Annotated in this window: 54 protein-coding genes (2 of these 54 cut by a window edge); 32 read left to right on the plus strand and 22 right to left on the minus strand. The window is 34.0% G+C overall.

The window, feature by feature from the left end; translation table 11 throughout:
• The 13 genes from AC6CH4_RS12740 to AC6CH4_RS12800 form a co-directional block, all read left to right on the plus strand.
• A protein-coding gene (locus AC6CH4_RS12740; protein ID WP_498103451.1) for a TraG family conjugative transposon ATPase crosses the window boundary here: on the plus strand, positions 1-2450 show its 3' portion. 19 nt of this gene lie to the left of the window's left edge; the window shows 2450 of its 2469 coding nt (coding positions 20-2469); the start codon falls outside the window, past its left edge; its stop codon occupies positions 2448-2450.
• 13 nt (positions 2451-2463) lie between these two features.
• Positions 2464-3147, plus strand: coding sequence for a conjugal transfer protein TraI (locus AC6CH4_RS12745; protein WP_498103452.1), 684 nt, complete (start codon positions 2464-2466; stop codon positions 3145-3147).
• Positions 3148-3162: 15 nt separating this feature from the next.
• Positions 3163-3777, plus strand: coding sequence for a hypothetical protein (locus tag AC6CH4_RS12750; RefSeq protein ID WP_498103453.1), 615 nt, complete (start codon positions 3163-3165; stop codon positions 3775-3777).
• An 11-nt stretch (positions 3778-3788) separates the two neighbouring features.
• Entirely contained in the window at positions 3789-4424 is a 636-nt protein-coding gene (locus AC6CH4_RS12755) for a TerB family tellurite resistance protein (RefSeq protein WP_498103454.1), read from the plus strand.
• A gap of 55 nt (positions 4425-4479) precedes the next feature.
• Entirely contained in the window at positions 4480-5631 is a 1152-nt protein-coding gene (gene traJ / locus AC6CH4_RS12760; RefSeq protein WP_498103987.1) for a conjugative transposon protein TraJ, read from the plus strand.
• 17 nt (positions 5632-5648) lie between these two features.
• Entirely contained in the window at positions 5649-6269 is a 621-nt protein-coding gene (gene traK / locus AC6CH4_RS12765) for a conjugative transposon protein TraK (RefSeq protein WP_498103455.1), read from the plus strand.
• A gap of 6 nt (positions 6270-6275) precedes the next feature.
• On the plus strand, positions 6276-6542 hold the full coding sequence (locus AC6CH4_RS12770; RefSeq protein ID WP_498103456.1) for a hypothetical protein: 267 nt from the start codon (positions 6276-6278) through the stop codon (positions 6540-6542).
• A 4-nt stretch (positions 6543-6546) separates the two neighbouring features.
• The gene (traM, locus tag AC6CH4_RS12775) at positions 6547-7839 is read left to right on the plus strand and encodes a conjugative transposon protein TraM (protein WP_498103457.1); all 1293 of its coding nucleotides are present in this window, start codon (positions 6547-6549) and stop codon (positions 7837-7839) included.
• Positions 7840-7850: 11 nt separating this feature from the next.
• Complete coding sequence (traN, locus tag AC6CH4_RS12780) at positions 7851-8699, plus strand: conjugative transposon protein TraN (RefSeq protein ID WP_498103458.1); 849 nt, start codon at positions 7851-7853, stop codon at positions 8697-8699.
• A 28-nt stretch (positions 8700-8727) separates the two neighbouring features.
• Positions 8728-9516: a hypothetical protein gene (locus tag AC6CH4_RS12785; protein WP_498103459.1), complete on the plus strand. Its 789-nt coding sequence runs from the start codon at positions 8728-8730 to the stop codon at positions 9514-9516.
• A 25-nt stretch (positions 9517-9541) separates the two neighbouring features.
• Positions 9542-10573: a hypothetical protein gene (locus tag AC6CH4_RS12790; protein WP_498103460.1), complete on the plus strand. Its 1032-nt coding sequence runs from the start codon at positions 9542-9544 to the stop codon at positions 10571-10573.
• A gap of 234 nt (positions 10574-10807) precedes the next feature.
• Positions 10808-11173, plus strand: a complete 366-nt coding sequence (locus AC6CH4_RS12795; RefSeq protein ID WP_498103462.1) for a helix-turn-helix domain-containing protein — start codon at positions 10808-10810, stop codon at positions 11171-11173.
• Positions 11160-11477 carry a hypothetical protein gene (locus AC6CH4_RS12800; protein WP_498103464.1) on the plus strand — a complete coding sequence of 106 codons (318 nt, stop codon included), beginning with the start codon at positions 11160-11162 and terminating at the stop codon, positions 11475-11477. Before AC6CH4_RS12795 ends, AC6CH4_RS12800 begins: the two co-directional genes overlap by 14 nt.
• Positions 11478-11521: 44 nt before the next feature.
• Here AC6CH4_RS12800 and AC6CH4_RS12805 read toward each other — a convergent pair whose 3' ends face one another.
• Together AC6CH4_RS12805 and AC6CH4_RS12810 are read right to left on the minus strand one after the other, a co-directional pair.
• A complete protein-coding gene (locus AC6CH4_RS12805) occupies positions 11522-12832 on the minus strand; it encodes a site-specific integrase (protein WP_498103466.1) in 1311 nt (436 codons plus the stop codon).
• Positions 12833-13249: 417 nt separating this feature from the next.
• Positions 13250-13618, minus strand: coding sequence for a helix-turn-helix domain-containing protein (locus tag AC6CH4_RS12810; protein WP_498103468.1), 369 nt, complete (start codon positions 13616-13618; stop codon positions 13250-13252).
• A 151-nt stretch (positions 13619-13769) separates the two neighbouring features.
• On the opposite strand from AC6CH4_RS12810, the gene AC6CH4_RS12815 reads away from it, so the two are divergent.
• The 12 genes from AC6CH4_RS12815 (at position 13770) to AC6CH4_RS12870 (ending at position 23245) form a co-directional block, all read left to right on the plus strand.
• Positions 13770-14012, plus strand: a complete 243-nt coding sequence (locus AC6CH4_RS12815; RefSeq protein ID WP_498103470.1) for a hypothetical protein — start codon at positions 13770-13772, stop codon at positions 14010-14012.
• A 327-nt stretch (positions 14013-14339) separates the two neighbouring features.
• Positions 14340-15893: a hypothetical protein gene (locus AC6CH4_RS12820; RefSeq protein WP_498103472.1), complete on the plus strand. Its 1554-nt coding sequence runs from the start codon at positions 14340-14342 to the stop codon at positions 15891-15893.
• 39 nt (positions 15894-15932) lie between these two features.
• The gene (locus tag AC6CH4_RS12825) at positions 15933-16292 is read left to right on the plus strand and encodes an Acb2/Tad1 domain-containing protein (protein WP_498103474.1); all 360 of its coding nucleotides are present in this window, start codon (positions 15933-15935) and stop codon (positions 16290-16292) included.
• Positions 16293-16411: 119 nt separating this feature from the next.
• Positions 16412-17467 carry a nucleoid-associated protein gene (locus AC6CH4_RS12830; protein ID WP_498103476.1) on the plus strand — a complete coding sequence of 352 codons (1056 nt, stop codon included), beginning with the start codon at positions 16412-16414 and terminating at the stop codon, positions 17465-17467.
• A gap of 195 nt (positions 17468-17662) precedes the next feature.
• Positions 17663-17827: a hypothetical protein gene (locus tag AC6CH4_RS12835; RefSeq protein WP_498103478.1), complete on the plus strand. Its 165-nt coding sequence runs from the start codon at positions 17663-17665 to the stop codon at positions 17825-17827.
• Between the two features lie 11 nt (positions 17828-17838).
• Positions 17839-18537 (plus strand): hypothetical protein, encoded by a 699-nt coding sequence (locus AC6CH4_RS12840; protein WP_498103480.1) that lies wholly within the window; start codon positions 17839-17841, stop codon positions 18535-18537.
• Positions 18537-19400, plus strand: a complete 864-nt coding sequence (locus AC6CH4_RS12845; protein WP_498103482.1) for a hypothetical protein — start codon at positions 18537-18539, stop codon at positions 19398-19400. The genes AC6CH4_RS12840 and AC6CH4_RS12845 overlap by 1 nt, the downstream gene beginning before the upstream one ends.
• Before the next feature lie 148 nt (positions 19401-19548).
• Positions 19549-20319 carry a DUF4373 domain-containing protein gene (locus tag AC6CH4_RS12850; protein ID WP_498103484.1) on the plus strand — a complete coding sequence of 257 codons (771 nt, stop codon included), beginning with the start codon at positions 19549-19551 and terminating at the stop codon, positions 20317-20319.
• 5 nt (positions 20320-20324) lie between these two features.
• Positions 20325-21407 (plus strand): hypothetical protein, encoded by a 1083-nt coding sequence (locus AC6CH4_RS12855; RefSeq protein WP_498103486.1) that lies wholly within the window; start codon positions 20325-20327, stop codon positions 21405-21407.
• A 39-nt stretch (positions 21408-21446) separates the two neighbouring features.
• Complete coding sequence (locus AC6CH4_RS12860; RefSeq protein ID WP_498103488.1) at positions 21447-21902, plus strand: HNH endonuclease; 456 nt, start codon at positions 21447-21449, stop codon at positions 21900-21902.
• Entirely contained in the window at positions 21895-22443 is a 549-nt protein-coding gene (locus AC6CH4_RS12865; protein ID WP_498103490.1) for a recombination protein NinG, read from the plus strand. Before AC6CH4_RS12860 ends, AC6CH4_RS12865 begins: the two co-directional genes overlap by 8 nt.
• Positions 22444-22936: 493 nt before the next feature.
• Positions 22937-23245, plus strand: coding sequence for a hypothetical protein (locus AC6CH4_RS12870; protein WP_498103492.1), 309 nt, complete (start codon positions 22937-22939; stop codon positions 23243-23245).
• 52 nt (positions 23246-23297) lie between these two features.
• On the opposite strand, the gene AC6CH4_RS12875 is transcribed toward AC6CH4_RS12870, so the two are convergent.
• Genes AC6CH4_RS12875 through AC6CH4_RS12905 form a run of 7 tightly spaced genes read right to left on the minus strand, consistent with a single transcriptional unit; the run spans position 23298 to position 38314 of the window.
• Positions 23298-30020 (minus strand): hypothetical protein, encoded by a 6723-nt coding sequence (locus tag AC6CH4_RS12875; protein ID WP_498103494.1) that lies wholly within the window; start codon positions 30018-30020, stop codon positions 23298-23300.
• 2 nt (positions 30021-30022) lie between these two features.
• Positions 30023-31645 carry a hypothetical protein gene (locus AC6CH4_RS12880; RefSeq protein ID WP_498103496.1) on the minus strand — a complete coding sequence of 541 codons (1623 nt, stop codon included), beginning with the start codon at positions 31643-31645 and terminating at the stop codon, positions 30023-30025.
• Positions 31646-32263 (minus strand): hypothetical protein, encoded by a 618-nt coding sequence (locus AC6CH4_RS12885; RefSeq protein WP_498103498.1) that lies wholly within the window; start codon positions 32261-32263, stop codon positions 31646-31648.
• Positions 32260-32721: a hypothetical protein gene (locus tag AC6CH4_RS12890; protein ID WP_498103500.1), complete on the minus strand. Its 462-nt coding sequence runs from the start codon at positions 32719-32721 to the stop codon at positions 32260-32262. Before AC6CH4_RS12890 ends, AC6CH4_RS12885 begins: the two co-directional genes overlap by 4 nt.
• A 4-nt stretch (positions 32722-32725) precedes the next feature.
• Entirely contained in the window at positions 32726-36733 is a 4008-nt protein-coding gene (locus tag AC6CH4_RS12895) for a hypothetical protein (RefSeq protein ID WP_498103502.1), read from the minus strand.
• Between the two features lies 1 nt (position 36734).
• The gene (locus AC6CH4_RS12900) at positions 36735-37580 is read right to left on the minus strand and encodes a hypothetical protein (RefSeq protein ID WP_498103504.1); all 846 of its coding nucleotides are present in this window, start codon (positions 37578-37580) and stop codon (positions 36735-36737) included.
• Positions 37577-38314: a hypothetical protein gene (locus tag AC6CH4_RS12905; protein WP_498103506.1), complete on the minus strand. Its 738-nt coding sequence runs from the start codon at positions 38312-38314 to the stop codon at positions 37577-37579. Before AC6CH4_RS12905 ends, AC6CH4_RS12900 begins: the two co-directional genes overlap by 4 nt.
• A 133-nt stretch (positions 38315-38447) precedes the next feature.
• Here AC6CH4_RS12905 and AC6CH4_RS12910 point away from each other — a divergent pair, with 133 nt between their 5' ends.
• From AC6CH4_RS12910 to AC6CH4_RS12930, 5 genes are all read left to right on the plus strand, one after another.
• Positions 38448-41045: a hypothetical protein gene (locus tag AC6CH4_RS12910; RefSeq protein ID WP_498103508.1), complete on the plus strand. Its 2598-nt coding sequence runs from the start codon at positions 38448-38450 to the stop codon at positions 41043-41045.
• A gap of 5 nt (positions 41046-41050) precedes the next feature.
• On the plus strand, positions 41051-43471 hold the full coding sequence (locus AC6CH4_RS12915) for a hypothetical protein (RefSeq protein ID WP_498103510.1): 2421 nt from the start codon (positions 41051-41053) through the stop codon (positions 43469-43471).
• 81 nt (positions 43472-43552) lie between these two features.
• The gene (locus AC6CH4_RS12920) at positions 43553-44686 is read left to right on the plus strand and encodes a hypothetical protein (RefSeq protein WP_498103511.1); all 1134 of its coding nucleotides are present in this window, start codon (positions 43553-43555) and stop codon (positions 44684-44686) included.
• Between the two features lie 50 nt (positions 44687-44736).
• Positions 44737-46074: a hypothetical protein gene (locus AC6CH4_RS12925; RefSeq protein WP_498103513.1), complete on the plus strand. Its 1338-nt coding sequence runs from the start codon at positions 44737-44739 to the stop codon at positions 46072-46074.
• Positions 46075-46139: 65 nt separating this feature from the next.
• On the plus strand, positions 46140-47222 hold the full coding sequence (locus AC6CH4_RS12930; protein WP_498103515.1) for a hypothetical protein: 1083 nt from the start codon (positions 46140-46142) through the stop codon (positions 47220-47222).
• A 50-nt stretch (positions 47223-47272) separates the two neighbouring features.
• Here AC6CH4_RS12930 and AC6CH4_RS12935 read toward each other — a convergent pair whose 3' ends face one another.
• The 8 genes from AC6CH4_RS12935 to AC6CH4_RS12970 are packed head-to-tail and all read right to left on the minus strand — an operon-like array spanning position 47273 to position 53286.
• Positions 47273-47836 (minus strand): hypothetical protein, encoded by a 564-nt coding sequence (locus AC6CH4_RS12935; protein WP_498103517.1) that lies wholly within the window; start codon positions 47834-47836, stop codon positions 47273-47275.
• A 2-nt stretch (positions 47837-47838) separates the two neighbouring features.
• The gene (locus AC6CH4_RS12940) at positions 47839-48078 is read right to left on the minus strand and encodes a hypothetical protein (protein WP_498103519.1); all 240 of its coding nucleotides are present in this window, start codon (positions 48076-48078) and stop codon (positions 47839-47841) included.
• A gap of 10 nt (positions 48079-48088) precedes the next feature.
• Positions 48089-48751 (minus strand): hypothetical protein, encoded by a 663-nt coding sequence (locus AC6CH4_RS12945; RefSeq protein WP_498103521.1) that lies wholly within the window; start codon positions 48749-48751, stop codon positions 48089-48091.
• A gap of 2 nt (positions 48752-48753) precedes the next feature.
• Positions 48754-49302 (minus strand): C40 family peptidase, encoded by a 549-nt coding sequence (locus tag AC6CH4_RS12950; RefSeq protein WP_498103523.1) that lies wholly within the window; start codon positions 49300-49302, stop codon positions 48754-48756.
• Between the two features lie 2 nt (positions 49303-49304).
• A complete protein-coding gene (locus AC6CH4_RS12955; protein ID WP_498103525.1) occupies positions 49305-49862 on the minus strand; it encodes a phage holin family protein in 558 nt (185 codons plus the stop codon).
• Positions 49859-50245 (minus strand): hypothetical protein, encoded by a 387-nt coding sequence (locus tag AC6CH4_RS12960; RefSeq protein ID WP_498103527.1) that lies wholly within the window; start codon positions 50243-50245, stop codon positions 49859-49861. Before AC6CH4_RS12960 ends, AC6CH4_RS12955 begins: the two co-directional genes overlap by 4 nt.
• 17 nt (positions 50246-50262) lie before the next feature.
• Positions 50263-50685 carry a hypothetical protein gene (locus tag AC6CH4_RS12965; protein ID WP_498103529.1) on the minus strand — a complete coding sequence of 141 codons (423 nt, stop codon included), beginning with the start codon at positions 50683-50685 and terminating at the stop codon, positions 50263-50265.
• An 18-nt stretch (positions 50686-50703) separates the two neighbouring features.
• Positions 50704-53286, minus strand: coding sequence for a hypothetical protein (locus tag AC6CH4_RS12970; protein WP_498103531.1), 2583 nt, complete (start codon positions 53284-53286; stop codon positions 50704-50706).
• 118 nt (positions 53287-53404) lie between these two features.
• On the opposite strand from AC6CH4_RS12970, the gene AC6CH4_RS12975 reads away from it, so the two are divergent.
• Both AC6CH4_RS12975 and AC6CH4_RS12980 read left to right on the plus strand, forming a co-directional pair.
• Positions 53405-55021 (plus strand): TCP-1/cpn60 chaperonin family protein, encoded by a 1617-nt coding sequence (locus AC6CH4_RS12975; protein WP_498103533.1) that lies wholly within the window; start codon positions 53405-53407, stop codon positions 55019-55021.
• The gene (locus AC6CH4_RS12980; protein WP_498103535.1) at positions 55008-55307 is read left to right on the plus strand and encodes a co-chaperone GroES family protein; all 300 of its coding nucleotides are present in this window, start codon (positions 55008-55010) and stop codon (positions 55305-55307) included. Before AC6CH4_RS12975 ends, AC6CH4_RS12980 begins: the two co-directional genes overlap by 14 nt.
• 72 nt (positions 55308-55379) lie before the next feature.
• Here AC6CH4_RS12980 and AC6CH4_RS12985 read toward each other — a convergent pair whose 3' ends face one another.
• From AC6CH4_RS12985 to AC6CH4_RS13005, 5 genes are all read right to left on the minus strand, one after another.
• The gene (locus AC6CH4_RS12985; RefSeq protein ID WP_498103537.1) at positions 55380-56048 is read right to left on the minus strand and encodes a hypothetical protein; all 669 of its coding nucleotides are present in this window, start codon (positions 56046-56048) and stop codon (positions 55380-55382) included.
• Positions 55996-56751 (minus strand): hypothetical protein, encoded by a 756-nt coding sequence (locus AC6CH4_RS12990; protein WP_498103539.1) that lies wholly within the window; start codon positions 56749-56751, stop codon positions 55996-55998. The genes AC6CH4_RS12985 and AC6CH4_RS12990 overlap by 53 nt, the downstream gene beginning before the upstream one ends.
• A gap of 49 nt (positions 56752-56800) precedes the next feature.
• Entirely contained in the window at positions 56801-57097 is a 297-nt protein-coding gene (locus AC6CH4_RS12995; protein WP_498103541.1) for a hypothetical protein, read from the minus strand.
• 5 nt (positions 57098-57102) lie between these two features.
• The gene (locus AC6CH4_RS13000; protein ID WP_498103543.1) at positions 57103-57300 is read right to left on the minus strand and encodes a hypothetical protein; all 198 of its coding nucleotides are present in this window, start codon (positions 57298-57300) and stop codon (positions 57103-57105) included.
• Positions 57301-57469: 169 nt separating this feature from the next.
• Positions 57470-57671, minus strand: partial view of a 3'-5' exonuclease family protein gene (locus AC6CH4_RS13005; RefSeq protein ID WP_498103545.1) — the 3' portion only. The gene runs 599 nt beyond the window's last position; 202 of the gene's 801 nt are visible here — the last part of the coding sequence; its start codon lies off the right edge, out of view — the gene reads right to left on this strand; the stop codon is at positions 57470-57472.

The raw sequence follows: 57671 nt of genomic DNA on the forward strand, positions 1-57671 counted from the left end.
ATTTACTGCCGATTATGGCAGTGGAGCATGACTGTATTTTATCAAAGCAGGGAGACGTAACAGTGGTATTTAAGGCTGAGCTGCCTGAGATTTTTACTTTGTCTGATCAGGAGTATGAAGCTTTTCATCAGTCCTGGATAAAAGCTATAAAAGTACTTCCCAAATTCTGTGTTTTTCACAAGCAGGACTGGTTTTTAGAAAAGAGTCACAAAGCTGATTTTACGAATGATGACAGCAGTTTTTTAACGCGGAGCAGTGAGCGGTTTTTTAATGAAAGACCGTTTTTGGATCATTCCTGTTACATTATGCTGACCAGGAAACCACTTGCAAGAAAGAATTCTAGCTCCCTTTTTTCAAATCTTTTGCGACGTTCAATTGTGCCGGAAGAAACTTTAAAAGCACAATTGTTACAAGATTTTATTGACTGTACAGGACAGTTTAAAAGAATTTTGGAAGACGGCGGTTTTGTCAAGCTTACCCGAATGAAAAATGATTCACTTAAAAGTCAAAACAGAAAATTGGGACTGATTGAAAAGTACTGTTTTTTATCAGAGAAGGAAGATTCATTTGTTTTTAAGGATATCAAATTTGATGAAGGTTTAGCTGTCGGCGATAAACACTGCCAGCTTTTCACACTTGGAGATGCGGCTGATTTGCCGGCCTTGTGCGGTTCAAGAATCAATTTTGACAGGTATTCCACTGATAAAACTAAATTCAGTGTTGGATTCGCATCCACTCTGGGACAGCTATTATCCTGCAACCATATTTATAATCAATATTTGTTTATAGAAGATGCCCAGAAGACTATTCAAAAACTTGAAAGTAAAAGATTAAGGCTTCAGTCTTTATCGGCATACAGTAGAGAGAATATGATTGCCAGAGATGCGACTAATGATTTTCTGAACGAAGCGATATCGCAGCAGAGACTTCCAGTTAAGGCACATTTTAATGTCCTGGCTTGGAGTACAGACAAAGAAGAAATGAAGGATATTAAAAACAAAGTTTCATCAGCATTGGCTCAGATGGATGCGGCAGCCAAGCAGGAAACGGTCGGCGCTCCGCAGATTTTCTGGGCAGGCATGCCGGGCAATGCAGCAGACTTTCCAATGAATGATACGTTTGACACTTTCACCGAGCAGGCAGTATGTTTTTTGAATATGGAAACAGGTTACAGGTCATCTTTAAGTCCGACTGGAATAAGACTCGGTGACCGTCTAACGGGAAAGCCTGTTCATGTGGATATCAGCGATGAGCCTGTAAAAATGGGAATCTGCACCAACCGAAATAAATTTATACTGGGACCTTCGGGAAGCGGTAAATCATTTTTTACAAATCATATGGTCAGAAGCTATTATGAGCAGGGGACACATATTGTACTCGTGGATGTAGGTCATAGTTATAAAGGTCTCTGCGATATGGTTAACGGATACTATTTCACTTACGATGAGAAAAACCCTATCAGGTTTAATCCTTTTTATATATCGGCGGGAGATACTCTGGATACCGAGAAAAAAGAAAGCATAAAAACACTGCTTCTGGCACTTTGGAAAAAAGACGATGAAACCTTTAATCGAAGCGAGTATGTAGCTTTATCCAATGCGCTTCAGCTGTATTATGAAAAACTACAGTTGAACTCCAATCTCTTTCCATGCTTCAACAGCTTTTACGAGTTCCTGAAAGATGATTTTGTAAAGATATTGGAAGGCGATAAGGTGAAAGAAAAGGATTTTGATGTAAACAATTTCCTGTATGTACTACGGCCATATTACAATGGAGGAGAGTTTGATTATCTATTAAATGCCACAGAGAATCTGGAACTTTTAAAGGAAAGGTTTATTGTTTTTGAGCTCGATAATATAAAGGATCATCCGATTCTATTTCCTGTTGTAACAATCATTATCATGGAGGTTTTTATCAGCAAAATGAGAAAGCTCAAAGGCATCCGCAAGATGATCCTGATTGAAGAAGCATGGAAAGCGATTGCCAAAGAAGGGATGTCCGAATATATTAAGTATTTGTTCAAGACTGTGCGAAAATTTTTCGGGGAGGCTATTGTAGTTACTCAGGAGGTTGAAGATATTATTTCCTCGCCAGTTGTCAAGCAGGCAATTATCAATAACAGTGACTGTAAAATCCTGCTGGACCAAAGCAAATATCAGAACAAGTTTGATCAGATACAGGAACTGCTGGGGCTGACCGAAAAAGAAAAGGCATTGGTGTTATCGGTTAATAAAGCGAACGATCCTGATAAGAAATATAAGGAAGTGTTTATTTCACTGGGAAGTATGGTTTCAAAAGTGTACCGAACAGAAGTTTCACTGGAGGAGTATCTGGCCTATACAACGGAGGAAAGCGAGAAAGTAAAAATGAATGCCTATGCCCAAAAGTTCGGAGGCGACATCAAAAAAGGAATCGCGGCTATGGCCCGCGATATGAGGAATGGAAATTAATTAAAAGGAAAAAATGAGAGCAAAAATAATTACGTGTATAATCTGTCTATTGCTAATCAGCACGCCGGCAAGGCCGGCAGAAAAGACAGCTGCACTGCCGATACTAGAAATTGTAAAAGCGGTCACCAAAAAAGTTATTAAAGCAATTGACCTTAGAATTCAGAAACTTCAGAACAAAACGATCTGGCTTCAGAATGCCCAGAAGCAGGTAGAGAATGTACTCTCTAAGTTAAAGCTGGATGAAATTTCGGACTGGACTAAAAAGCAGAAAGATCTATATAAAGGTTATTATGAAGAACTGGCCAAAGTAAAATCTATTATTACCTATTACCAGAGGATAAAAGATATTACCAAGAAACAAACCAAACTGGTGCAGGAATATGAAAGAGCCTGGAATTTATTCAAACAGGATACTCATTTTAAAGACAATGAAATTGAGTATATGGAGCGTGTTTATTCGGGTATTTTGGAAGAAAGCTTGAAGAATATGGATCAGATTTTTTTAATACTTGATTCTTTCAGTACGCAGATGAGCGATCTGAAAAGACTCGAAATCATTAATGAAGCTGCAGATCAGATTGATGCCAATTATGATGATCTCACGCTTTTTAATCAGCAGAATGTAATGCTGAGTCTTCAGAGGGCCAAAACAGAGGCAGATGTAAATCAGGTCAAACAATTTTACGGAATTCCATAATTCAATGAAAATATCATGAAAAAAATAATCTCATTATCCTTGATAGTGCTGTTTTTGCATCAGGGAATTCAGGCGCAGGCCAAGCAGAGAAAGGAATTGCTTTTGCAGATCGCTGCTCTTCAGGTTTATATTGACTACGCCAAAAAAGGATATTCAGTTGTATCAAAAGGGCTGAATTTTATTGGCGATGCTAAGAGAGGAGAAGTTAATCTTCATGGTGATTATTTTACGTCGCTTCTGAAGATTAATCCAAAGGTTAAGAATTATTATAAGACAGCTGAAATTCTCTCGATGCAGTTTAAAATAATGAAAATCTGTAAAAGGACTTATAGTGATCTGAAGACAAGTGATTTATTTCACGGAAATGAACTCGATTATATAGAGCGTTCTTTTGAAAGACTGCTTGAGAACTGCAGTGATACCCTTGACCAGCTTTTGGTTATTACTACCGATTCTAAACTGGAACTTAAAGATGACCAGAGGATTGAGCGTATTGATGCTCTGCACAAAATGATGCTGGAGGATTATAACTTCTGTTTGTCTTTCAGCAATGAAGCGAAACTTCTGTCTTTATCAAAAACTCGTGAAAAAGTAGATGTCCAGAATGCAGGAGCTATCTACGGATTATAAAATAAAAAAGTATGAAAAAATTATTGATTTTAATATTGCTAGTCAGTTTGGCTTTTGTCCCTAACACAGCAAAGGCGCAGTCAGCGGAAATCCAGCAGTTAATCTTAAACATTGAAAAACTATCCCAGTTTAAAAAGATCTTGAGCGATATGAAAAAGGGTTATGAACTTCTTTCCGGTGGCTATAAGACAGTCAAGGATATGACCGAGGGAAATTTTAGCCTGCATAAAACTTTTCTGGATGCCCTTATGCAGGTGAGCCCTGTTGTGAAAAATTACAAAAGGGTAGGGGACATCATCAATTTTGAGATGCTGCTGATGAAGGAAAGCAAAAATGGACTGAACCGGTTTGTAAAGAGTGGCAACTTTAGCGAAAAAGAAATCAGCTATTTTGAAAAAGTTTATGGAAATCTTCTGAGCCAGAGTTTAAGAAATCTTGATGAACTCACAATGGTTGTTACAGCAGATAAACTCAGAATGTCGGATGATGAGAGGCTCCACGCAATAGATGGTATTTACCTCCAGATGCAGGATAAGCTTTTGTTTCTCAGAAACTTTAATGCTTCGTCAAATGTGCTGGCACTGCAAAGAGCAAAAGAAGCGAAGGATGTTTATGCTTCCAAAGAACTTCAGGAACTAAAAAACTAAAGCGATGAACATTTTTAAGTCTTGCAAAACAATTGTTTTTACAATTGGGGTATTTATGATGTCTTTTGCTATTCATGCTCAGGGGCTGGGCGATAACATGCAGAGTCTTCATTCCGTTTTGGATCAATTGTATGATGAGATGATGCCGTTATGCGGTAATCTTTTAGCGGTAGGTCAGGGTATAGCCGGATTCGGAACGATTTGGTATATAGCTTCGCGAGTATGGAGGCATATTGCCAACGCCGAACCCATTGATTTTTATCCGCTCTTCAGGCCATTTGTGATTGGGTTCTGTATTATGATTTTCCCTTCGGTACTCGCACTTATCAATGGAATAATGAAACCAACAGTTACAGCAACTGCTGCTATGGTTACAGGATCCAATAATGCGGTTGCAGTCCTTCTCAAAGAGAAGGAAAAGGCAATAAAGGAAACTGATCCATGGAAAATGTATGTCGGTGCGACAGGAACAGGGGATAGGGATAAATGGTATAAATATACCCATGACGAAGATCCTTCCAATGAGAGCATGCTGGCAGGAATCGGAAACGATGTCAAATTTGCAATGGAAAAAGCTTCCTATAATTTTCGAAACTCTGTCAAGGAATTTATGAGTGAGGTACTCAGAGTTTTATTTGAAGCTGCGGCATTGTGCATTGATACGCTCAGGACATTCCAATTGGTGGTGTTATCTATTTTGGGACCTCTTGTATTTGGAATTGCTGTTTTTGATGGCTTTCAGCATACACTGACTGTATGGCTGGCAAGATATATCAATATTTATCTCTGGCTTCCTGTTGCAAATATCTTTGGAAGTATTATAGGGAAAATTCAGGAACTGATGCTAAAACTGGATCTCTCACAGGTGCAGGCAACAGGAGACACCTTTTTTAGCAGGACCGATATGTCTTACTTGATTTTTATGATTATCGGAATCATAGGATATTTTACGGTTCCATCGGTCGCCAATTATATAGTCCACGCAGCTGCAGGAGGCGCCTTAGGTCAAAAAGTTACCGGACTCTTCAGTAATTCAACCAGTTCAGTAGTTTCCAAAACATCAATGGGAGCTGGTATGGTGCTGGATTCAATGGGAAATGCAGCAGGGCGGATGTCCCAAAGCATGTCATCATCCACCGGAAGTGCTCCTTATTTTGAGGAGAAAGGAAACTATATGAGCGACAGGCTTAAAGGGAATTCAAAATAATCAAAAAAAATCTGCTCATGTTTACCAAAATGAAAAATATAGATACCGCTTTTAGATATGTAAGAGGCTTTACGATGCTGGTTATTGTGGGATGTATAATGATATGCTGTTATACACTTTATAAAAATTTTGAGTCGGTAACCCAGATGCAGGATAAGGTTTATATACTGGCAAATGGAAAAGCGCTTGAAGCTTACGCATCAGAGAGAAAAGATAATGTACCGGTGGAAGCAAGAGATCACGTAAAGACCTTTCACAAGTTTTTCTTTACCCTTGATCCCGATGATAAAGTCATTAAAACCAATGTTACAAAAGCACTTTATCTGGCTGATGACAGTGCCAAACGTATTTATGATGACCTGAAAGAAAACGGATTTTATTCCGGAATTATCTCGGGCAATATCAGTCAGACCATTCAGATTGACAGTATCGCGATTGATACCCGTGAATATCCGTACCGGTTTAAATGTTTTGCAAAACAGAATATTATTAGAACAACCAGTATTTTGAAAAGAAACCTTGTAACAGAGGGAAGTCTTCGCAATGTTTCAAGGAGCGATAATAATCCCCACGGTTTTTTAATCGAACGCTTCAATACCATCGAAAACAAAGATCTAACAGTTGAGAATAGAAAATAGACGTTGATGAAATCACTATTCCAAAAACAGAAAATGCCTTTTGTGTATCACAGGTATTATCATTCTGCACAGACAAAATGGGCTCAGAAAATGGATGTACTAATCAATGGTCTTTCCAGAAGAAAGCTTATCTGCCTTCTGATTTTATTTACCATTCTAACAGGAAGTTACTTTATCTATAACATTTATACAGCATTTTCAGAAAGTGATTTTCCAACCGCTCAAAAGACAGCTGTCATTTCAAAAATTAGAACTATCAATTTTAAAAAGTAAAATTATGGAACATAAAACAATATCACCCAAAGAATCCAAAAAGCGAAAAATGCTTTTGGTTCTGCCCCTTATAACACTTCCTTTCGTCACTATTCTGTTTTACACTTTGAGAGGAGGAAAAATGGAAGCGATGGGAGGAAAAGATGAAATTAAAAAGGGATTTAATTTTAATCTGCCTCTTCCAAAATTTAAAGAAGATTCAGCACTTGATAAAATGAGTTATTATGATCAGGCAGCAGTAGATTCTATTAAGCTTCAGGAACAGATCAAAAAGGATCCTAATTATTCCAATCAAAAAATAGTACAAGAATCTATAGGAGAGTTTTCAGATACGGATTTTGAAGTTCAACGATTTCAAAAAGGCAAAACAGGTTTTAATTCGTCATCATTTCAAAACAGGAACGAGCAGAAATTTTACCAAAAACTGCAGGCCCTTCAAAAAGCAATCAGCCAGCCCGCTATAACTGAAAATTACGATCAGGACATGAGAGAGTTTGAAAACTACGGCTCATCAAAAGGAGTTTCCGATGAGATAAAGAACTTAGAGCGTATGATGAGTACGATGGGAGAATCACAGGAGCCTGACCCGGAACTCAAACAGCTTGGAGGAATGCTTGAGAATATACTGGATATTCAACATCCATCGCGTGTGCAGGAAAGGTTAAAGCAGTCTTCGGATAATAAAAAGGGAAAAATCTTTACGGTTAACCGTAAAAAAGAAGAAGATAATACAACTTCGCTTCACCCAGATAAAGCTGCTCTGAGTTCTTTAAAGAGTAATTCCTTTTATTCTGCTGATGAGAATCTGCAGCAGGAGCAGCAGCAAAATTCAATAGAGGCTGTGATCCACGAGACTCAGACCATTGTCAACGGATCAGTGATGAAGCTCCGACTGAGCAGTGATATATTTCTGCAAGGCACTATGATTCCGAAAAACACATTTTTATACGGGATTGCATTTTTAAAAGGGGAAAGGCTGGAAGTAAAAATCAACAACATTCAGTTTCGAAATTCAATATATCCCGTAGAATTAGCAGTGTATGATATCGACGGTATTGACGGGATTTATATTCCAGGTGCTATCAACAGGGATGTCGCCAAGGCTTCGGCTGACCGATCTATTCAGACCTTAGGGCTTACCGGAGTTACAGATTCCTGGGGAGCGCAGGCAGCAGGAATGGGAATTGAAGCAGCAAAGAGCCTGATGAGTAAAAAAGTGAAACTGATTAAAGTGGTTGTTAAAGCCGGTTATCAGGTACTGCTGTATGATGAGAAACAAAAGAATTTGAATAATTAAAAAATTAAAAGATGAAAATTAGAAATTGCACTTTTATGTTATGCTGTTTGCTGACAATGCTGTCAGGCTACGCGCAGTTTGCGAATGAAAAGATTGGTTTGAATCAGGAAGAGTTTAAAAATCTTCAGATAGGATATTCGAAAACTACCAGTATCGTTTTTCCATATGCTATTAAAAGTATTGACAAGGGAAGTCCGGATGTTTTAATGCAGAAAGCCAAAGGAGTTGAGAATATTTTACTGGTCAAAGCGGCAAAAGAGAATTTCAATCAGACTAACCTCACTGTAGTGACAGCTGACAATAGGCTGCATGTATTTGTTCTGAACTATGATGAATCATGTCCTGATTTAAATATTAACGCTGATAATACAGCTGTTGTAAGTGGGAATATTTTGTTTTCAATGGAGAACGATAATCAAAAGAAAATTGAGCACTATGCCAGCCTTGCTTTGTCTAAAAAGAAAAAATTAGAAGGACTAAAACGTTCAAGATTTGAAATGAAACTGAATGTTACCGGTATATTCATTCATCAGGATATATTGTACTTCAGGCTTCTCTTGGGCAATAATTCAAAAATTAATTATGAGATAGACCAGCTGAGGTTTTTTATAAGGGATCGCAAGAAATCAAAGCGAACAGCCTCTCAGGAAATAGAGGTAATACCTCTGTATTCAACTTCTGCCTCTTCTGTAATTCCGGACAAATCTGAAGCGAATATAGTTTATGCCGTATCCAAATTTACGATACCCGAAAAGAAATACCTCACTATACAGCTTATTGAAAAAAATGGCGGCAGGCATATAGAAATAGATGTTAAGAATATTGATTTGATAAATCTCGATGTTCTAAATAGCTTATAAATGAGTAATAACTAAAAAAATAATTGTCATGAATCAGAAAAATTTAGAATTCTTGAAAGACCAGTTGAAATATAACGGCTTTGGAGAAACGTTCGACCAGGACTTGAAGGAGAAAATGCTTAAAGGAGAAACAGAATTTAAGCTTATTAAGGAAGGTGTCTATGGAACAGATTCCATGACTGCAGTACTGAATTTCAAAAAATCAGATCAAAGCGATTTGTATTTTTTTAATTCCTATCATGTAAACCTTAAAAAAGAAGATTCCAAACAAGGATTGGAACAGACTTTTTATATTAATAACAACAGCAGTAATATTACCCTTAAAGAAGCTTATAATTTAATGGAAGGCCGCTCGGTGAATAAAGAGCTGAAAACAAGGGAAGGTGAAGTTTATAACGCGTGGCTGAAATTAAATTTCAAAGAAAGCGACGGCAATTCAAACTTCAAATTGGATCACTACCACCAAAATTACGGTTACGATCTGGAAGCAAGTCTTGAGAAACATTCAATTAAAGAACTCAATACTCCAAAGTACAAAGAAGATCTTTTAAACTCGCTAAAAAAAGGAAACCTGCAGTCTGTAACTTTTGTTGTAGCGGGCGTGGAAAGCAAGATGTACGTTGAGGCAAACCCGCAATTTAAAACTTTGAATGTCTACGACGGCGATAAACAGCGAATTAATCATCGCGAAAGCAAGGAGGAAAAAAAGGCTGAGTCAAAGCAGAAAGATAACAGCCAGAGTAATAACGATGATGAGCCCTCTCAAAAGGAAAAGAACAATAACTCCCGTTCAAAAAAAGCGGGCAGATCGGTTTAAGGCTCTGCAGTAATAAGGATCAGCTATGTCTTCTGAAAACAATAGAGTAGAAAACGAGATAAAATTGTGGATGTCCAAGGAAGAAAAATTAAAATTTTTATTTCAAAACAGCCCACCGATAGAACGCTCTTTTGGCATAGAGAAACTGAAATTTTTTAAGATGCTCCTTTTTAAATATAAAAAGACGAAAGCAGTAGACGAAAAAATAACTTTGAGATTTCTTAAGCATGAATATAATAAATTGAGGCGTCAGGTTTATCCCAATATCATTGACCGGCTTTTAAATGAAGCGATTAGTGCTGTTGTTTTTGAAAGGATAGATAAACGTGATTATGTTAGAGATTTGGAATCAAACAAGAAGACTTTAGAGGAACAGCTTATAAAAAGCGGTTTTCATGAGGCTTATGGCAAAGTATTGGAGCATATGCAGGAACAGCAGTTAAATTTTTCTGTTCCCGTTTCTTATCACATCTCAGAAAATGAAAGACTTGAACATTCACTGCAATTTGTAAAAGATGCACAGGGGGCTTACCAGTTTGATGGATTCAGATCTAGTCTAGATACAGATTCGTCGCCATCTAGCCGCAGTACGCATTACTTTAAGAATGAAAGATCTGAGAGTTTTAACGCTGCAGAGGCATACGAAATGCTTGCAGGAAGAGCAGTTCTGAAGAGCGGAACTTGGAAACAGTTTAACTTCTACGATAGAGACCTTAATGACAATTATCGGATGCATGAATTTCCGGAAGCGTATGGATATAACGTCAGCAATGCTTTAAGAGCAATTCCTCTTAAAAATGATGGATATGAGATATTCGAATCCTTGGCCGATTCTTTGAAAAAGGGCAGGAGGGAAGAAGCAGTGCTTCTCATAGAAGGGAGAGAAATGAAAGTTTTTTTGGAAGCAAATCCACGCTTTAAGACCTTGACTTTTTATAACGACAGGATGCAGAAAGTTAGTTGGACAGAAATTAAAAACGGCTGTAAAATTAGTCCGCTGCTAAAACCGCAGCAGAATATTGAGACTCAGACCGCAAAAAAGTCGCATCACATGTGATGTTTTATATATCTTATATAGTTATGGAAAATCTTAAACTTTTATCGGGATTTTTTCAGGCAATTGACAACGACTTCAGAATAGGCACAACTCACATTGCAATTTTTGCTGCCCTGCTTCAATTTCGCGTAAACAGAGGTTTTATAAACCCAATACAAGCATACAGCATCGAAATTCAAAAGATTGCCAAAATTATGTCACCTAAGACATATCATAAGTGTATGCGTGAATTGCATGAATACGGATACCTTTTTTATGTTCCAACCAAAAATAAAAATAGAAGGAGCAGCATTTATTTCATTTATAATCATAAATAAAGATGTTATGGAAGAAATTGTTACAAAGGAAGATTTAAGGCAGTTTGGTCTTCTATTACTGGATAAGATACAAACTATATTTAAAGAAAGGAATTTTCAACAAAAAGAATCTTCAGATCCAGAGTGGTTAAAAAGTAAAGCTGTCAGGAAACTGCTTGATATTTCTGCAGGTTCGGTTCAAAATCTTCGAATGACACAGAAAGTCCGATTTAAAAAGGTTCTCGGATCGTACTACTACAATAAAGAAGATCTGCTAAAACTTTTCAAAGATGAGTCAAATTAATAATGTAACGGAATACCAAGTTATAGATTGCTTATCTATTTATATGGATGATCCGCAGCTCAACGTTTGGCATTTGGCTATTTTAACAGCAATTCTAACTTTGGGATATAGGCAGGGAGATAGGCAGCGAATTAAAGTCAGCCGTCGCAAGCTCATGTTATTGTCACATATCAATACATTGCCCACTTATCATAAATATTTGAAACAGCTTCAGGATTTGGGCTATATTAAGTATGTGCCTTCTTATCATCCTGGTTATAGAAGTGAAGTTGAATTATATCAAAAGAGGTTATCTCATAATTGAGATAACCTCTTTCTTTTATATCAAATTATTTTAGAGATTATATTCTAAGAGGATGGTATCTTATATTTCTCTTTAATTAATTCTAATTCATTCTCCAGTCTGATCAGTGCCGTTAGATCTTCCTGTGACATTTCAGTTTTTTCAGGGTGTAGTCTTTTATTGAGCAATGTCATTTCCCGGCCTATAGTGGCTTGCTCGGTAATAGCGTAAGATTCTGTCTGTTTGACTGATGAATGTCCGAGCATTTCCTTTACTACATTAATGGGCACGTTATTGTTTAATGTTACTGTGCTTCCAAATGTCCTGCGTGCCATATGTGTGTTAAGGGTGAAAGGAAAACCGCATAGAGATGCAATTTCTTTAAGGTATTCATTCATTTTCTGATTAGAAGAAACCGGCAATACAGTTCCGCGCTTAAGACAGAGCGGATGATCTTTGTATTTTTCAAGAATTTCGATCGCCTTTGGAAGAAGCGGGATTCTTGCTGTAGAATTTGTTTTCTGCCTCTCAGATAAAATCCACTGATTTCCGTCAACACCATCTTTTATGTCAGCTTTCCGGAGCTGAAAAGCATCAATGTAAGCAAGTCCTGTGTAGCACTGGAAAACAAAAATATCGCGCACGGTATTAAGCCGGTCAGTTGAAAATTCGCGTCTTTCCAGTTCAGCCAATTCTTTTGCAGATATAGGCTTCTTTACAATTTTAGTTTTCTTTCCTTTAAAATTCTTAAATGGATCTTTGATAATGATTTCTTTATCGATGGCTCGTATTACAATTTTCTTGAAGTTGGAAATGTATTTAAGTGTGGTGTTATTTGCGCATTTCCTTACAGTACGAAGATAGAACTCAAAGTCTTTTATGAATTCAAAATTTAAATCAGCAAATTCAAAATCATTAGTATTATATTTGAATTTTATGAAAGCCGTTACGTGATTTTTAGTAATATTGAATCTCTCCAGTGTGGCTTCAGTATATCCGTTGCCAATCAGGGCTTTCAATTCATCATTGTGTTTTTGAAATTCTTCCAGCACCTTGGCTCTGGGTGTCATTCTTCCCATGACATGGTCCATAAGCTTTTGGGAAGTTATGGGTTTTCCGGTGTACATAATTTCTGATTTGATTTCATGGATCTTCATAGCGAGTGAATCCAGAAAAAAGTTCAGGGATTTTGCGTCTTCTTTTGTACCTGTTGCTCTCTCGGTTTTCTGGTTCCAGCGCTCGCTGTCCCATTTCCGTCTTGTGGATGCTTCTTTCGGGATTCCGTCAACGGTTATCCTAAAATAAACGATTCTAATGTTACTCTCAGTGCGGGATGCTTTCAAAAAGAATATCAACCCAAAGCTGTTCTCTAGCATAATTCAACTTATTAGATTAGTAAATGTAGAATTATAACCTCATTTAAACAAGATGTAAACGTGCTTAACCCCTTTGATATCGGGACTTAAGATGAAATTTTGTGGCACATTTTCGAAATTTCCAAATGTGCCACGAATGTGCCACAAAGATTTTGTTCGATTTTATAAATATTGAAAAGCGGTATAAAAGAAAAAACCCTGCAAATCGTTGGATTTGCAGGGTTTACCGCTCTTTTTGGCCATTTTTGAAAACTTTGAAAATCTTATTTTTCCTTTGTTTTCGGGCATTCGCGGAGAAAGAGGGAAACTCTTTTGAGGTTGTGAAAAAAATAAACCTCAATGTTTATAGGGGTTCGCGATTTTATAAATTGCGATTTATAATGGATTTGTGTGCATTTTGTGTGCAAATTTATATTGCTATTTATTAGCTTTTAGCTTTTCAATTTCTTCCTTAAGCTTTATGTTTTCCGATTTGTAAAATTCTGATACCACTGTCTTTTCTTCTAAAAAACCTTTTAAAGTTGCTACATAATCCCTTAAAGTTGAAATTTCTCTATCTAAATTAGCAACTGTTGTGTCGGAATTAATCTCAATATTTTTAGGACTATTGCTTTTATCTTGAGAATGATCCATTAAAAGTTTTAACAACTTAATTTTAGATTCTGGTATTTTAGTTCCCTTCTCATAATTTAAAATTGTCCTTCGATCTACTCCAAGAAGATCCGCAAATTCCTGTTGCGTTTTTCCCAATCTCTCTCTGATATTTTTTATATCTATTTCGTTCATTTATAGTGTTTTACAGAATTAGTTTATTGAAAAAGCGAAATAATTTCACTAAAAGTTGTAAAATATCGCATTATGTATTAATTTTGGTGAATAATTTTCACAAATCAATTAACGCTTTGTTACATTTACTATAGCAAAAATACATAATAATATGGGCTTTACAAAACAATTTAAAGAAAAAACTAAAAATAGTAACCTAAGATGTCACTTGGCTGTGGCGTTTAATACATCATATTTCACAATTTCTAGGTGGTTAGAAGAAGAAAGTTGTGATGAACTTACTAAATCAAAATACTTGCCGGATTTAATTCGCATAACAGGATTGAATAGTGAGGAAATTTTTGAAAAACATAATAGTGCAATGACACCTCTCTTATATTCTATAAAGAAGTAGTTGGATAATTAAATATGTTATTATTATGTTTCATACCGTAATACTTACCCAGGAAGAATTCAATCTTTTAAAAAGAATTGTTTTTCAAGCAGATTCAACGCTTACTAGTGCGCCCCCTGTGAAAGTGGCGAAAGAAAATAAAACAGAAATAGCGTTGAGGAAAATTCGAGAGTATCGAGCAAAAAAGAATCGTAAAAGGTAAACTTTAAAAGTGTAAAAATTGAAATTTTTAATGAGAAATATTGCTCATTATGAGGTGTTATTTTTTATTTAGTGAATTTTTATGGTTTTTGTTAGGTAATATTTCCAATCATTTAAAAAAAGTGTATGTCAACATCAAAAGAAAAAGAAGCAGTTATGGTATCTAAGCTTGAATTGCAAAGTTTCAGTTTGGAAAATTTAAATCCTGCGCTGCTTCCAGAATTAGCAACATTCAAAGAAAAACAACTTCAGATCGTAAAAGAAAATCCTTTTATAAAAATAACGGATGCCACTTCACGTGACTTAGCGAAAAAGTATCGTACCGCGAGAAGAACTGCAAGAACAGATTTAGAAAAGCAAGGTACATTATTAAAAGGAAAATTCAACGCTAGTAGAGATAGAGCATTAGGCTATATTGATGAATTGATTGATTATACGAAACCTGGAGAAAGAGATCAGCAAGCTGAAATTGATCGTGACGAAGCTGATTTAAAAGCCAAACGTGAAGAGAAAGTGCGATTAGAAAAAGAGCGTGTCGATAACATAAAAAAAATATTAGAAGATTTTGTTCTCGAATGGAAAACTCATTTTTCTAATATGAGTTTTAATACAATCCAAGAAGTATCTGATAAATTCGCAAAAACTCATATCAACTATGATGTTAAAGTCCTAGAAGAATTTGACGTGTTATTACCAAAAAAGATAAAGGAACTTTCAGATATTTTAACTGAAAAAATTAATGTTCTTACGGTTCAGGAAGAATCTGCAGCTCAAAAGAAAATCGGAGAATTTTATGTTACGTGGGGAAGTAAGCTAAATTATATGGTTTTCGAGAACTCAGTACAAACGATTGAGGTCTTCAATAAACTTGAAAAGCTATCATTTTCCATCCCCAAATTTCAAGAGGAATACGAATTAAAGTATAAAGAACTACTTACCCAGCTTACAGATAAACATAACTCATTAGTTAAAACGAAAAATGCTAATGATAAGATCGCACTAGAAAATAAAACTCGTCTTGAAAAAGAAAATAAGGAACGAGCGGAAACATTACTTATTCGTAACAATAGATTGGCCGAAATAGGATTTTTACCGACCAACGATATTATAAAATCTTATACTAATTCAGAATTTAACTTGGTTCTAACCGACGACGTTGGAGGAGCCGACCTAATGGCATTTGAAAACATTATATCTGCTGCCAAAAAATCTATTGAAGTCGCTATAAATGCTAAAGAACTCCTTAAAAATAAAGAAGAGCGTTTTGAAAAACGTAAGCAGATATTAATTGACTTAGGGTTTACTTACAGTTTTGAGAGAGAATGCAACTTTATTTTAGAAGACGTTTGGGGATGTTACCATGAACAAGTTGACCATTATTCTGATGAAGAATTTGATGAATATCTAATTGTTATAAATGAAGCTATATCAGAAAAAAAGCCTATTGAACAAAATTTTTCAGGTCCAATAGAAGTTGACCCAGATGGACAAAACAAACTTGAATATATAGAAAACCCTATCAGTTGGTCTGTGAAAAAACAACTTCCGTTAACTACTGAAGAATTCGATAAGGAGCATACTTGGAATGATATTATTGAAGCTTTCAAGTTATCTGGATCTAAGTCTTATTCTGCATGGCTTAAAAAAAACTACAACGTGCCAAGTAAATTACAATCATAAAAATTAAACCCGATTGCAAGGATAAATGCTAACAAAACGATGAAGATTAATATTCCAGGTCATCAATATGAGCTGAGAAACTTTGAGAAAAAAGATGAAAAGGGGCAAACTCTAAAATTTATTCACAAAGAACAGCAACTGAAAGATATTTCAGAACTAAATGAGCACCAAGTCTTAATACCCACAATTGATAATTATGAATTAGTAACTATCTCTGATGGAACTACTAATGAGGAAGTTTTAGAAGTTCTAATTGATCGATTAACATTTTTACAGCTTGGGTTTCCTTGTAAAGAAAATGCTTGCTGCATTACCCATTTGCAAGAGGCTTTAATGTGGCTAGAAAAAAGGACAAATGATCGTGTAAAACGGAATGTTGAAGGTACACATCAATCTTAAACTTCAAAGCTATTGTATAAAAAAAGTCACTTCATATTGGTCATTTTGACAGAAATGACACGTTTGAAGTGATCTTTTAGTGGATCTATTGAATTTAATATAACCTGAAATGCAAAATTATGATAAATTTATTTAATACAGAGATAGAATCTCTGTCAATCCATACTGTTGGAAACAAAAGTCGCGGCGACGGTACTAAAATTTCTGAATCACCTCAAATATTAAGTGATGAAATTACTCCATTGATTAAAGAATATTTCTTTAAGCCTTTCAGAGAAAAAGAGGAAAACTATTATCAGTTTTCTCATGAAATCGATTTTGACTATAACGTTATGTATACCTTGGTGTCAAAAATTTTTGATAATCCAGAAATAATTCAAAAAGCTTCAATTGAAATCGCAAGAAATCTATATGACCAGTCAAACCATCCACATATAAAAGGCGGCGAACTTTATGTAACTTACTTGAAAAATATTAGTATTGATAACATTATAGTTGACGCAGTTGGTATTTTTAAAAGTGAGTTGAAAACTGATTTTTTACAGTTTGGTGCGAATGATCATAATATTGAAATGATTTTTCAGCAAGGAGTTAACCTTACCAAATTAGACAAAGGGTGCTTAATTTTCAATCACAAAAAAGAAGAAGGTTATAAAATTTTGACCGTTGATAGTAATCGTTATGATGCGAGGTACTGGCTAGAACACTTCTTAGGAGTTGAAGCTTTCGAAGATGAAAATTTCATCACAAAAAAATACCTGAAATTCTGCCAAAATTTCGCGAGCGAGGTTGTTCTTCCGGCAGAAGATAAAAAAGAAGAAGTCATGTTTATGAATCGGGCCATGAATCATTTTGCTAAAAATGATCAGTTCGAAGAAACGGCTTTCTTGAATGAAGTTTTGGATAATCCTGATCTTATCCCAGAATTTAAAAACTACAAAGTTGATCAAGGTGCCAAATACAGTATTGAAGATGTTTCCAATTTTCAAATATCAAATACTGCAGTTTCCGAAGCGAGACGAAAATTCAAAAATGTAATTAACCTGGACACAAATATTACAATTAAAATGGATTTTATAAACCCGGAAAGCGCCGATAAATTCATAGAGAAAGGCTGGGATGAAGAAAAACAAATGTATTACTACTTAGTGTACTTCAACAAAGAAGAAAAGTAAATGTTACGCCATATACAAAGAGTGTGTTCCGGAATAACAATGGATTGTTTCGGAACCAAATTTAAGCTGAGAATATCTCGAGATGTAAAACATAGTCGAGGTCGATTTTTTATTCAAGTCGTTTATAGAGCTAAATGTCACAAAACAAAAAAGCCTAAAACATGGCATGGAAGAAAGTGGTATTTGTCTGAACATATGACTGACGATGAAATTATAAAAACTGCATTTGCTGCTTTTGAAGCCGTGGTGAAACATGAAACAATGGAAGGGTTTAAAATTAATGGGATCGTTCTTTTTAACCCGCACATTAATTTCTTGGAACTATTGAAAATATCCAATAAAGAAGTAAGTCGAGAGTAACTAAAAATATTATGCAAGAAGATACAAATCCAGAAACTGGATTAGCGCTTACAAAAAATGAACTTCCATTACTGGCCGATTTATACGGAGTCCAGAATACAGAACAATTATTCAAAACGGACAAGTTTAATTTGCTGATGAATCAGCAACCGGAACCGAAATGGATACAAGAAAATAAGTTCGCTAATAATTCAAAATATATTCCAATTGGAATAATAGAAACATTACTGCAGCGCATTTTTAAAGAATATAGAATTGAAATTTTGAATGTTGGAACAATGTTCAATTCTGTCTATGTTACAATTCGGCTTCACTATTTGCACCCAATAACTGGACAATGGAGTTACCATGATGGAGCTGGTGCTGCACAGGTGCAAACCAAATCTGGATCGAATCCTGCCGAATTACAAGATATTGTTAATAATGCAGTAATGATGTGTTTACCAATGGCTAAAAGTTACGCATTAAAGGATGCATGTGATCACTTTGGGAAGCTATTTGGCCGGGATTTGAACAGAAAAGAAACACTGGGGTTCGCCATTGACAAAAACCTTAATCCCGAGGCAAAATTTGAAGAATTGAACAAGCTGTATGAAGAATTGAAAGAAATAATTCCTGCACAAGAATTCGACAACGTTAGACGTGTCGTAGAAAACAAAGAAAAATCGAGTTACGATAAAATAATTAAATTCCTAAATACCCTAAAATAATGGCACTATCCAATTTAAGAACCGGAATGATCACTTCGAGTGAAGCTGTTGACTTAACTTCTAATGGTAGTCGAACAATGACTGAGGAAGAACAAGCTGAATATAAATTAGAAAACCCTAAAGGTCGACGGACAACAATAGACGGTCCAGGCGCACCGTTTTATACGTATGTGGAAGATTGTATTGCCGAGCGGTTTTTTAAACATAAACTCGAAAATGATACCGAAGTAAAGGCAATGTCATGGGGTAAGTTGTGTGAATATATTGTGCATAATAAGTTATCAAACGACTACATATTACAATCAGATGAAACTAAGATTCATCCTATTTATCCTGAATGGCGTGGTACTCCGGATGGTTTAAAAATGGAAACCACAATTGAACTAAACGACGATGGTACTTATGTGGTGATTTGCAATACCGTAACGGATATAAAGTGCCCATTAACAAGAAAAGCATTTTATAAGCTTGTAAAACGACTTTATCATTTCGATGGTTTAAATGTGATCAAGAAAAAATATATAGATGGAAATGAAATTATTCAGCAGATCCGTAAAGATTCTAAGGATGGTGAGAAATACTACTGGCAGCTTGTCTCAAACGCATGTATTCTTGGTGCACAATATGCCGAGTTAATCGTTTTCATGCCTTATTACGAAGAATTAGAGGAAATCCAATTATACAATAGTCAATTGGAAGATCCTTTTTGGTTAGTTGGCCGTGCGAAAGATGGTGAACTTCCTTATATCGACAGAGAAACTGGTATTGAAAACATAAACATTATTCGTTTTGAAGTTCCAATAGAGGATAAAAAGTTTTTAGAATCAAGAGTTGTTTTGGCTATTGAAGAAATTAATAAGTAATGTATGAGAAACGAATTTAGAATGTACTTCTGTGAAGTAATGCTTAGTTGGATATTGTTTCTAGTGCCTAAAACAAAAGAAGGCTTATTACTAATAAAATACATAAGAGACTATGCTGCTGAGGCTATAAATCAAAAAATGTAAAATAATGGCTAGAGAGCAGAGAAGAGATGTGGACTATTTCCCCCATGATTGCACTCATGGGAGGAAAATGCACATCATTGAGGCTAAATATGGAAATGATGGCTATGCTGCATGGTTTAAGCTACTTGAACAATTAGGAAAAGCTAACAATCATTATATAGATATTTCTGACGAAACAAACCTAATGTTTCTTTCGTCAGTTTTTAAATTAAGTGAAGAAAAAACAATTTCTATTTTAAAAGATTTAGCAAAATTAGGTGCTATCGATACGTTTTTATATGACGATCATTTGATCATTTATAGTCAAAAATTTATTGATTCTATAACTGATGCATACAGAAAAAGGAAAAACGATATTATTGAATACTCCGACCTATTAATTGAATTAGGTATAGAAAATAATCAATCCGGCGGAAGATTGACACCAAAAGAGGTCAATCCTCCGGAAGTTATCCCTAAAGAAGAGAAAAGTAAAGTAAAGAAGAGTAAAGAAGAGGATAGTATTGATGATCGAAAATTAAAATTTTCTCTCACACTAAAACCATTTTCAGAAAAATTTGATGCAGAATTGTTGGATGATTTTTACTTGTACTGGACAGAAACAGTAAATAATAAATTAAAAAATAAATTTCGGCAGGAATTAGAAAAAACTTGGGATCTGGATAGAAGATTAAATACTTGGGCAAAAAATGATTTCAAGTCAAGAAATAAGAATTCCTCCAGCGAACAAAAAGATAACACAGGAGAGCCGCCAGATTTGATTCATACAAACTAAAAATCATGAATAAAGATAGCCAACAGGAATTTCTAAAAGTTACGCCAGAGCAGCTGAAAGAAAAATATCCAAATTTATCAGAAACTGATATTGCATTCTACACTGGCCCAAAAATGTTAGATAGTATTAATAAAAATATAAGCTTCAGAAAATACAACATCTTGCTGGAAAAAGAAAAATCATATAAAAATTTTAATTTTTCAAACCCAAATCTTCCTATAAAGTCATTAACTGATCTAGAAATTGAGCAGCTAAAAGACTATGAAGCGAGAAAGGAATCAGCTGACGAAAGCAAAAAGGAAAATCAAAAAGATTACTTAAAAATGGTTCGTGAAGGCAAAAAAAGAGAGTTTGAAACTATTCCAGGAATCAAACCTACGATATCAAACCTTTATCATGGATTCATTCAGGTTTTTAAAGCTTTAAATGGAAAAGATTTTGAACGCAACGATGATTCTATTTTAAACATCAAAGCAATCGTTAAATACTTCGCTTTTGACAAAAGCTTTTTTGAATGTGAGAGACTGGTTAAAAATCTTTCTGAAAAAAAATTAAAGCCAAGCTTTAAAAAAGGATTATTACTAATTGGAGATTATGGAAATGGAAAATCGTCTGTAATGCAAGCATTTGAATATTTAATAGAACATAATTACAAAGTTGCTTTATTAAACAAGTGGGATAGTCTTTTAGAATGGAAATACTTAAGATTTAAGTGTAAAGCTTGCAGAATAGTTGCTGCTGAATATGAAGATTTGAAGAAGGAGGATAAGCATGACTTCATTAGAAAGTATTCTGTTTTAGATTACTGTTTTGATGATATAACCAAAGAACAACTAGCAAGTAATTTCGGTATTAAAAATATTATTCAAATTATTCTAGAAAATCGCTATGACGATATCTTCAATAAAATAAAAGAGCAAAAGAAAATAAACAGAACTCATGGTACATTAAACTACCATCCAAAGTATCCAGGTAATATAAAAATGGCTGTGCAAAGTTTGGGTGTAAAATATGAACCTCACATGTATGACAGGGCGTTAGAGATGTTTAATATAATCGAATTTAAGGGGAAATCTTTTAGAGAATGAATGAGTATTCAGAGAAGAGGTTAAAAAACTAAAAAAATAATGGAAGATAAATTTAAAATTTGGTTGGAGCAGAATGGAGCTGAAATTTTACCAGTTACTAGTGAATATGAGTTAATCAGGTTTAAAGGTTCAGAAACCGGCGTTAAGTACAAGTCAGGGAAATATTCGAATGAATACGCCAGGAATGCATACGAATGCTATCGGAACAATAAAAAATGGAATGGACGACCAGTAAATGTTGGCAGAAAAAAAAGCTACGCAAAAGAGAAAGGTCAAATCTTAAATAGGGATGGAACTTCATGCTTCTATTGCGGCAGACCGTTACAGTCGGATATCACATTAGAACATTTGATTGCTTTAACCTCCGGGGGATTGAACAATCTTTCAAATATGGTTTTAGCGCATGAAAATTGCAATTCAGAAATGAATCATAAAAGTTTAGTTGAAAAAGTATCGCATGCTATTAAAACACGAATAAAGTTTCAAAATGTCTAAAAGATGTGTTATTTGTAATGATGTTTTTCTTCCCAAGTATAAAACAACTGAAAGGCATTGCGACAAAAGTGATTGTAAAAGTGAGTTTGCAAAGTCAATAAGAACGAAGCAAAAAAACGAACTCAAAAACAAGATAAGAAAAGTAAAACAAAAGACTTTAAGCGATTACGAATTAGAAGCTAAACAAGTTTTTCAAAAATACATAAGATTACGTGATGAAAAATTAGCCTGTATCAGTTGCGATAAAATTAACGTAACTGATTGGGCAGGAGGACATTATTTTTCCGCTGGTATGTTTTCTGGTTTAATATTTGATGAGAGAAATTGCCACAAACAATGTAATTCTTATTGTAATATTTTTCTCGGCGGAAATTTAGTTCAATACAGAGTAGGGCTCATAAAAAGGTTCGGTACGGAATACGTGGAAGAGCTAGAATCAATTGCCAATGAAAATCGAAATTATAAATATTCTAAAAATCAATTAATCGCAAAAAAAATGCAGTATGAAATTAAAATAAATGAAATTTTAAAGAATCGCTAGCTAAATATTTATATTTGTGAAAAATTAAAATATTAGCGTTAGCTATTTTTCGTGCCCGGAATTCCGACAATTTCAAACACATCGAAAAATAAGTCTGATGCTCACGTTTAGGCGTGGGCTCTGTAGTACTTATTTGTGTGTGGGCCGTCGGAAGCCTCTGGCAAAATAAGGCTATGGACTCACGCTTTTTTTTTGAAATTTCATTTATGGTTTATTGAATTAAGATTAAACTATTTTGAATGAGAAAGTCACTTCCAAAACTAGAAATGTTCTCGTTAATGAGGGAACGGCAACAAAAACTAAGAACTTTTCTTAGAGCTAACACAAGTATTGTGTTTAAAAAGTTGCGACCAATCGGTTTTTTAATAAATATTAGTACTACACGTAGAAAAGAAGGTGAATTTTTAGCAATTGTAAATTACATTGATGATTCATGAAATGTATTTTTTTTTTAGAGTTGAAAAATAATTAATCATACAAAACCTATGTAAAAATGAAAAATTTAAATTTAGAACAAATGAAATTTCTAAGCCAGATTCACTCAAAAAAAAAATACAGGAAATTACGTAAACAATTTATAATCGCCAATACCAAAAGAATAAATAAAATAATAAAAAAGAATTTGAAACATAAAGTCCTCGTATCAGTAGATTCCGAAGTGTATTACATTAAAAAAGTGAAATTGCAAAAATTCCCCCAAGATCTACAATCTAAAACAAAGAATGAGAGTGAAGGAGTCGTACTTTTAAATGTCAAAAACAATACCTTAGAAATAATCAATCTTTCCAAAAGAAATAAATAAACATATCAACCTAATAAAAGTAAAGCCTCAATTTTTAAGTTGAGGCTTTATTTTATCTACTTGGCTTGGGGGGAGAAGGTGGTTTTGGTACGTTTGATTTATCTTTGCTCTTTTTTTTCGGACTTGATGAAGATGAATATTTTTGAACGTTTCCAAGCCCCAGAGCAGACCATGCAGTTAACAAAGACTGAACTCCTTCTTTATCCTCTTTATAGGCATTTACGACCGAACCCATAAATATAGGATAAAGTGAAAAAGCTTCATCCTCTGAAAGTGTTTCACCAAATGCGTTAACTCTTTCCTCTTCACCGGTTTCTTTATTTACCTGCGTGGTAGAAGTCATATAATGATGAAACATTTGAAAACCTGGAGACTCTTTATTTATTAAGAATCTTGATGTAGCATCAAACCTATTTTTAATACCAAATGGCGCTTCTCCCATCTTATAAATAGTGCCATCTGCTCTTTTTACTTCTTCGGACCATAGTCTGGAGTACAATGTTATAAGAGGAACATAGCCGCCCCATGGATCGTATCTTAAATCCCCAATTCTAATTTTACCGAAATCAGAACTTTTAGGATTGGTCTCTATAGTAAGTTCTTCATCATCGTCGTCCTTAAATGCATTATATGCGGCCATTATAAATAATATTGTAGCAGTAGAAGAAGCAACTGATTTAAACATCGTTGCCATAGCCATTTTGTTGGCCACTGATCCTTTAAAATAATTTCCTTCTTTAAAATCAGAAGTTTTAACATGTTGAGCTATATAATAACCAGGGTTTAATTGCTGAAATACAGATACAGCATTTTTAAATGAAAAGAAAAATACATTCAGTGCTTTTTGATTCATTTGGAAACCTGCAGGTTTTGCTCGTCCAGAGAATGTTCTTATATAACTGGCCAAAGCTTCATAATCTTCAAGGTGATTAATTTCATCTTTCCCTTCTGCTCTTAACCTTTCCACACCTCTAACAAATTCCTCGAAACGTAAAAGATTTCCGTAAGTACTTAAACCACGCTCTATTGATTCGAATGGATTAACATTTTTCCATTGTTCAGCACGTGAGAATTTATCTTTTTCAGTAATTTCAAGTTTGTTTTTAGCAAATTTGTTATATTGTTTTTTAAATGTATCAATAATTGTGTCACCGAAGGATCTTTTCTTAGCTGACGTGAATCTTTGTGCTCCAAGATAGCGAGTTGCTCCGATTACAATTGCATTCCATGCAAAAGTCAGCATGCTTCCTGACGCCATTTCTTCTCTTACTTCATTCCGAAGGTCGGGATGGGTTATACCAATATCTAGTTTTTTTGCAAGACCATATAAAGGCTGCCCTACAATTAATGACATTACATTGTCGGATTTTTTCTGAGAACCAATAGCGCCAAACATTTTTAAAAATTTTCTACCTAATTCTTTAGGGTTTCTGAATAATTCAGAATATGTGAGTCCTCTAAGTTGAATTCCAACTAAACCCAAATCTAATGAAGCTTTTATAGCTCTAAGTAGCCCAAAAGATTCAAGAGCAGCATCTGTAAACTTTTGTAATCGAGTTCTATTTTGTAGTTCTTGAATATATTTTAATTTTTCGAATTCCTCATAAATTGCTTCTTTTTCTGCTCTTAAACTTGCAAGTTCGCTATCTGCTATTATCGGCTTAATTTCTTTTTTGGCAAAATCTTTATTATTTATTCTTTGTTCAAGATCTTCAATTTGTTTTTTTACTCGAGTTTTAGAGGTTTTTAATCTTTTTTCTTCAAGTAGGCCGGCTTCTTCACGTAAATTATTTTTAGTTTGAACTAACGCTTTTTTCTGAATTTTCAGATGATCTAGTTTTACAGAATTTAAAGATGTTGGTTTTTCTTTATACGCAATATCACCTTTAGCAATTTCATCTTGCAATTTTGCAATAGAATTTTCTAATAAGGATTCGGCTCTTGCAATTTTTTGCTCTTCCGTTAATTCTGGTTTACCAACCAAATCATCGAGAATTTTCTTTTTTTCATCACGAATCAATCTCAAGGTTTCTGCTTCAGAATCAAGTTTAGTTGAAGTTCTTTCTACTTTTCTTTTTTCACCTTTTTCAATCTGATTTTCAAGATCTTCAATCTGATTTTTTAAGTTGGATTTAATTTTATCAATTGCTGTTGCCCATTGCTCTTCTAAATTAATTGATTCCAAGCCTAATTCCTTCGCTAAGCGATTAACTTCCTTGCGAAGCTGTCTTGATAGTTGCTCGGGTTTCATCCGTTTTAAACCGCTTTTTTTCGGCATTTTTCCTTGAATCACATCCTCATGAGCAGAAAGCAATCTTCCGTACTCTTTTAGTTTATTGATTTGCGCGGAAATTTCATCTTGATTTGGATTAATTTGTCTTCCATAACCTGTCAACGCATCCCTGATGTCGCGAATATCAAGATCCGGATATTTTTCTGAAAGATCTTCTTTTATTTTTTGCGAAATAATATCAATATCAGTTTCTCCGGCTTCGACGTAATCTCTAAATACTTGTGCTGGAATTTTTATTTTACCATCCTTATCAATAGTGATTTCACTTTTTGTGTTTGATTTTTTTGAGCCTTCATTAAAAATAGATTTGGCTTCCTGAAATAATTGTGGCATATATTTTTTGGCACCATCACCAATTTCTTTTATAATCTGCTGAGAAAAGTTAGATAAATCACCTTTAGCCGCTTTAAATGAAAGTCCTAAATATTCCCGGAAGTCTGGATCAGCAAACATTGTTATTAAACTGGTTGCATCGTTTAACCTACCGAAAAATTTATTTCGAAGTTCTTTTTTTCTGTTCTGCTCTTCAATTGTTAATCCCGACTTGTTCTTAGACGCTAATTGTTTTTTACGTTCAATATCTTCTTGAATGTTTTTTATTGCTAATTCGTCAGTCGCCGTTTTAAGGTCTAATTCAGCTTTTTTAAGGCGTTTCTCTACATCTTTAAGTTGCTGGGATAACGATTCAAATTTCTCTTTTACATCTGTCGGGATCTCTCCATTTACATCATTCTTCTTATAGTCACTAATTACTTTTGAAAGACTATATTTTAATGTTTGATTTTTATTATAGATGTAATTCATTACAGCAAGACCTTGCGCAGATTTTCTAATAGACATATCAAAATCATTTGATATTTCTTGAAATTTAGCTAAAAGTGCTTCGCGATCTTCGGGATTTTTTTCGATTTCACTATCGATTTCATTTTGTAACCTGGACAAAGCTTCATTATAAACAAGCATCTGAACATCAGTTTCGTTGATAAGATTATTCTTGATAGCATTTATAGCTTCTACAGTTCCAATCTTGTCTACAAAATCAATAGCTTCTTGATCGGCCTGTTTTTGATTACGGATATTATAGGAATCATTTAGTTCGTTTAAACTAGAAGTGATATCGCTACTATTTTCACCTTCTGTAAGTCTGGCTAGTAAAGTTCTTTTGCCTGGTTTTTTTGTAAATGAGTCTTTTTTCGAATTGATTTTTTCTTTAATTTCTTCGATACCAACTTCAAAATCTATTGTTTTTTTAAGATGTTCAATAGTTTTATTAATAGCTTCATCAATATGGATACCAGCAGCTATTGCTTGTTTTGCAATACTAGCAATCACTTCGATAATATCAACGCCATTTTTATTTAAGCCCTCAATATCATCTACTTTAATTTTAATACCAAAGATGCTATCAATTCCTTTTATAGCATTAGTAACATCATCAATTTTAGCATTGGATGCTTTTATTCTTTCGGCTACTGCTTCTTTTGTTCCTGGCTTTTTTGAATCGATTCTTCCAGGCGTTTTCTGTATTCTGGATTTCTTTCTGCTTCCGCTAGTATCTTCGATTTCATTATTTCCCTCTGCAACTTGTTTATTTTCTTCATTTTCTATTTTATTAAGTTCTTCTGTTTGGGAATACCATTGAGATAGTTCTTCATCTGACATGTGGTCCAATGAAGAGTTTAATTCTTTTTTACGGTTTTTTTGCTCGATTGCTTTTAATAAGAATTCATTGTTTGCTGGTAGACCCGTTATAGATGAAAATTTATTTTTAAGATCAATAATTTTATTTGACGTAGAGATATTACTGTCCTTTGCTAATTGCTTTAAGGAATTATAGTACTCTTTTTTTCCTTTCGGATACTTTTTAATGAAGTCAGTGATATCGCTTTCTGTAATTTCGACTCCAGCCAACTCGCTTAATTCTTGGGCAAGTTCGTCAATTTTTCGCCCACTTTCATCAAAATAATTCTTTTTTATATCAGTGGTAATATTATTTCGATCATCAATTTCTATAAATCCCTTTGAATTTATTTTGCCAACTCCATCCGCAATAATTTCTTCTTTATGGTCTTTTGTTGGTTCAACAAACGCGCCTTTTTTATCTAAAGATTGTTCGTATACTATCGTTTCCGCTATTTCAGCCGGATTACTTGACTTGTTTAGTATTTCGTCATTAAATGCATCTGGATTGGATTCAAAGGAGATGTCATCTAATGCTTTTTTTCCTTCTGTGAAGTCATATTGCTCAGCATATTTTCGTTCGATAGCTCTACGTGTTGGAGCAGAAACAGTACTGCCATCAGACTTAGTAATTTTTAATTTACCATTTTTGTTTTCTACATTAAAAGGTTGGCCTTTTTCCGTTAGTTTAATTTTTTTTGTTTTTTTAGACTTAGTGGGAGAATTGTTTTCGATTGTGTTTTCGCGAACATCATTTTGTGGCAAAATTACCTCTGGTTTTTCCACACTTTCCTTTTCATCAACTATATTGTAGTCTTCCGGAATCGGCGGAATAACGACTTCATTCGAATTTATTTTTGGTTCAAGTCCTTCATTTGAAATATCGTCATTTTCACTCTCTTGTAATTCTGGTATTGCTGGTGTTTCATTAGTAATTTCATTTTTATTCAAATTTTTATATCGGTCATAAATTTTGTTTGCCCTTATAGATATTTGGTCATTTGTTATAGTGATATTTATATCTCCGTTTGGATTAAGCTCTTTTGTAAGTTCTTCTAATGCCTCTTTTTTTAATTTAACCTTCTCTTTTAAAGGCAATACATCGACTTCAGACACCGACCCTTCAAGTATCTTGGTTTTAAATTCGTTTGCTGCTTTGTATTCTTTTGAAAGATTATCTAATAGTATTTGTTTTGTTTCATTCGATGTATTTGGGTCATTTTTAATTTGATTAGCTTTTTCTTTGGTTGATTCAGTAACGTCAATTGCTTTAATAAGTTCTTCTCTAACTTTTGGAGATAATGATTCCACATTCGCAACATTTTTTTGAACTAGTTTTTGATTGGTTTTAACTAACAAATCTATAGTTTTATTTATTTCAATTTTGGATTCTGGAGATAACTCCGGATTTTGAAGTTCATTTTGAAGATTGAATACTTTTTTTGTATTAGATTTTATCTGATTTTTATCCTGGTAATTTGTCACCTGTTGAAGTCCTTTTAAACCTCCTCCAAATACAGCACCTCCAAAAGCACCTCCAATAAAATCATCTACTGCCGTTTGGTATATGTTGTAATCAGCTGGCTTAACTCCAGTAGCAACATCAATAGCATTTTCTGCAACTCCTTGAAAAGTTTCTTCTAGTCCTTCTCCGGACATTGATGCCAGAAGAGGATTTTTTTCTAATGCGGTTTTATAATAATTTATAAGCCCATCTTTAAGAATGCTAGTTGCTTTTTTTGTACCTTCTCGCTGAACTAACCCTCTCGCCGCTGCTCCAATACTACCGGTTCCTAAAGTTTCGGTTGCTCCTTGAATAAATCCAGTCGCCAATGAATTTGCTACACGGATATTATTATTCAATTCAGGATCTTCATCTTTTAATTTTTCGGCCTTTCCAGCGCCAAACATCATAGCAGATGCCGCCATTAATTGGGGTGCTTTCGTAAACGCACCGCCAACCATTATAGAAGATGTGGCTGGTAAGGATTCTGTCAAACTATTAGTTAGCTGATCAAATCCTCCCGGATAATCTCCCTGAACAAACGAGTCATAAATCCCTCCTTGATATTTTAAGTCTGTTTTTTGGGCCTCTTCTCTTAGTTGAGCGACTTGATTCTTGTAGTAATCTTTTACGAAATTGCTAACTCCTACTGTTTTTTTAAATTTCTCAGAGTCAGTTTTAAAGCTAGGCAAATTAAATACATCTGCAATGGCATTTTGAGGAACAGCAAATACATCGTAAGCTAGTTCAGGAATAGCAGCAAAATCTACTCCAAGCTGGGAACTACCAGTAGCTAATTTGTTCGTAAGAGAGCTTATCTTATTGTAATTTTGTTTTTCAATACCTCTAGCTTCAGACGCTTTTTTAAATTCTTGTTGTTGTTTTTGAATTGCAACTAATTCATCTGTTTTCTTAGAAACTTCATCTTGGTTTTCTGGTGTAACAACCACATCTTTAAGCTCTTTTTCAAGATGAGATTTTCGTTTTAAATTAGCTTTGTTAATGTCCAAGGAAGTTTTTAAAGCTTTGTTTATTTTAAGTATAGGAGTTCCAGAAGACTTTAATGTTTTTAAATCTTCTGGAGATAATCCGGCAAAAGTTTTCATTTCAATATCTCGACCATCCGAAGAACCAGTAGTCGGTTCCAAAACCAACTCTTTCTTTTGAACAATAGCTGTAGAAGAGTCTTTTTTTTTTACTTCATCGAAAGGTAGGTCAGGATTGAATTTTGGTTTTTCTGAAACTACTTCTTCATAAGCTTTATTTGGATCGAATTTTGGTTTTTTTGGTTGTTCCATGATTATTCATATTCCCCAGATTTGGGATTGTAAGTGTAAGTTATTCCGTTCTGTATTACTTGTTTTGTTTTTGGTGCCGCAATCTTTTTAGGAGTAGTTTTTTTTGATTCTCTATTAGTAAAACCGGCTCTATTCTTGAAATAATTGTCGGCCTCGGATGAACTACGGAAAGTATGTCCTGTTTCCGGATTAATTATTTTCAAAATGCCGGCTTCAACTTTATTTGCTTTTGCATCTTTGCCGGTGGTTTTGTAATTTGCATTTCGTGATTTTTGAGGAACGTAATCAGCTATTGTCGGCTTGTATTTTGGATCATTATCAATTTTGGCTTTTCCTTCCTCTGTTAAAATCTTCTCTTCCGGACTATCTTCTTCAAACGAGTAGGTAAGGCTTCCGTCCTTGTGAATAACAACCTCCTTTAATGCACTTTTGAAACCTGTTTCATTCTCCGAACCTTTATCAGAAATGGGAATTATTTTATCCCCTGTTTTTACTTGAACTTTATTGTCGGTATAACCTTCTTTGGATACAGACTTTGGACTTCCAATTTTCACATCGTCTTTTGCCTCTTTTTTTCGCTCCTCTGCATCTTTTCGGTTATTTCTAGCATTTGTAATTTTCCGCTGAACTTCATCATTTGCTTCTTTTTTGACACGTAAATTGTAATCAGCTTGTTTAAAATCAGCTTTTTCAGATTCGGTTTTAGGTGCAGTACTTAAAAGAATATCTTCATAATATTTTGCTACATCTGTTTTAATTTTTGGATCGGTGTAATTTTTTTCATCGTCAGGATCCAATCCAAGCTTATCAAGAGCGTTATACATAGCAGCTTTGTCTTCAACTGCGCCTAGTGCCATATCTTTTGCAATTTCATTGGCACCTGGATTATACTTGGTGATTACTTCTTTATTTCCTACCAATTTTTTAACTTCTCTTTCTTTACCAATACTTTCTTGAAATTGATCTATAAAACCTTTTTTACCTTCTAAATTAAATTTTTCAACAGGAGTCAATAATTCCATTAATTTCTTCTTGTTTAAATCCTTATAAAGAATTTTGGTTAGGTTTCCATCATCATCTTTATCAATCAAAGTATATCTTGCATTACCATTCTCGTCATTAGTTTGCATTATATTTCCGGAAGCCATTTTTTCCATAATTTTCTTTTTGGAACTTAGACTTGCAGAATTAAAGCTATCTTCATTTTTAACCCAACTTTCGGTTAATAAGCTGAGTGCTTTTGGCATCTCGTTAATATTGTCAATACTCTTAACGGAATTCTCATAAATAGCGTTGTATTTGGGATCTCCAGTTTTTAAAAAGTTTTGCTTTGCAACTAAAGCTGACTTTTTTGCATTTTCAACTGACTGTCGATTAGACGCATCAAGGCCAGTTCCTGTACTAATGTATTGATAGGTATTCCCAAATTCTGCTGCATCTTTAAAATCTTTTCTTCTCTGTTCTTGCTCATATCTATCATTTTCAAGTCTGATCCTGTCTTTCTCTGCTTTTTCTGCGCGAAACCTTGTCAAAGTGTTTTCAACACCATGAGTTGCTTGACTGATGTAATCCTTTGTGGGATCAATGGTTAAATAACCTGAACTTCCTCCAATTGGCGCTGCCATTTAGTATTTAGATTTAGATTTCCAACCAATAGAACTCGGAAGAGATGTTCCGTTTCTACTAAATTTATTTGTACTTGTCCCTGATGTAACAGATGGGGAAATGCTTCCCCATTTGTTAACTGCAGAGCTGGCCCCCATTCCAACTCCTTGGATTATATTTCCATAACCTTGTTGTTCAGTATCAGTAGCAGCATTAAATTGGCTTGACAACGCAGCTAATTTTGCTTTTCTTCTTTCTTCTTTTGTCAATCTAATGTCTGCACTGTCTTGCGCCCTTAAAGAATCAAGTTGTTTTTGTTGTTCATCAAGGTTTACAGCAATTTCACGGTTTACGTCTTGACTTCCAGCAGATACTTTACCCAATCCTCCCAATAAACCTCTTGTTCCAGATTCAGATAAAGCACTAACTTGTGAAGCAGCTGATAAAGCTTGCTGTTCCTTTCTATTTTCCGCTCCTAATGTTGATACTTTTAATTCGTCTGCTATATTAGTCAAGGGAATCTCTTTCGTATTATTAGCTTCTCGTGCTATTTTTTTCTTATCTTTCGATGCTTTATTGGCTTTTACTCCGCCAGCTATTGCTGAAGCTGCGCCAACTCCCACTGCTACCCAACTCATAATTTTTTATTTAAAAGGTTATTAAGTTTATTTTTTATTTCAGATGAAATATGTGGATTGTCATGTTTTTCGATTATTCTTTCCTCAATTTGCTCCAATGTTTCATTATCTGGATTTGGATGAGCCGTGGCCCAAATACAATCTTCCAAAATATATAAAACACGTCTTGTCCCAGGTTCGGTTGTACCGATATGAGGTGCTTGCAAAATGTGTTCAATTCCGTTAATCCAAACAATCGCTTTGCCTTGTAAAATGAAGTATTGATGCTGAGTTTTATGAATTTTTGACGTTATAAAAGCATCTTTTGGCATGAAAATTTCACGTACATACATTCCATCAGTAAAGCGATTTATAACTGGACAATTTAGAATGGGGAAATTATCAAGCATTACTGCTTCTAATTCATCAATGCTATGATCTACTACCTGTCTAGAAATAGTTTCTTTATTTGAATTCATAATTTTACGTATTACTTTTTACTACTTCTGAATTGAATGAAAAGACCTCAGTTTTAGAGTTTTTCATTAGTGTTGCTGTCACTTCTAAATGATAACCTAGCAAACCTCTGCTTTCAGAACTTTGGGATTTACAAGCCATTACATAATCACCATTATTGACATTGGCAACAGCATCGAGTGTAAGTGTTTTACTGGTTTTATTCAAAATAACACCTACTAACTGTTTTGAAATGTTTCTAATTTCATCGCCAATTGAAATTTCACTTTCTAATTCGAAATTAAAGTTCATTACCAAACCATTAATGACAGAACAATTACCAATTCCTTGAGTTGATAAATTTGTTGTGTCAATCACGGCATTCGATGTTCTCGGATATGCTCTAAAAACACCTTCCTGCTTTGCGAAATCGTCAGCTTTTATATAACCGCTTTCAATATCTGTACTTAGATCTATCTCCCAAGGATCAGTACCTTCAATTTCTAATGTTTTATATATTTTTCTATCGCTTGGATTCTGCGAAAAACTAAATTTAAATTTACTAGGATACTCGATGCCGTAGAATGTGTTTCTGTTAATTGCTTGGTTATGTTCATAAATTTCTCCATTTTTAAAAGAGAAAAATTTATTATTAACTCTACACATATCTTCAGGATTAAAGGTTACTCTGCCAAGCCATCCATTGTCCCTATCTGAGTAAACCCAGGTAACATATTCAGTATTATTGAATTTTATATTTAAAATATAAACATCATGATATTGGTCATATTTACCTACAATTCGGTTAATGATATTATCTCTAAATAATTTCTTGAAATAGTTGTTCATTTTTTGACTAGAAATTTCAAACAAACCGTTATTAGTTTTCTTTAATACCACACCTCTTTTTGTATCAGTATGATAAATAGTCCCTCCATAAATATCGAAACTTTCAGGATGGATACTAATTCCGTATTCTCCCAAATAAGGATCTTGCGGACCAAGTACTTCACTAGTTTTTATAAGATTAGAACTGTTGTCAGCATTAGATAGAATGTCTTTTCCATAAAAAACCTGGGAATCTTTGTCTTCCTGAAACACCTGTAAGTTTGTTTCAATACCTTTTATTTTGTAAATAGGACCGAAAGATTTATCGATATCATCTTTAAAATTTCCTGTTGACAAATTGAATTCGTTAAGTTTATTGATATTCGTTGAGGAATTTAAAATGCCAGAATATGTAATATCTGCATACCTGTTTTCTTTTTTATATCCATCCTTATTGACCGCAATAGGGGCGAAATCTATGCTTAGAAATTTTTCATTGAATGAATCTTTAATTTGATGGCTTTCAGCACCATTTCCCTGAACAAAACAATTAAAAGTTTTTTCTAATAAATGATTTACATGCTCGTGCTCACCATTTGAAATAGTGAAAACATCAGGCGTTAAATTAAAAACTTTATTGCTGCTAATTTCTTTTCCTAAAGTTTCAAAAACGAAATAACCGCTAACGCTTCTTAATGAAAGTTTTGCATCAAGAAAACCTCGTCTTGTTGTACCATTTCCCGCTGCTGTTCCTTCAATTCTTAAGTAGTATTGACCACCACTTACGACTACTTCTTTTTTAAATTCTAAACCAGCATTACCCATAAACGTGATACTTGCTAATTCGGCATTATAGTACTGTTGAAAATTGTCATAATTATCATTTACTATAAAATTTGCCGTGTAGTCATTCTGCTGAGAATCCCTGTGATAATCACTATGTAATGTTATTGATAGTACTGAGCCTTGAATAATTGGTACATCAACGAAAACGCCAGGTGTAGCGGTCGGAGCTGAAAAAGCATCACCTCCTAAATTTGAAAATGGTCTGTTTTTTTTAACAGCGCTATTATCTTCTAAGTTTATAAATTCATCATCTGTGTAATCAATAGTGAAATTTTCCGGTTTAAATTTCATGTAATAACCGGAAGATTCTATTATAAGCTTATCGTTTTTATCTTTATTGTTAGTTATAAAATCTTCTTCCTGGTATTTTAGCTCTAAAACTCTTATTGTAATTGCTTTCGAAAGATAGTTTTCGATGTCTTTTTTTATTAGGAGAGTATCCCCTTCTTTAACTTTATTAATGTTTGTGCCTTCTAATTTAACCCATCTATATATTCCATCCTTATAAAATACACTAGCATAAATTTCTTCGTAAGAACCCCTGTTTTCTTTTATACCAAATCGATAGGTGGTGAATCCTATAGGAGGCTTTTGTGTGATAGGAATTACAACTTGAATTTGGTTTTGAGTTCCACTATTAATAACTGGAATAAATAATGTGTTGTTTTCACTTGTTAAAGCTGTAGTGAGCCTATTAAATTCGTCAAAATAAACAAGACAGACTTCATAACTCCGATATGATTTTAATGATTTTTTACTTCCTAGCGAAGATAAAGACGCATTGCTTCCAACATTTTTGAAATATTCATTGACAAAAACATTAGCATCTGGAGATTTATTGATCTCATATCTAATTGTGGGTAGTATTATATCGATAGTATTACTATCTACTATACTTAAAATGAAACCATTAAAGGTGAATGGTATAATGGTACCATTTGGGGGTTGAAGAGAAGTACTCTTTAAATAGTTACTAAAATATTCTTCAAGATTGCTTTCAAATCCGTTTTCAATATCTAATACTAAATCTTGTATGTTTCCGTAATCTTTATGCAAAATAAAGTTATATGTGCTTTCAAAAATGTTCTGAGTAGTCTCAACACCAATTATATATGATGATTTGATATTAAATGTCAAATAAATAATTGCACCATTATTTAATTCGATGTTTGTGAAATTAAATCTTAGGCGACTGGAATCGATATTAGAACTATCAAATGGAGATATCGCACTTAAAATGGTAATTGGAATGTCTGCAGAATTTAACATACTGGATTTTAATTGTAATGTGTAGGCCATTACAACTTTATTCCCATTTTTATCAATTAAATCTCGCCCCTGTTGATAATTAGCGAACATTGCTCTGTTAGATGATATTGTGGCAGCAACCGCATTGTCCGGTATGTAGTCACAAATTCTAAAGAATTGATCATCCGGTAAGACTTCATAAATTTTACTATTGTTGAACTGAATTTTTTTAATGGCGTTGTCCGGCCAAGATTCTTCTTCCTTCACATATTGATCTATCTTGTAAAAAAAACTTGTGTTACTTTCTCGGAAAAGTAAATCAATCGCTATTACCTCTCTTGGACCAGTATTAAAATAAATATCACACGCATTGAATATGTTTTGCATTCCTTTGTTTTCGAATGAAGCAAAATCTAATTCGAATTTACCAGGAGTAAAAGAATATTCTTGCCCGGCTGAAATAGCAGAGTAGTATCCATCTTTATATTTATATCGGTAGGCGAATGAAATAAATTTATCAATTAGAAAATTTTGATTAGAGTCTAAAGAATTAATTTGGATAACATTAGGAGGATATAAAGGCGGTGCTTTTATAAGCATTATCTCCTTTGCAGTGAATCCGTCAATGCCCCAAGTTTTAGCACGGTTAATATTTATAATTCGGGGCGGATTGCTATCACCCGATATGCTAAGTAAGTTACCACCTTCTTTAGTTACCGGATCATATGGTTTGTCGCTAAAAACAATGTCCACGTTTAGTACTCGTTCGCCATCTTTCAAGTTTAAACGTGTTCCAGTTGTGCTTTGCATAACAATTTCAGAAAGACCGGACTCAGTATTATATTCGATAATATAATCATGTAGATCACCTTTAATAATATTGTAGATGAAATTATTAGTATTATCTACACCTGTACCATAATTTCTACCGCCTTGAATAGAATAAGAAGTTTTCAACGCATTTCCAAGCGCATTTTTTCCAACACCACCGCTAGCGCCGTCCACTACATTTACAAAAAAGTTTTCCGCATCAGTAAGTTCGTCCGATTCTATATATCTAGAATCAGCATCTTTATTTACGGTACCCTTTGAAAAAATATTTTGGATTTTCATTTTATCGTAACCATTTACGTTTTGCGTTTAGAAATAACATTATGTCCGAAATCCGGATATCCATCATTGCAATTTTGGCATTTTTATACGAGGCGAACCAGATTCTTTTTGCTTCATCTTTTTCATATTTTGGAACTCCTTTTAATGGTCGCATTAATTCATAATTCACAAAATTATATAGAGCTTCTTCAACCAACTTACTTACTTTGATATCATCAACATTGCTATATTCAAGACCATCAGATATGTATTCAAGCATAATTGTTCTGCTTGCATTGTCTGAAGAAAAATGAATCTTTCCCTGTCTTGTGTCTATATTGAAGGTTCCATTGATGTTTTTAGTTGGATCAATTTGATAATTCTTATAGTTTGAGCATAGATTTAAATTTTCCAAATCGTTTTCTGGCATTTTTTTATCATTTAACTCGGCAAAATTGGTCGAACCCTGTAATGGGAACCCTAAATGGTCAAATAAAATTTTATCTTCATGGTCTTGTAAATATGCTGAGGCTAACGGCATTTTATCATTTCGAGATAGAACCATCAATTCACCAGTTTCTTGATTTACATATGATATTCTTGCATAATTCATATAATCGTGAGGAAGAGTAATATCTAGTGTCTCGCCAAGTTCTAATTCTATACCTTTTACCTCTCTTAAAGCATTTAAGGAAAATTTCTTAATGCCTTGTTTAAATTGATAAATTACCGAAAATCTAGGAATCTTCAATAATATTTTTCCATCACCAATATTGTTAGAAATGAAATTAAGAACCATTTGTTCTAACGTTACATATACATATGAACCATGTTCATTTTCATCTTCATAATATTCTTCGGGACTCATAATAATGATTGTTTTTGTTCTGTAATTACCTCAGAATTGGCAGCAACAGCAACCACATCTTGTTCTTTTATTGAAACACCGCAATAAGACATGACTTTCATAATAAATGGTGAAAACAATGATTCATCCAATTCAACATCTTGCCGGTCGTTTGCGCCAGCATTAAAAACAGGATTTCCTTTATCATCTTCGGTGTAAGCCCACTTTGGTGTTTTCGGTTTTCTGATATAATAGAGTTCAACATGAAATCCATTAGGAGCCTTTGGCGCTACTCTATATCCATTACCTATTTTTGTATACATTGGAAAAATCAATGTTGGTCCTATTAAATCAGAATTAGTTAAATTATTCCAGTCACTTTTTAGGACTTCATCTATATCTACTTTTCTTCCAGCAGCATTTACCAATGACAAGCCTTCTGTTCTGTACAAATCGGAATCATTATAAGTCCAAATGTCTTTACTCAAGTTGTATGTAAAATTCGAAGTAGTCGAATATTCAGCAAAAAAATCGATCTGCTCCTTAATATTCTTTGGAATATCGGCATAACCAGTATTAGAATAACTTCTCGATTGACTTACTAACCACTTGTTATATTGATAAAATAAGTTTTCAAATATGTCTATTAGTGCCAAATAGCAAAATGAATCGAAAGCCATAGGAGAAATAAACCCCCTATTGTTTTTTTCTAAGAGTAGCAGGACTGTATTTCGACATTTATTTATACTAATCATACTATATGAATTTAAAGCAAAGATAAAAAATAAATGACATTAAACGTTTGTTGTCGTTTATTTATATCTTTGCTACTAAATGAAAGGATTAAGTGAAGATATAGAGCTATCGATACAGAACGCCCTTGAAGGGATGATCTTAAGTATTGATATTTTAAAAGTCGATGATGAAAAGTTATCTACACTTGTTAAGTCAAGAATAGACTCATTTTCAGCAATTAAAGAGTTATTGGTTTCTTGGCAAAATTCGCCAAATGCACCAAGTCATGATAAGCTGAAATCCTACATTATTGAGCTTGTAGAAGCAGGTGAAAACTCAATTGAAGTTCTTCGTAAAGCATTAAAAAAGAAGATTGATTTTGATGGACTAGATCCTGAAAAATACGGTACGGCTATCCGATCAAAGCCTATAATTCTAAAAGCAATAACGGATATAAACGCTGGCAATAAAGAATTAAGGAACCAAATTGAGGCTGATAAATTCGACCTACAAGAGAGAGATTTTAAAAGGGGCTATCCGGAAAAGTTTGCTAATGGTGAATTTTATCCAACAAAAAATTATCATAAAGAATGGTTTGATCAAAGCACAAATAGTGTAATGATTTGTCCGTTAGGAACAAAAGGAGAGGTCATCACTCTTGACGGTTTAAATATCATGCTTCCTAAGAAACCGAAACAAACCGAAATTCTTTTCCATAGATACCCAAAAGAGCAACAATATTGGAGAAGGGCTGAAATGCCAAAAGGTTTAAATCCAGACACGGAAGCTGCATTCGCCGATTATATTTTAACTGAATTCAAAAGGCGTCGAGAAGGTGTTTGGTTCATGAATAATGGTAAAGCCGTCTATTTGACACCAGCTCATTACATGGGGTTGCAATGGAATGAAATGCTTGAAACAGGAGGCTACAAGGATTTCAGATGGGCGCAAGCCAAAATGTATTATTTCGCACAAGCATGTATTTGTGATCCAAGAAGTGTTGGAATGTTTTTTACTAAGGGCCGTAGAACTGGATTTACGGAAATGGTTATTGACCACTTAGTTGATGTGTCTACCAGTACAAGAAATGCAAGAATAGGAATTACTTCTAAAACAGATATTGATGCTGCATCAGTTTATTTAAAATATTCTTACGTCGTTCAAAATTTACCATTCTTCTTTCAACCAGTTGTAAAAGGGAAAATTGACGATGTAAAGAAAATGGTTTTTGGAAAGCCATCAGATAGTTCGAGGGCCAATAAGAAATTAAAGGATAATTCAACCAGGGATTACTTAAATACAATTGTTGATTATAGAGCAACTGCAACGTTAGCTTATGACTCCATAAAGCTTACAATGTATCTTGGGGATGAAGCAGGAAAATGGATAGCTCCTAATAATTATGTTGATCACTGGAATAATATTAAGCCAACAATGGTTCAAGGTGGTAGAGTCGTAGGTAAAGCTTTTATAGGCTCCACTTTAAATCCACTTAATAAAGGCGGTAGTCAATTTCAAACTTTGGAGAAAGGTTCAAATGTTTTGAAACGAAATGAAAATGGCAGGACAATAACGGGATTATATTCTTATTTCTTGCCCGCACATCATAATGCAGAGGATTATACCGATAAATATGGATTTTGCCATACAACTGTAGAATTAGGGGAAAGTTTTGTAAATGCGAATGGGGAGTTAAAATTAATTGGTTCATTACAATATCTTGAAAATGAATTTAAATCGGCCAGGCTATTAGGAGATAAATATTATTGGAATGCGCGACGTTTAGATCCAATTACGAAAGCGGATGCTTTTAGAGACGAATCAACATCAACAATTTTCGATGAACAAAAAATAAATGATCAATTAGATTATAACGAAACATATAATATACGACGAACTCTCACCAGGGGAAATTTTTCTTGGGAAAACAATACTCCCGATACGCGAGTTATTTGGACTCCTAGTGAAAAGGGAAGATTCTTAGTAGGCTGGATTCCTCCTGTAGATATGCAAAACAAATGGGAAATAAAGCGTAACAAATTCGGACATACTTCCAAACATCCTCAGAATCACGATTTGGGTGCATTTGGTGTTGATACATATGACCAGGATTCAACACAAGGAAGTAAGTTAGAAGATACTGAAAACGGCTCTGAGTATAACGGCGGCTCCAAAGGTGCAATGTTAGGTTTAACAGGTACAACCCTTAAGGATGCACCGAGTAATTATTTTTTCTTAGAATATATAACAAGGCCACAAACGGCAGAAATATTTTTTGAGGATTGTTTAATGGCCTGCGTGTTTTATGGCATGCCAGCCTTAATTGAAAGTAATAAAATTAGGTTTTTATTGCATTTTAGAAATAGAGGTTATCGTGGATATTCTTTAAATCGTTTTGATAAACCAATGAATAAACTTTCTCAAACTGAAAAAGATTTAGGAGGAATACCGAGTTCAGGAGTTGATATAATTACACAGCACTGGACTAGTATTGAAAGTTATATAGATAAATATGTCGGTTATTACTTTCAGGGCCAAAATACATTCCCGGTACGCGAAGAAGGTGAAATCGGTAGTATGCCTTTTGATAGGACATTAAGGGATTGGGCAAAATTTGATGTAGCTAATCGAACAGCATTTGATGCAACCATTGCATCCGGTTACGCTATAATGGCAGTAAACAGAACTCCATATTTAGCATCGAAAGGTCCAAAAGCACCAGTAAAAATAGTATTTCAAACTTATCCATAGATAAAATGTCACAATTTAAAATACCAGAAAATATATCTTATCCAAGTCAGATAGATAGTTTTGAAACTAAACAAAGTCGGGCTTTTGGGAAAGCAATCGGAGATATTATATATTCCGAATGGTTTTATAAAGGTTCAGTCGGTAAATGTAGATTTTACACAGGACGCGATGAATTCAGGGAAAGAAGAATTTATGCTAATGGTAATGTCAATATGGAAAAATACTATCCAAAATTAGGTACAAACGGTGACGTTTCTCTTCTTAATTTAAGTAAAAAATCCTTATCCACAATGCCTAAAATTGTTGACTTAACTGTGAACGGGATGGTAAACAGACCATACTCTATCGTTGCAAAAGCGATTGACCCCGTATCTCAGAATCAAAAAAGGGCGTACCGTAAAAAAATTGAATCGGAGCAATTAGCCGCACCAATTAACCAAAAAGTAATGAATGATCTGGGTATGGATATCGGAACTATGCCTATTGATGAAATTCCTCAAACAAAGGAAGAGCTTGACATCCATATGCAAATGGAATGGAAACCATCGAATTGCCTTTCTAATCAACTTGCTATTGCAACGGTAATGCAAGAAAATGAATATAATCTTGTAATCGATAGACAAATTAAAAGGGATTTAATAGTTGATGGAATCGCATGTACAAGAACTCGACTTAATCCTTCAAAAGGTATTATTATAAAAAGAATAGATGCTGCAGATTTAGTCTACTCTCAAACTAAAGATTGCTATTTTCGAGATTGCTCCTACAAAGGCCATATTGAACAGGTTTTAGTAAGTGATATTTTTATTGAATATCCGGAATTACTAAACACGGACAATATTGATGTTAAGAATGAAATTGTTAGTTCTGGAAATCAATGGTCAACAATGCATGGATTATCTCAATCAGATAATTTAAAAGGAACTGCCAATTTACTTTTCTATACTTATAAAACATTTAGGGAACGAGCAAAAAAAATTAAAAAGAAAGCTAATGGAGAAACTGTAATAGACGATGCAGATGAATTTTTTGACTCTTCTAAGCAAAGTAAAAAGGATAAATATATAAGAACATCAAAGGTTGAAGAAATTCTCTTTGAAGGAGTAATGGTTTTAGGAACTAATATTTTATTAAAGTGGGAATTGTCAAAATCAATGACAAGACCAAAATCGAACAACAGAAAAGTTTGCGAACAATACCACATAGTTGCTCCTAACTTTCAAGATGGCATAATTTCCAGTTTAGTTTCGCGAATGATGCCAATTGAAGATAATCGAAATGTTTTAGAATTAAAAGCGGAGCAAATTATACAAGGTATCACTCCTGACGGTATTGCAATAGATTTAGATGCATTAGCAGAGGTAGAACTGGCAGATGGTAAAACTCAAACTCCTCAGCAAGCACTTAATATGTATTTGCAGAAAGGGAGTTATTTGTATCGATCTTCAAATATAGGTGGGGAGTACAATAATGCCCAACAACCTTTTAAAGAGATTCAAACTGGTGATAGCATCAATAAATTAACCGCCCTTAGAACTGAGAATAATATCTGTTTAACACAATTAACAGATGTAGTTGGCCTAAACAAGGCTACCGATGCCTCTAATCCGGATCGAGATAGTTTAGTCGGCATTCAAAAAATCTTAGCTTATAATTCCAATCTTGCGACCAAACATATTTTAGATGGTGCCGGTTATCTTGTTTTGAAATCTGCAGAAACAACAAGTTATGCGATTTCTGATATTTTAACATATTACCCAAGTCTTCGCGACGATCTAATTCAAAAAATTGGAGCTTCAGCAGTAGATGATTTAGCATATGTAAAAGATTTACATCTTAGTGATTTTGCAATATTCTTTGAATTAGAAATGGATGATGAAGAAAGAGCAGAATTAAATGCTGACATGACAATCGCTATAGAAAAAGGTTATATCGGATTAGAAGATAAGTACAAGATCAGAAATGTCAAAGTTCTTAACCTTGCAATTCAATATTTGACTATCCTGGTCAAAAAACGAGCAAAAATCATTCAACAGGAAGAGGCACAAAAATTCAAGACACAAGCTGATGAAAATATTAGAGCTGCTCAAGACTCTGAAAAAGCTAAACAAGAAACTGCTAAACTACAAGGGGAAATTGAAGCTAATAAACAAAAGGCTTTAACTGAAGGTGAAATTAAAAAAGAAATTGAAAGGGGTAATCAGGATCGACTTACTGAGGAGCTAAAAGGCAAAAATAAAATAGATTGGCAACATGTCGTTAACGAGGGAAATGTTAGGAAGGTCGAGTCTATGGAAGAAAGTAAAAAAGAAAATCTTGCAATAGCTGCCACCCAAAAAAGCAGGATAGATGATCAAAAAGCTAAGGGCAAAGACCCTATTGATTTTGAGCAAGAACAAAATGAAGAGGAAATTTTTAGTATATAATTATAAAATAATTAAACGACAACAAACATTTGTAATTTAATATTGAGTATTTTTGTTGAATAAATCAAATCAAACTAAAAAATGGCAGAGATAGAAAATAATTCCCAGTTAGAAACTCAGGATATAGAAAATACTGAAATAAATGCACCAGCGATCTCCTTTTCTCCTGTTACGGAAACAATAGATACTGTAGAGGTTGATAGCAATAAGAATATTGAAATTATTACTAATCCCGATGTTAATACAACTCCTGAGGAAAAAAAAGAAGTCGTTGATGTAAATGAAAAAATTCAAGAGAAGTCTCTGGAACTTAATGAAAAATCAGCTTGGGAATTCTTAAAAAAGCAAAAAGGATTATCTGTAGAAACTCTTGACGAATTAATTAAGCCAAAGGAAGAAAAGAAATATTCTCCTGAAATGGAAAAGTTCAATGAATTCATTGAAAAGACAGGAAATACGAATTATAACGACTTTTTAGAAACTCAAAAAGATTGGAGTCAAGAAAGCGAAGATTCTAGGTTAAAGAGTTACATAAAACTTTCAAATCCTTCGCTTTCAGATAAAGAAGTTAACCACTTGTACAATAAAAATTATGGACTTGAGGGGTTAGACGCGGAAGATGATGAAGATGAAATCCTTGAAAGAGGAATAAACATAAAAACTGATTTAGCTAAAGCTGACGAGTTTTTTGCGAAACGTAAAGAAGAATTTAATGCCGTTGGAGGTTCTGACGAGCATATTCCTCAAGAGTATCGTGAAGCCAAGAAAACTTTAGATGAATACAAAGAACAAGAAAGTAGCTATCAGGCAGATTATGATTTTAAAAGAAATGATTTTGTTTCTAAAACAGAGTCTTTATTTTCTAACAATTTTGAAGGTTTCAAAATTCAACTAGGGGATGAAGAAATAGGTTTTGAAGATTTTACCATAAAACCGGAAAATCTAAATGAAATTAAAACTTTCCAATTAGATTCTACAAATCTCACTGATTCATTTTTCGACCCAAAAACAGGTGAATTGATAGATCCAAAGGGATATCATGAATCACAATATATGGCAAAAAACTATAAAATTGAGTTGAATAAAGCCTATGCCAGAGGACGAGCAAAAGAGCTTGAAATTCAAGATAAGATTTCAAAGAACATTCAACCAGATAATATTAGAGAAATACCTCAAGGTGGGCCATCTGGAATAACATTCACAGCCGAGAAATAAATTTTTCTTGTTTTAAAATAATTATTAAAAATTTTTAAAACAAAAATAAAATGGGAGCAATACAAGCAGTACCAGGAGTCAGATATGTACCAAGTGCTACAAAAGTGCCTACTGCGCAGAATTATCTAGATTTAGATGATATAAATTATGGTAATCACGAATTACCTGATTTAGATAAAAAGTTACATCGAAGATATGGAAGTCAAATGATTGATGGTTGGTTTGAAAGAACTGGTCGCAAAATTCCATATGCCAGTGATGTTATTACATGGACTGAAGAAGATAGGCTAACACAATTGGCTACAGGTGTAGCAATTGCTGGAGATGTTTTTACATTAGCAGATCATACTTTTAGAGAGGGAGAGGTAATCACTGCTTTTAAACCAGATGGAAGTGTTATTAGACAAGGCCGTATTATGTCTACTACCACGACTACTTTTACCGTGAAATGTGGTGACGCATTAGGCTGGGCGGCCTTAGGAGCTGTAAACGTAACATGTTTTGCTGATATTTCTGAATATTTAAAAGGTTCTGCCGGAATGCAGCAATCTTTAAATACAAAGTACCAACAATTCACGACCAGAGGTACCACAACGAAAGAAATGGTTTCTGAGAACAGAACGAACATGACTCAGATTTCTTGGTTAAAGGCAACCGATAATACCACAGGAAATACATTAGGCTATATCTGGTACGATGTAAATAAAGATAATTGTGAAAAACGTTTCAGAAATAAAAGAGAATCTGCAAACTTTAATTCTAAAGAATGGTCAGGTGACTTATTAGCTTCTGGATATAAAGGTCGTGAGGGACTTTTCGCGAGTATGGGTCAAGGAAATCTTTTTTCAGGATTTGTAGATGATAGACCTTCAGCGGAAAGTATGATAGACCGTCTTGAAAAACAAGGCCAATTGAAACATAATCTTATTTATGGCACAACAGCATTTTGTTTTGCTCAAGATAAATTTTTAGCCGAAACAAATACAGTAGGATTGTCATACGGATCATTTAATAATGATCCAAAAATGGCACTTGAGTTATCTTTTACTGGGTATTCCTTAGGAGGTTACGAATTTTCATATTCACCGTTACAATATTTGAAAGAAGCAACTGCGCAAGGAGCAATTACAGGTATTTCAAAAGTTAATGGTTTCTTGATTCCGTCAGCTTCACAACCTGTTACAGATCCATTAATGGGAACCACTTCTGTTCGTCCTATGATACACGTTAGAAACCGTTCTTATGGATCAACTAATAGAGATTATGAAGTTGTCGTGAGAGATTGGAAAGAAGGAACTTCATTAACTGATACAATCACTTGTGAATTTCAAAGTGAGCAAGCTACTGTATTGATCGGTAGAAATAATACCATCCTTTTTAAAGGATAAAAATCAATAAAAGGGCGCTTAAAAGAGCGCCTTTTTTAATTAAAATTAACTTAAATTAATAAATAATGCATAACGAAATAAAAAAACCGCACCCTCTATCAAAGGAAGGTCGCGAATTACGAGCTCAAGAAGAAACCGTTAAAACTTCTACAAATATTGAAATATTGGAGCCTAATATTACCAAAGATAATATTGAACAAGCACAAGAGAAAGAACCTAATCTCAGCAATGAAAGTATTCAACAAACAGAATTGAAAGAGCCTTCAATTCCCTTATCACATGTAAAATCTTTAGTTGAAAAAATGGTTGCGGATACATTGAAAAATGTTGCATCACCTGAAGCTCCACAACAAACTTATCAACCACAATTTCAATCCAGATTAAAGGACGAATATGATATTGATGATATTCCAGAACTCAAAGATTGGGAAATGAAAGATCGCGAATACGAGTTTATGGAAGGTAAACCAATATCTGCGTCTATTCCTGTTAAGCATACAAAAGAAATTCCTTTGCAGTATACTAATAAAGATAAAAAAACTATACATATTCTTAGATATTCAACAAATCAACCTTCATTTTTTGTTGAAAAACAAAGTAAAGAGCCTGGATCTGTTTTATTATCTGAGATTATATTCACATTTGGTAGATTAAAAGTTCCTGCAGATCAAGTAAATTTGCAAAAGTTCCTTCACATCCATCCTTATAAAGATATTCTTTTCAGAGAGTATGACCCTACTGCAAAATCTAAAAAAGTAGTCAACGACAAAAAAAGACAAATTAAAGCAACAGGCTTAGTATTTACAATTGGAGAGATTACTAATAGAGCTATCGCGAGTTTAGTATGTCCGAATTATGTTGAATCTTGGGAAACTGAAATTTTAGAAGAACAAGTTTTAGCATATGCGGAAAGAGAGCCGGAACAATTTATTAAATACACTGAAGATCCTACGATTAAAATTAAAGGAGTGATCAAAAGTGCCTTAAGCAATGGTGATTTAAATTATGCTAACTACAGATTTTTAAATAAAAAGAGAGAGGTTATTCTAGAAGTTTCTAAAAATGAAGATGAAATGGATGAACTAGTGAAGTATTTTCAATCAGGTGTTGGAAGGACTTTCTATGAATACTTATTGAACTTGAGATAATTTTTACTATGAAGTATAAAAAAGCTATTCATTTCTGAATAGCTTTTTTTTTAGCAATATAATTTGGCGAGAATTCGATTTGTTCGAATCCGATATAATCGAATTTCGTCAATAATAAACTCATATTCGCAATCAGTACCAAAAGCGACCTTATCACCTTCTTTTATGCCAATATTAATTAAAATTTCATTGCTGTATTTGACAATTCCAACATGTTCCTGCTCAACTTTTCCTACCCATTTTATATCTTCAATTATTGGTTCAACAAACACGTAATTCGGTATAGAAATGATTTTATCATCTTTAAAAATTAAATAAATTAACTCTGGTAATACTTGATACAAATTGTCTTTAATATGAAAATCTGATTCTCTGGTGAGTCCTTTTCCATCGTAATAGGTCCGAAAAATATTGTGTTGAACAATAATTCTATCCCCAACTTCAATTTTTCCTTCGTAATTTAACGGAAGTGAAACTACAGTTCCGATTCTATTTACAAAGTAAGCATGTTCAATTGCGGTGTTTATAATTAATGTTTTATCACCTATTTTCTTAGTTGTAATGAATTTTTCATCATTTAACGGTGAAATAATAAATCGATCTGGCATCCTCATAATTAGTCGATAAAATATTCAACAGTTACTTTGTCATTATTTGGAATATCTTTCCATTCCTGAACAGTGGCACCATCTGAGATATAAAGTTTAAACGTATTATCAATCAATTCAATATTGGTTATAGTTCGTATTTCCTTCTTATTGTTTATTGTAATAGGTCTTGGTTTATTTACTACATAAACAAAAGGCTCTCTATTGAATAGTTCTATTGACAATAATCTTATTCTTTTATTATTCATTTTAATTGATTTATCGTTTTACACTAAAAATAGAAACATTATAGCCTACCCAGATATTTTGTTGCGTATCAAAAGAAGTCGAGATAATATTTCCTTTTCGATTTTGGAACATCAAATTCCCTTTTATATTGAAATTATCTAGTTGAGTATTATTTCCTAGTTCTAAGCCTCCCAATAATCTAAAAACAGTTTCTTTTGATTTGACCGGAACATTTAATTTTCTTTCCTTAATTGTATAACCGGGTGTAATTTCTTTTACTTCTCCCTGGACAATTCCATTGATGCTTAAAATTAAATTATCATCTTCAAACTTTGTGTCGAAATGGTGAAGCTGAACAGCATTATTAAAAATAATATGCTTTAAACTATCAGTTGCCTTTACGTAATCTTTTTTCAATTGATTGTTTTGCTCGATCAATTTTTGATCAATAGGATTTTCAACATACACAGTTGTACTTTTCGAATTCCCTTGCTTATTGGTATTATTGGCAATTGGTGTATGAACAGGTTTCTTTGCTTCAAATTTTCCTTTTGTTTCAGAAACTGTAACTTGTATGTTTTCTGTTCCTTTAGCCCCCGAACACCCTTTAAACCACAGTAACATAAAGAACAATACCCAGCCCAGATATTTAAAAGCCTCTTTTACCCCCGGATTTTGTAAATTGATTTGCATAATTATTTTTCATTAAGTGAAACAACTCCATTATCTTTCAAAAAGTAACGTTTTACAGCTTGTGGAACTCCAATTTTATATTCTGGTCTTCGAGCTTGCAGCAATCTCTTTTTTTCAATTCTTACAATGCTGTATTGATTGCCCTGATTTCCCCCAGCAACATGATAACACGATTCATCTTCAGCAATATATAACCCAACATGATAACCACCCGCGCGTTTAAAAATCAGAGTATCGCCCAGCATTGGAACTAAAACAAGCGTTCCAAAATTGATAAAAGAAACGGCCCGTAAGCGATCATAATTTTTAAACAAAATGACTTTGCCAGCTCGCAGCGCAATTGCTACATGCGCAACGGCACACCAGGCCATTTCATCAGAGGTATAAATCTTACCTACTCCTGCTTCTTTGGCCAACTCCAAAATTTCAGGATTGGACTTCAGACCGGGAACCTCATTTGTATTCAATCTTCCTAATTTAATGGCTTCCTGTACCATTTTTGGCAAACCTTCAATATTGGCCAACCAATTGTATTTTGATGCTATTTTCATAATTATTCCTTTTTAGAGTCGTCTTTAAATAAACCAGTTAATTTTTCTTTCATTTCCTTAATCCAGTTTACCATCTTATTAAATTTTGCCACAAGATCAAATCCAGCCTTTTTTAAGTTTTCAAAAACAGCCGAATAACCCTCAATAGCTATACAAAATCCAATAGCCAACTCAGTTACAGAAAACCCGACGTCTGAAATTGAGGCAATATTTATCGATTTTCTGAAGAATATTAGATTCAATCCAAATACCAGTAAAATAAAAATCATGTAGCCAATAGCCTTAATTATTGATTTCCTCAATAGTTTTGATTTAATCAGATTAGATTTTCTCTCTTCTTTGGGAATTTCTTTTCGCTCAACCCAGGAAGCTAAAATTCCAGTTGCAAAATCAGCAATGTATGCCCCTAATAGAATAAGCAAAGCAATTTGTAAATTAGTAAGCATAGTAATTGAGATTGTCGGAATTAGTATTACTAATCCCGTTGATGTTTTAATTAGTGTATTTGAAGATGAGAATATTTTAAAAAAATATCCCTTCAGCATTAATAACTCTTTCATGATATTATATTTAAAGTTATAGAATTTAGGCAGTGCCCTCCAAGTTTCCAGTATCTGTAATCAATTACCCAAAGAACGTATACAAGCATCCAACCAATTACCGATAATGACTTATCCCTTTGATTCTTGCCTAATGCGCTTGAAATCGTTTCACCTTTCGCTCCAAAACGATATCCTCCTTTTTTTCTTAGAATTGTGTTCCAGAGGGTTCTAAATTCATAGTTTGCGAAAACATCTAATCCAAGCGCTCCTGTGAAGAAGTATTCGTTAATAGTTTTTAAAAAGCCTTTTCTTCTTGTGTTTTTCCAAACGACAACGATAATATTTAAGATTGTTAGCGGTAAGAAAAGCAATACCGCAATTGCGTATAATAATATTCCCATTTTATATATTTTAATGTTTAAAAATCAAATCTTCCGTCCTTGTCCTCTTCAGCGATATAGGCCGATAGTATAGATTTTAACGGCATGTTCATGTCCAGCATCAACATTTTGATATAATCAAAAGCAGGCATTGTGACATAGCGCTCAATTTCGTTTAGAATAAGATTATCTTCACCTTTTTCTTCCTTGAAATCCGGATTCGGAATTGGTTTAAAATTTTCATCCCTACATTGCATACGCTGCGAATTATTCACATGCCAAGGCGGAAGCAATAGATTAACGAATAATTGGCCTACATCTTTTTCATCCTTCCTGTATGTGATACGATAAAACAAATCGAAACTCCCTGCGTCGGAATTCAGGATTATTCCCACAATGTGAATTGTTCTTTCAATTTCCGGAAAAATTGAACTGTTTGAAATTTTTTGATTTATTAGCATTGTTTTAAAATTTAATTGTTAGGAAAGAACTCTTATTTCAACACTCATCATTGAGGCTCCGGAGTCTATCCAGTTATTATTTGCATCAACCGATCCGAATAATAATTTATCATTATCTTGTGCTGACGCACCCCAACGAGAATCGTAAGCTACCGTGTTTGTTAAAAAAATGAAGGTTTTTAGAGTAGTAAACTTTCCGGGGTTTTTCAAATACCATGCTCCCGCTATTCCTGCATTTTCCCAAGTCCAGGTACCGCCAATATTATCATCTGCTATCGTTAATATTGGAGCATTTCCAGCGCCTGGGCTTTTGGATATATACCCATACATCGACTTTGATGGTCTTTGTGTTGAAACTAATTGCCTTCTGATTCCCCCATGTGTTTCCCAGAGCTCACCATTTAAATCACGCTCTACCGCCCCATCAACCGGCATATTGGTAAGTCTGCCTACTGGTATGACTAATGGAGGCATATCGACTGTACCGTACGCTAAAAACAGCCTATACTGTAGCTGTATGCCCGCAGCATCAATAACAATTGAACTGGGGCCCACACCGTCAACTCCTAAATGTAATTGGTTTCCATTATTGACCTTCAAATACAAGCGAATTGGATCTGTTGTGAAGTACCCTATGTTGTTTATGCTGACAGGACCGCTTAGGAGAACCTGATTTGCAAAGGAAACTATGCTGCGAAAATTGATAACATTGCCGAGCCACCAGTACATATATGAAGGCAGCGTATAGCGGCTGACTGCTAAAAAATCCTCCACAGACACACCTGTATTCTGAACTTCCGCATCGGTTGCAAATCTTGAAATTCCTTTAATCGTATTAGTCGCATCCTCGACAACTGGAATAACTGTAGCCGATGATCCGGCGTTATTGACCGGTATGAAAATAGCAACTGTTGGGTTAGCAAGATCTGGTGTCCCGAGTCCGGATTTTATGATCCAATACCCTAGGGTTGTGAAAATCTCTTCGTTTAGAACGGAAATATTAAAGGTGCAGGCAAGATATCCAGTTTTAGCATCGGCAAAATTTGCATCCGACGCGCCCGCGCCAGTACCATGACTAGCGAAAATACAGTTTCCGGTCGCGCTTCCAGTCGCACTTTCCGCCTCTAAAATATAGATCGTTTTGGCTCTTGTCTGCAAAACCTTTTTGACAATCGCCATGTTTGCTCCAATAGTAGTCATCGTATTGGTCTGGCGGTTAAAAATGAAATTAGAGGCTACTACTGTAGAGGCAGCTGGAAACGCAGCGGCCTGGCTAGAGACTGGGTTAAAAGGTATGAACGAGTCGTCCACAACTCCAATATAAGGCAGTACATTTGGTGTTGGCTGGCTGTTTAATCCATTTTTCCAACCAACGGAAAGACCTACTAATTTCCCGATTGTCGTATTAAATTTACCCGCTGCCTTACCAATTAATTTAACATCGCTCTTAAGGGTTGCCGAGTCGCGAGATAAGCGGCCTTCACTTGCTATCTCAGGATAGTTAACAACCCCGACACCTGTAAATGTCCAACTACCGGAGCCACTCGCCGCGATGTACAAATAGCCCAACTGCCCCACTTGGTTGTTACCCACAAAACTATTTGCTGATACTTGTATTTCACCCAAGTTATTGTAGCCGAAAAAACGCAAATAAATTCCAACTGCACTGGGAATACCAAGTGTGGCCAGTGGAAATGTCTGCAATGGAAAATTTTTCCTGATAACTTCCTTCAGGGCTAATGGCGGGGTAATCGTATTTTGACGAAAAACCATTTCTTTTACCGGATGAATTCTAAGGGTTGTTGGATTTAAGGCATCAGCGTAAAAAGTCTCGTCGTCAGTAGTTGCAAGGCCCGTTTGCGCAAAAATTTTCATGGCATCCAATTGAGCACTTTCAACGCCGTCTTTACTGATTAATTTTGTACCAGTACCATCATGAGCACTAAAATCTTGATCTACGTTTGATTTACTTAAAAAATCAACCATTGATTTTTTTATTTTTCCAAATGCATCTATGATTTTATCGGTCGGTGATAAATTACCAGAATTATCTGTTAATCCAGTAAGCTTCGTGTTGCGGACTTCATCTTCCGTAAAAGGCTCCGCGATATCGAAATATAAACTATAAATTTTTTTATTTTGAAATTGCCCAAGCACCAATCCATTAAAAACTGTAACATTTACAATAAAGTACTCGGTATGGTCCTCAATTGTGCTTGCTTTAAATCTGAAAAAATTATTTGGATCTTCTGGATTATCTAACTTTAAAACGATACCATTCAAAGTTGCTAGTTTGTGAAACAACCCTGATAAGCCGATGTTAGAAAGAGTTACTTTATTAAAAATTAAACTTGTAACTAAATTTGGGTTTGATTCATTACTATTAGTAAACATGGCACCAATGGTGTGGTAATTTACTTCCGGACTACTACCATCGTGATATCTGTAATGAAGATTATTTATACCATTAACACCATTTATTAAATCAATTATTGATTGTAATGTGAAATTTTGCGTTTTTCCATTAATGCCTAACGAACCAATCAAAAAATCTGATAATGATGGTGATATAACTTTTGCGTATTTATTAATCTTAGACATAACAAAACTATTTTGGTTAAACCAGTTTAAAATACAAATATATTAATTAATCGACATTAAACATTTGTTGTCGTTTGTTTAATTTGTAATTTTGACCATATTTTAAATTAAAATCAATATGAGTAATTCAATTTTAAAGCAAGTTGTATCGGGAAATGATGCAAAAGATCAGTTATTAGCAGGTCTAAATAAAAGTTGTAACATTGTAGCAGATACAATGGGATATCGAGGTAGTAATAACTTGTTTGAAACTGTGGGAGGATTACCCAATATTACTTCGGATGGATGGGACTCGTTAGAACAATTATTTTGGGAAGATCCAATGGATCATATTGTGTGCGAAATATTAAAAGAGGCATGCAAAAAGACTTTCGAAGTTGTAGGGGATAGCACTACTTTAACTTGTGTCCTCACACAAGCATTTTTTAAAAACTCTCTTGAAAAATTGAAAAGTGGAACTTCGTCTATTGAAATAAAACAGAAAATTGATGAATCGGTTTTGAAAATAATTGAATTTATCGATCAACGTTCAGTACCAGTTACAGAGAAACTAATGTTTCATATTGCTAAAACATCGGCTCATGGTGATGAAGAAATTGCCAAATTTGTGCAAGATGCTTTTATTAAGGCAGGTGAGTTTGGAATTGTTTCTCATAAAAGAAGTTTTACTGACGAAACTCATATCCAGCATATTGCAGGAAACCCAATAGATGCAGGATATTTGCACGAAGGATTTATTAACGTTAATGACACTCAATCAGTAGTATTTGATAATCCTTTAGTTTTATGCTCGTTGATTAATTTTCAAACTGCAAATGAAGTAATTCCGTTCCTAGAATATGCTTCTCAACTTGGACGACCTTTGGTTATTATTTCAAATATGGAACATGATATTTCAAATATGATCTTAACGAATGTTCAAAATAAAAATTATCCATTTTGCATTATTAAACCTCCGTATCTGGGGAAAAAAGGTCGCGAAACAATGAGCGATTTAGCGTTGATCTTGGATTGTAAAGTTTTAGAGGGGATTACAAGAACAAATTATGATGGAAAAGAGCAAATGTACCTTGGGCGGTGCGAACGTATTGAAATTGGAAAAAAGGATAGTGTAATTACTAGGGCTAAGGATATAGATGATTCTGCAGCCCAAGGTAGAATAAAAGATTTATCTGCTCAGATTTTACTTCAAAAGGAAGAAAGTGAGAAAAATTATTTAAGAGAAAGAATTTCAAAAATTTCTGGAGGTATTTGTACTATTATGGTCGGAGGTATAACTCCGAGTGAAGTTGAAGAAAAAGTAGCCAGGGTAGACGATGCAATTTGTGCTGTTCGTGCTTCCAAAGATGGTGGAGTGGTGGCCGGCGGCGGCGTAACTTTGTTATATGCTAGTTTAGAACTTGAACTGGATAAAGTTACCTTGGAAACAATAAAAGCTCCATTTACTAAAATTCTATCTAATGCTGCAATTTTAACCTCCAAAAATGATAATAGAAATTGGTTAAGAAAACTTTTAAATTTAAAACCAGTTAATACAACAATAATAGAAAATTTAGAATATCCAATTGGCTATGATGTTCAAGAATATCGAGAGGTTGATATGTTTGAAGCTGGAATTTTGGATACTGGAAAAGGGATTAAAAACGCAATCATAAATGCAGCTTCGGCATCCAATAATCTTTTAAGAACACATAACGTAATTAACTTAAAAAGAAATTCAAATGGAACCAAATAATTTTCAAGGAAGAGCACTGAATTTAATCGTTGTGGTAGAGGAGATTTATAATGAGAATAAAACCAAATCGGGTATTGACTTAAGTGGAATTGTCGATGTAAATGAAAAGCAAAAAATGGGTAGAGTTGTGAGTATTGGAGAAGGTTGCCCAAAACTTAGTGATGGTAATACAACTTTAAAAGAAAATGATGAAGTTATTTTTGATAAACATAAAATGACTCCTTTTACCCAAAATGGAAAGCCTTATATATTAATTGATTATCGTGATATTGTTTTGGTTTATTAAGATAATTAAATGAAAACCCCGATCTTTCTTAATTAAAAGAGTCGGGGTTTTTTATTCCGGTTTTCCTGGCCATTATTCTACTACTTGTTTTATTTCTTCAGTAACATTTTCTGTAGCTTCGGCAACGTTCACATCTTTACCAGCTTCAACTATGGCTTCGGAAACATCGGTATATTTGACTTTTGATGCTTCGAAATATTCCTCAAGTAATTTTTCTTGTTCTGGATTAGCGTCAACTTCAATCCAATCTTGACGAATTTTAAACTCATCATTTGGCGTGTCGAGAATATCACCATCTTCCGTTAAAACCAGTAACGTACCATGAACGATATCCCAAAACCAAAAACCTTTCCATTCAGGAAGGGCAATTAACTTTCCGGATTTACCTTTTTCTTCTGCTTGTTCAAAAGTCATTCCTGAAACTTTTGCAACAGTTTCTTCTTGAGTAGGGATGCTTTTAGGTACCGCTGAATCGAAATTTATATCTCCGACCTTTACGTAATCCTTCCCTTCTTCATCTATAATGATTTTTATAATATCAGAATTATGAATCTGTAAGCCATCAAAATGCGCTTTTAGGCTATTTACTTCAAATAAAATTTGTTTATCAAAATAATGTATTACACCTTTTGAAATTAATTGATCGATTGTCATAATATTTAAGAGCACTTTACCTTGCAATTGGTGTTTAAATGTGTTGTTGAGGTTTTCTACCAGTTTGTATATCCATAATTTCATCATTCATATCCATTATAATTTGTTTGATCTCTGGATTTAGAGGAGATAAAATAGATTGACTAATTTGAATCGTATTCATTTTTCCGAGTGTTCGGTATATTTCGGTTAGTTTATTTACAAACTTTCGGGTTAATCGATATAAATGAGTTTTTTCAATAATATCGGAATTATTGCTTCTTTTTTTGGTTCTTGTAAGCTCTTCAATAAGTCCATTTTGGATAAAATTGTAAAGTTTGTTTTTGTTAGTACCTAAAAATAAAACAGCGGCATTTTCAAATCTGTCTTTTGAGAAAGGAATATTAGAATAGAAATAAAATCCTAATTCAAAATCTTCTTTTCTAATCATGTATTTTATTGAGTAATAATTGATAACGATACCATAGTATCTCATAAAATCAAACTCTCTTTCGACTGGCTGAACAACGATATATTTATTCTTATTTTCAATTGAATTTCTCTCCCGGCCGCGAAGCCATATTTTAAGGGGATGGTTAATTGATAATTCTTTTATTTCATCAACTTCTTTTACTCTTCTATATCTGGTTCTGTATTTCCAATCCTCTAAAGATTCCCCTTCTCGAACTTTCATAAATTCGTTCATGGTCCTTTTCTGAAAATCACTCATTCCATATTTAATTCGTCCCTTATAGGTGTATGGAGCGTATTTTTTTTTTGGCTGTTTTTTTGTTCCAGTTTTTTTTTTCATTCCGGACAAATTCCTTTTTTTGGGATTATTGTTACCTTTTTCTTGCATATTATTTCAATCTCACTAAGCAATCAAATAACTCTTCCGGGGTCATTAATTTGTCATCATCTGTTTTGCCAAATTCAATAAAAAAGCAATAATGTTCAATATGACAAAAACCATCTTCATCTTTTGGAAAATGGAATTGAAGAAGTTTAATTATTGCTTGAATTGCCAAATTATCTTTGTAGCTGCATTTTTCGATTACTCCGAATGCTTCTTGAATCGTTTCTCCAATTTTTCGATCAAAATATATTTGTTGGCGTAACAATTCAATTACCTGGCAAAAAGTAGTTTTATCAATCATGGCAATTATTGTTGTGTAGTTTTGACCGTTACAGTCGTTGTTTTTGATTTAGAATTTTTTTTGACCCACTCATCCAAAAATTCAAACAGCTCATTCATTGGGCCGGAATAATTAGAATAAGATCTATTTATTCTAATTGTGCTTTTATTTCCGGTTAATACTTCCGAAACTCCGCTATAATTGATTAGTTTTTTTGAATCCATTTTTATTTTGTTAAAAATGAGGTCTTTCCCTCAGTCAGTCTTTCCGTAAATTAGGTGCATGAATTTAGATTACCACTGTAGACCACCTTTTGACTAAAGTTTTTATATCTTAAGCTTTACGAAGGCCAACATTCCAGACCAGGAAGGATTTATACGTTCTAAGTGGTTATTATTCTGCTTTTTGTAAAAAATTATAAAGTTTTTTATTCCATCTTGCATCAGCTAAAGCATTATGTTCGGTTTGTTTTTTTGGATAGCATGGATGCTTTTTGATATCGTCATCACTAAAAATAACCTCCATAGCTTTTTTAGATGGATATTTACCAGATGTTTCTTTTACTGCTTTTATATACTCGAAATATTCATCATTT

It is taken from the genome of Flavobacterium sp. GQ95, from assembly GCF_059758655.1.

What these genes read in the sequence shown, in the direction of transcription:
- AC6CH4_RS12745 (WP_498103452.1), top strand. Translation starts at nt 2,464, where the DNA reads ATGAGAGCAAAAATAATTACGTGTATAATCTGTCTATTGCTAATCAGC.
- AC6CH4_RS12750 (WP_498103453.1), top strand. Translation starts at nt 3,163, where the DNA reads ATGAAAAAAATAATCTCATTATCCTTGATAGTGCTGTTTTTGCATCAG.
- AC6CH4_RS12755 (WP_498103454.1), top strand. Translation starts at nt 3,789, where the DNA reads ATGAAAAAATTATTGATTTTAATATTGCTAGTCAGTTTGGCTTTTGTC.
- traJ (WP_498103987.1), top strand. Translation starts at nt 4,480, where the DNA reads ATGATGTCTTTTGCTATTCATGCTCAGGGGCTGGGCGATAACATGCAG.
- traK (WP_498103455.1), top strand. Translation starts at nt 5,649, where the DNA reads ATGTTTACCAAAATGAAAAATATAGATACCGCTTTTAGATATGTAAGA.
- AC6CH4_RS12770 (WP_498103456.1), top strand. Translation starts at nt 6,276, where the DNA reads ATGAAATCACTATTCCAAAAACAGAAAATGCCTTTTGTGTATCACAGG.
- traM (WP_498103457.1), top strand. Translation starts at nt 6,547, where the DNA reads ATGGAACATAAAACAATATCACCCAAAGAATCCAAAAAGCGAAAAATG.
- traN (WP_498103458.1), top strand. Translation starts at nt 7,851, where the DNA reads ATGAAAATTAGAAATTGCACTTTTATGTTATGCTGTTTGCTGACAATG.
- AC6CH4_RS12785 (WP_498103459.1), top strand. Translation starts at nt 8,728, where the DNA reads ATGAATCAGAAAAATTTAGAATTCTTGAAAGACCAGTTGAAATATAAC.
- AC6CH4_RS12790 (WP_498103460.1), top strand. Translation starts at nt 9,542, where the DNA reads ATGTCTTCTGAAAACAATAGAGTAGAAAACGAGATAAAATTGTGGATG.
- AC6CH4_RS12795 (WP_498103462.1), top strand. Translation starts at nt 10,808, where the DNA reads ATGAATACGGATACCTTTTTTATGTTCCAACCAAAAATAAAAATAGAA.
- AC6CH4_RS12800 (WP_498103464.1), top strand. Translation starts at nt 11,160, where the DNA reads ATGAGTCAAATTAATAATGTAACGGAATACCAAGTTATAGATTGCTTA.
- AC6CH4_RS12805 (WP_498103466.1), bottom strand. Translation starts at nt 12,832, where the DNA reads ATGCTAGAGAACAGCTTTGGGTTGATATTCTTTTTGAAAGCATCCCGC.
- AC6CH4_RS12810 (WP_498103468.1), bottom strand. Translation starts at nt 13,618, where the DNA reads ATGAACGAAATAGATATAAAAAATATCAGAGAGAGATTGGGAAAAACG.
- AC6CH4_RS12815 (WP_498103470.1), top strand. Translation starts at nt 13,770, where the DNA reads ATGGGCTTTACAAAACAATTTAAAGAAAAAACTAAAAATAGTAACCTA.
- AC6CH4_RS12820 (WP_498103472.1), top strand. Translation starts at nt 14,340, where the DNA reads ATGTCAACATCAAAAGAAAAAGAAGCAGTTATGGTATCTAAGCTTGAA.
- AC6CH4_RS12825 (WP_498103474.1), top strand. Translation starts at nt 15,933, where the DNA reads ATGAAGATTAATATTCCAGGTCATCAATATGAGCTGAGAAACTTTGAG.
- AC6CH4_RS12830 (WP_498103476.1), top strand. Translation starts at nt 16,412, where the DNA reads ATGATAAATTTATTTAATACAGAGATAGAATCTCTGTCAATCCATACT.
- AC6CH4_RS12835 (WP_498103478.1), top strand. Translation starts at nt 17,663, where the DNA reads ATGACTGACGATGAAATTATAAAAACTGCATTTGCTGCTTTTGAAGCC.
- AC6CH4_RS12840 (WP_498103480.1), top strand. Translation starts at nt 17,839, where the DNA reads ATGCAAGAAGATACAAATCCAGAAACTGGATTAGCGCTTACAAAAAAT.
- AC6CH4_RS12845 (WP_498103482.1), top strand. Translation starts at nt 18,537, where the DNA reads ATGGCACTATCCAATTTAAGAACCGGAATGATCACTTCGAGTGAAGCT.
- AC6CH4_RS12850 (WP_498103484.1), top strand. Translation starts at nt 19,549, where the DNA reads ATGGCTAGAGAGCAGAGAAGAGATGTGGACTATTTCCCCCATGATTGC.
- AC6CH4_RS12855 (WP_498103486.1), top strand. Translation starts at nt 20,325, where the DNA reads ATGAATAAAGATAGCCAACAGGAATTTCTAAAAGTTACGCCAGAGCAG.
- AC6CH4_RS12860 (WP_498103488.1), top strand. Translation starts at nt 21,447, where the DNA reads ATGGAAGATAAATTTAAAATTTGGTTGGAGCAGAATGGAGCTGAAATT.
- AC6CH4_RS12865 (WP_498103490.1), top strand. Translation starts at nt 21,895, where the DNA reads ATGTCTAAAAGATGTGTTATTTGTAATGATGTTTTTCTTCCCAAGTAT.
- AC6CH4_RS12870 (WP_498103492.1), top strand. Translation starts at nt 22,937, where the DNA reads ATGAAAAATTTAAATTTAGAACAAATGAAATTTCTAAGCCAGATTCAC.
- AC6CH4_RS12875 (WP_498103494.1), bottom strand. Translation starts at nt 30,020, where the DNA reads ATGGAACAACCAAAAAAACCAAAATTCGATCCAAATAAAGCTTATGAA.
- AC6CH4_RS12880 (WP_498103496.1), bottom strand. Translation starts at nt 31,645, where the DNA reads ATGGCAGCGCCAATTGGAGGAAGTTCAGGTTATTTAACCATTGATCCC.
- AC6CH4_RS12885 (WP_498103498.1), bottom strand. Translation starts at nt 32,263, where the DNA reads ATGAGTTGGGTAGCAGTGGGAGTTGGCGCAGCTTCAGCAATAGCTGGC.
- AC6CH4_RS12890 (WP_498103500.1), bottom strand. Translation starts at nt 32,721, where the DNA reads ATGAATTCAAATAAAGAAACTATTTCTAGACAGGTAGTAGATCATAGC.
- AC6CH4_RS12895 (WP_498103502.1), bottom strand. Translation starts at nt 36,733, where the DNA reads ATGAAAATCCAAAATATTTTTTCAAAGGGTACCGTAAATAAAGATGCT.
- AC6CH4_RS12900 (WP_498103504.1), bottom strand. Translation starts at nt 37,580, where the DNA reads ATGAGTCCCGAAGAATATTATGAAGATGAAAATGAACATGGTTCATAT.
- AC6CH4_RS12905 (WP_498103506.1), bottom strand. Translation starts at nt 38,314, where the DNA reads ATGATTAGTATAAATAAATGTCGAAATACAGTCCTGCTACTCTTAGAA.
- AC6CH4_RS12910 (WP_498103508.1), top strand. Translation starts at nt 38,448, where the DNA reads ATGATCTTAAGTATTGATATTTTAAAAGTCGATGATGAAAAGTTATCT.
- AC6CH4_RS12915 (WP_498103510.1), top strand. Translation starts at nt 41,051, where the DNA reads ATGTCACAATTTAAAATACCAGAAAATATATCTTATCCAAGTCAGATA.
- AC6CH4_RS12920 (WP_498103511.1), top strand. Translation starts at nt 43,553, where the DNA reads ATGGCAGAGATAGAAAATAATTCCCAGTTAGAAACTCAGGATATAGAA.
- AC6CH4_RS12925 (WP_498103513.1), top strand. Translation starts at nt 44,737, where the DNA reads ATGGGAGCAATACAAGCAGTACCAGGAGTCAGATATGTACCAAGTGCT.
- AC6CH4_RS12930 (WP_498103515.1), top strand. Translation starts at nt 46,140, where the DNA reads ATGCATAACGAAATAAAAAAACCGCACCCTCTATCAAAGGAAGGTCGC.
- AC6CH4_RS12935 (WP_498103517.1), bottom strand. Translation starts at nt 47,836, where the DNA reads ATGAGGATGCCAGATCGATTTATTATTTCACCGTTAAATGATGAAAAA.
- AC6CH4_RS12940 (WP_498103519.1), bottom strand. Translation starts at nt 48,078, where the DNA reads ATGAATAATAAAAGAATAAGATTATTGTCAATAGAACTATTCAATAGA.
- AC6CH4_RS12945 (WP_498103521.1), bottom strand. Translation starts at nt 48,751, where the DNA reads ATGCAAATCAATTTACAAAATCCGGGGGTAAAAGAGGCTTTTAAATAT.
- AC6CH4_RS12950 (WP_498103523.1), bottom strand. Translation starts at nt 49,302, where the DNA reads ATGAAAATAGCATCAAAATACAATTGGTTGGCCAATATTGAAGGTTTG.
- AC6CH4_RS12955 (WP_498103525.1), bottom strand. Translation starts at nt 49,862, where the DNA reads ATGAAAGAGTTATTAATGCTGAAGGGATATTTTTTTAAAATATTCTCA.
- AC6CH4_RS12960 (WP_498103527.1), bottom strand. Translation starts at nt 50,245, where the DNA reads ATGGGAATATTATTATACGCAATTGCGGTATTGCTTTTCTTACCGCTA.
- AC6CH4_RS12965 (WP_498103529.1), bottom strand. Translation starts at nt 50,685, where the DNA reads ATGCTAATAAATCAAAAAATTTCAAACAGTTCAATTTTTCCGGAAATT.
- AC6CH4_RS12970 (WP_498103531.1), bottom strand. Translation starts at nt 53,286, where the DNA reads ATGTCTAAGATTAATAAATACGCAAAAGTTATATCACCATCATTATCA.
- AC6CH4_RS12975 (WP_498103533.1), top strand. Translation starts at nt 53,405, where the DNA reads ATGAGTAATTCAATTTTAAAGCAAGTTGTATCGGGAAATGATGCAAAA.
- AC6CH4_RS12980 (WP_498103535.1), top strand. Translation starts at nt 55,008, where the DNA reads ATGGAACCAAATAATTTTCAAGGAAGAGCACTGAATTTAATCGTTGTG.
- AC6CH4_RS12985 (WP_498103537.1), bottom strand. Translation starts at nt 56,048, where the DNA reads ATGATGAAATTATGGATATACAAACTGGTAGAAAACCTCAACAACACA.
- AC6CH4_RS12990 (WP_498103539.1), bottom strand. Translation starts at nt 56,751, where the DNA reads ATGAAAAAAAAAACTGGAACAAAAAAACAGCCAAAAAAAAAATACGCT.
- AC6CH4_RS12995 (WP_498103541.1), bottom strand. Translation starts at nt 57,097, where the DNA reads ATGATTGATAAAACTACTTTTTGCCAGGTAATTGAATTGTTACGCCAA.
- AC6CH4_RS13000 (WP_498103543.1), bottom strand. Translation starts at nt 57,300, where the DNA reads ATGGATTCAAAAAAACTAATCAATTATAGCGGAGTTTCGGAAGTATTA.